This window comes from Kutzneria viridogrisea DSM 43870 (assembly GCF_000525635.1).
In the GTDB taxonomy this organism is placed as follows: Bacteria; Actinomycetota; Actinomycetes; order Mycobacteriales; family Pseudonocardiaceae; genus Kutzneria; species Kutzneria viridogrisea.
The window spans coordinates 8,764,275-8,819,639 of the sequence record NZ_CP007155.1 but is presented as its reverse complement, the minus strand read 5'-3'; the positions used below and the strand labels follow the sequence as shown (position 1 = coordinate 8,819,639).

Below are 55,365 nucleotides of genomic sequence, written 5' to 3'. Positions count from 1 at the left end.
GGCCGCCCAGCCCGCGAAGATCAGGCCGCTGGCCCACCAGTCGAAGGCCCCGCGCGCCCCGGCCAGACCCTGGATGCCGTCGGTGATGACCTGGCGGCTGCTGTCGGGCAGCAGGCGGATCTGCTGCACGGTGTCGAGCTGGTCGTTGAGCAGCTGGCTGGCCAGCACCCCGGGCAGCCCGTCGGCCGAGCCGTTGATCAGCACACCGGGCCAGTGCTGGGGCAGCCACAGGCCGATCAGGTTCTCCACCAGCAGGGTGTAGATCAGCAGGGACAGCAGGGCGGCGATGGAGTTGCCCAGCAGCGCACCGACGCCCACGCCGAGCAGGGTCCACAGCAGGCAGGACAGCACGCCCGCGAGCGCCATGAGCAGCCAGCCGGTGGCGTCGGGCAGCTGCTGGGGGTGCGAGCCGAGCAGGATGCCCAGGCTGGCGAAGCCGGACACGACCACGCCGTAGGCCGCGCCCCAGGCCGCGTAGGTGATCAGCTTGGCGCCCAGCAGGCTGCCGCGGTTGGGGGCGGTCAGGTAGCTGGTGGTGACCGTGCGGCGGGTGATCTCCGAGGACAGCGCCAGCGCGCCGAAGATCATCGGGAAGATCGCGCTGATGTTGATGGTGCGCGCGAAGAACAGCACCGACCAGGACTGCTCGCCCAGGTCCACGCCGAAGCGGCGCAGCACGGTGCTCTGTGACATGGCGTCGACCACGGTGGTGGTGAGCAGGCTGCCGACCCAGCTCCACACCACGGCGACCACGGCGGTGGGGATCAGCAGCGCCCACCAGAGGTTGGTGGTGAGCACCTTGCGGAACTCCGCGGTGACGAGCCTGCCCATCAGCCCTGCCCTCCCCAGCCGTTGCCCGGCTGCCACGGGGACGGTCCCGGTGGCTGCGGCGGGTAGCCGGTGGGCGACGGTACCGGCGCCCCGCTGTACTGGCCGCTGGTCAGCCGGAAGAAGAGCTGTTCGAGGTCGATGACCTCCTGCTGGATGTCGTACAGCGCGATGCCGGAGGACATCGCCAGGTCGGCGACCTCCTTGCGGTCCACCCCGGAGATGGCCAGCCGCCCGTCCTGGGTCCACTCGATCGACCCGATCCCGGACTCCTGGAGCTTGGCCACCAGCGCCTGCGGGTCGGCGGGCTGCACCAGCACCCGCGACTGCTGGGAGGCGCGCAGGGTCTCCAGCGGCCCGTAGTACGCGGTCTGCCCGCGGCTGATGATCACGACCTGGTCCACCATCTGCTCGACCTCGCCCAGCAGGTGGCTGGAGATCAGCACGGTGCGCCCGCTCCGCGCGAAGGACTGAAGGAAGGCCCGCAGCCACACGATTCCCTCGGGGTCCAGGCCGTTGGCGGGCTCGTCCAGCACGAGCACCTGGGGGTCGCCCAGCAGCGCGGTGGCCAGCGCCAGCCGCTGCTTCATGCCCAGCGAGAACGCGCCAGCCGAGCGGTTGGCGGCCTGGCCCAGCCCGACCAGATGCAGCACCTCGTCGGCCCGCTGGTCGGGGACGCCCATCGCGGCGGCGTAGACCCGCAGGTGGTTGCGCGCGCTGCGGCCGGGGTGGAAGCCCTGCGCCTCCAGCACGGCGCCGACCACCCGGCCCGGGTTGCCCAGCTGGGCGAACGGCAGCCCGCAGATCGTGGAGCCGCCCGCGGTCGGGGTCACCAGCCCGAGCAGCATGCGCAGGGTCGTGGTCTTGCCCGCCCCGTTGGGCCCGAGGAAGCCGGTGACCGAACCCGGTTCGACGGTGAAGCTCAGGTTGTTCACCGCGGTGACGGGGCCGAACTGCTTGGTCAGCCCCTGCACCACGATCCGGCCGCTGCCGTCGTGCACGTGTCCTCCCCGGTCCCGCGAGCGCAGTGCGGTACCGCCAATCCTGCCTTACCGCCAGCGCGGTGGCCCGGCGGATCGGTCCGGGGTCGGCCAGGTCACTGCGCGGCGGGCGACTCCTTCCAGTACTGCTCCAGCATCGAGCGCAGTTCCTGGGACTCCTCGTCCTGGGCGACCAGCTCGTGCCTGCCCTGCGGTTCCGGCTCGGGCGCCGCCACCGGCTGTGCCGCCACTGCCTGGGCCGCGACCGGCTGCTGGGCCACCGACAGCGTGCCGCCGAACCCGGTCAGCGGGTCCACGCTGGCCATCGCCGGTGCGGGGGGCAGGTCGGCCAGCGGTGAGCCGGACGGCCACGCCGGGTCGTCCGGCACCGGGGCCTGGCTCAGTTCCGGGCGGCGCTGCGTGCTGATCATCGGTGGTTCCGGGGCCGCGGGCAGCGCGGGCAACCGCATGGTCATCTCGGCGGGCGAGGGCGGCGGCGCGATCGCGGGCAGTCGTGGGGCGCGTACCGCGCGCACGCCCCCCAGCGAGGTCTCCGCCGGGGTCTGCTCGGGGGGCCGCGCCGGGGTCTGCGCCTGCGCCTGCTCGGAGTGCCGCCCGCCGCGACCGCGGCCGAATCGCAGCAGCGCGGCCAGGCCCCGGCTCCGCTTGCGCGGTTCCTCGCCACCGCCGATCAGGTGCCGGTGCGCCATCAGCCAGACCTGGCAGGGCCAGCGCCGCTTGCGCAGCCTGCCGCCGGGGCAGGCCTTGCAGCGGCCGTCCTCCTCGGGCCGGTGCACCTCCAGCAGCAGCCGCCAGCCGTCGGCCAGCCGGTGCATCTCGGAGCGGGCCAGCGGCAGCAGCGCGCCCGTGTCCCCGGTGGCGGCCACCTCGTCGAGCAGGTCCAGCCTGCGCAGCACCGCGTGCCGCAACACGTCGTCGGGCGTGGTCATCCCGTGGGGCCTCCGGCGCTGCTCGCCGCTTGGTCCAGTGCCAGGTGCAGCCGGCGTGTCTGCTGCACCGACAGGACCGCAGACTCGCCCGGCGGCGAGACCAGCAGCACCCTGCCGTGCTCGACGAGGACCGTCATCGCGCGGTCACGTCCGAACGGGTCGTGGCAGTCCACCCACCAACGGGGTTCAGTCATCGGCATCTCCCGTGCCACAGGCTTTCGCGAGCGTCCCCGGTCGGGTGACGCCTCGGGCCTTACTGGGCTGTGCTCGGTGGAGCTCACTCGTGCGGGCGCCGTCCAACGGGGAGGCCGCCCCGCACACCGATCACACATCGGCCGTTCGGGCGAGCAGCCACAGTCGAGTAGGCCGTTTTTCACTCTTTTGCCCCCTCGTTCACCCGTTAGAGGCCCGATCGTCAAGATTTTTTCGAGTGATCTGCGTCGAACACGGGACGGATCGGCACTTGGATGCCTAAGATGGATGTGGCGACCCGCTCCCAGTGACCCCCAGGCTGGTTGAGCGGGTCGCCTTTCTGTGTCCCCCATCTCAGCCCTGCTGTGGCCCCCATCTCACTTGCACGGCCCTTCGCTTGCTCGCTAAATTGTGGGGAAATCCCATCGTTTTCCCTGGGGGGCTGTTGATGAGAGTCCTGTTCACGATGTCGCCCGGCTACGGGCACATGCTCCCGCTGGTCTCCACGGCCTGGGCGCTGCGCGCGGCCGGGCACGAGGTGCTGCTGGCGCTGGCCGGGCGCACCGAGGAGGAGGTCCCCGCGCTGGTGGCGGCGGGGTTGCAGGTCGTGCAGGTGGCCAGCCCGGAGCAGATCGGCGCCGCCTTTGAGTCCCTGCAACAGGACGAGCGGTACCAGGGCAAGGACCGGGCGCAGATGATGGCCGAGCGCCGGGCGCAGGCCAAGGCCGCCGATCCCACCGACACCTTCGCCAACCAGCTGTTCGGGCCGATCTCCGACGCCATGGCGGACAACACCGTGGAGCTGGCCCTGTCCTGGCGGCCGGACCTGGTGGTGCACAGCCCGCTGCAGGGCGTGGGCCCACTGGTCGCCGCCAAGCTGGGCGTGCCGACGGTGGAGCACGCCTTCGGGCTGGCCAGCGTCAAGTCGGGCGCACTCGCCCTGGCCGAGGCGCTGGCCCCGGCCTACCGCAGGCACGGGGTCGAGGGCTTCCCGCAGCGCTACGAGCTGCTCAACGTGGCTCCGCCCAGCATGCGCATCGGCGACCCGGGCTGGCAGGTGCGCCACGTGCCCTTCCACGGCGGCGCCGTGCTGCCGGACTGGTTGCTGCACAAGCCGGAGCGGCCGCGCATCGTCGTGACGCTGGGCACCGTGCTGCCCACCTGGGTCGGCCTCGGACCGCTGCAGTGGGTCGCCGACGTGGCCGCGCAGGTGGACGCCGAGTTCGTGCTCGCACTCGGCACGGCCGATCCGGCCGCCCTTGGCGAGCTGCCCGCGAACGTGCGCCCGATCGGCTGGGTGCCGCTGAGCGCGCTGCTGGCCACCTCCGCCGCGGCCATCCACCACGGGGGCAGCGGCAGCACCATGGCCTCGCTGGCCGCCGGCGTGCCGCAGATCCTGGTGCCGCAGGGCGCGGACCAGTTCTTCAACTCGCGGGCGGTGGCCAAGCGCGGGGTGGGGCTGGAGATCGACACCGACATCGCGCCGGTGACCGCCGAGGACGTGCGCCGGGTGCTGACCGACGAGTCGATCCACTCCGCGGTCGCACAGGTGAGGGCGGAGATCGCGGGCATGCCCTCGCCCGCTGACGTGGTCGCACGACTGGAAGGTCTGGTGGGCTGAGCCATGCGGGTACTGATCACGAGTGTCGGCGGTGCCGGCCACACGTTCCCGATGATCTCCCTCGGCTGGGCGCTGCGCGCGGCCGGGCACGAGGTGCTGTACGTGGTGGGCGGCGACCTGGAGTCGGTCAAGCGCAGCGGGTTGCAGCACGTGGACGCCGCGCCCGGCGTGGACATGCGCGAGGTGCTCTCCGCCAACCCGCAGCCGGGCGAGTCCTACCGCAGCACGCTCAAGCCCGGCGCCTTCGAGGGCGACCTCAGTGAGCACCCGGTGGCGCGCATGTTCGCCAGGCTCGCCGACCTCACCGTGGACGGCCTGGTTGGCGCCGCGCTGGACTGGCGCCCCGACCTGGTGGTGCACGAGGGCATGCAGGCCATCGGCGGGGTGGCCGCGGCACGGGCCGGGGTGCCCGCCGTGTCGCTGGGCATCGGCATCGTGCACGAGATCGTGCGGGTGGGCGACTTCCACCGGGCGCAGCTGCCCAGCTTCCAGCGGCACGGCTTGGACGAGGTACCGGTGCCCGCCGCGGGCATCGAGGTGGGGCCGCCGAGCATGGGCGCGCGCGAGGGCGGCTGGCTGATGCGCTACGTGCCGTTCAACGGTGGCGGTCAGGTGCCGGACTGGCTGCTGCGCGACGCGGGGCGGCCCAGGATCGCGGTCACCCTGGGCACCGTGGTGCCGGAGCTGACCGGGCTCGGGCCGGTGGGCAACGTGCTGGCCGCCGCGCCGCGGGTGGACGCCGAGTTCGTGCTCGCGGTGGGCCGTACCGACCTGTCCGCGCTGGGTGAGTTGCCGTCCAACGTGCGGGTGGTGGACTGGGTGCCGCTCAACGCCCTGCTGGAGTCCAGCACCGCGGTGATCCACCACGGTGGTGCGGGCACGGCGATGACCGCGCTGGAGTCGGGCATCCCGCAGCTGGTGGTGCCGCAGGGCGCCGACCACCCGATGAACGCCGCCGCCGTGGTCAAGCGCGGGGTCGGCCTGTCCGCCACCGACGAGGAGGTGGACGCCGAGCTGATCAACCGGGTGCTGGTCGAGGACTCACTGCGGGCGGCCGCCGCCGAGGTGCGTGCGGAGATCCGCTCGATGCCCACCCCGGCCGAGGTCGTGGGCAGGCTGGAAAATCTCGTTGGACAGAACTCTTAGTTAGAGAGTTAAATGGGGCGAATGAGAGTCCTGGTCACCACCTCGCCCGGAACGGGCCACGTGTTCCCCACCCTCTCGTTCGCCCAGGCGGTGAAGGCGGCCGGCCATGACGTGCTCTACGCCATGGCCGGCAACACCGGGGCCGTGGTCGGGGCCGGGCTGCACGTGGCCGACGCCGCGCCCGGCTTCGACTTCGGGCAGGTGTTCGTCGAGAACCTCGCGCTGGCCCAGGACGGCACCGTCGAGGGGGTGCTGCGCCTGTTCGCCAAGGTCTCCGAGCCGGTGCTGGACGCCGTGGTCGCCGTTGGCGAGCAGTGGCGTCCAGACCTCGTCGTGCACAGCCCGCTCCAGGCCGCGGGCCCGCTGCTCGCGGCGAAGCTCGGCGTGCCCGCGGTCTGCCACAACCTGAGCTTCGCCCAGCTGGACGACGGGTTCGCGCAGGCGTTCCCGGTGATGTCCCGCGAACTGGCCGTCCACTACGACAAGCACGGCGTGTACAGCCCGCCGGAGACCAGTCTCACGCTGAGCGTCACCCCGCCGGAGGTGCACCCATCCGGGCAGGACACCTGGCCCATGCGGTACGTGCCGTACAACGGCGGTGGGCTGGTGCCGGACTGGCTGCTCGCGCCGACCCGCCGCCGACGGGTGGCCGTCACGCTGGGCACCGTGCTGCCGATGATGGCCGGACTCGGTGCGCTGCAACCGTTCCTGGCCGCAGCGGGGGAGGTCGACGCCGAGTTCGTGCTGGCACTGGGCGACATCGACTACGCCACGCTCGGTGAACTGCCCGCCAACGTGCGCCCGGTTGGCTACCTGCCGCTGGGCCTGCTGCTCGCCCAGTGCGACGCGGCGATCCACCACGGCGGCGCGGGCACGACCATGACCACCGCCGATTCCGGTGTGCCGCAACTGGTCCTGCCACACGGTGCCGACCAGTTCCTCAACGCCGAGGTCGTGCGGCGGACGGGGACCGGGCTCCAGGTGGCGCCCGCCGACCTGTCCGCGGAACTGCTCAACCGGCTGCTGTCCGATGTGGACATGCGCAACGCGGCGCGGCTGATGCGGGACCGGCTGCACGCCATGCCCAGCCCCGCGCAGGTCGTGCGCGGACTCGCCGAGCTGACGTCCGCCAGAGGCTAAACGGGTGGTATTCCACGGTTCGGTGCACCTACCGTGGACAGTACGTCGACAGGGGGGAACCTGGTGCAAGCCGAACGACATCCGCGCCGATGGCTGATCATGGGCGTGCTGTGCCTGGCGCTGCTCGTGGTGGTGATCGACAACACCGTGCTCAACGTGGCCGTGCCCTCGCTGATCGCCAAGCTGGGCGCGGGTACCTCGGACATCCAGTGGATGATCAACGCCTACGTGCTGACCCTGGCCGGTCTGCTGGTGGCCGCGGGCAGCCTGGCCGACCGGTTCGGGCGCAAGCGCTCCGTGCTGTTCGGGCTGGCCGTGTTCGGCATCGGCTCGCTGTTCGCCGCCTTCTCGGTCTCCACCGGCATGCTGATCGGCGCGCGGGCGTTCATGGGCGTGGGCGGCGCGTTCCTGATGCCCGGCACGCTGGCCGTGGTGGTGCGGGTCTTCGACGACGAGGAGCGGCCCAGGGCGATCAGCATCTGGACGGCCGCGCTCTCGGTGGGCATCGCCGCCGGGCCGGTGCTGGGCGGCCTGCTGTTGCAGCACTTCTGGTGGGGATCGGTGTTCCTGATCAACCTGCCGGTGGCCGTGCTCGCCTTCGTGGCGGTGGCGTTGCTGGTGCCCGAATCGCGCGACCCCGCTGGCGGCAGGGTGGACGTGCTCGGTGCCGCGCTCTCCACGGTCGCCGTGGTGTCCCTGGTCTTCGCGGTGATCTCCATCCCCGAGCACGGCTGGGGCTCGACGGTCGTGCTGGGCTCGGCGGCACTGGGGCTGGTCGTGCTCGGCGTGTTCGCCTGGTGGGAGCGCCGCGCCCCCAACCCGATGCTGGACGTGCGCCTGTTCACCAACCGGCGGTTCACCGGGGCCGTGTCCGGCATGGTGCTCGGTCAGTTCGGCATTGCCGGTTCGATCTTCCTGCTGACCATGTACCTCCAGTTCGTGCTGCGCTACGAGCCGATCGAGGCCGGGCTGCGGGTGGCGCCGACCTCGGTGGCCATGGTCGTGGTGAGCACCTGGTTCAACGCCCCGTTGCTGCGCCGGCTCGGCACCCCGCTGGCACTGGTCGCGGGCATGACCGTGGGCGCCGTGGGCATCGCCGTGATCGCGTTGACCTCCGGCAGCGGCTACGCCCCGGTGTTCGTCGGCGTCCTGCTGCTGGGCGCGGGCTTCGGGCTCGCGGGCCCGGTCGCGGTGAACGCGCTGATGGGCGCGATCCCGGTGGAGCGGGCGGGCACGGTGTCCGGGGTCAGCGGCATGCTCGGGCAGATCGGTGACGGGCTCGGGGTGGCCGTGCTCGGCGCCGCACTGGCCGGGTGGTTCGGCGCCGCGCTGCCCAGCGGGCTGAGTCCCGACGCGGCGCGGTCCCTGCCCACGGCGCTGTCCGAGGTGGGCGGTCACCCGGAGCTGGTCAACCAGGTCCGCTCGGGGTTCGCCGAGTCACTGGCCACGGCCCAACTGCTGGGTGCGGGCGCGGTGCTCGCCGGTGGCCTGGTCGCCGGGCTGCTGCTCTGGCGTGCACAACGTGTGCGCGAACCAGTCGCCGTCTGACCACCCCCGGCGAGTCCCGCTCTCGGGCGCCCGAGTCCCGTCCTGGGGCGCCCGAGTCCCGCTCAGCTCCCGGTGGCCTCGGGGCATTTCGGCGGCCGGGGTCGCCGCGACTCGCGTCGCGACGGGCCGTGGTCACGCCAGGGTTCGCACCGTCACGTCCCAGAGCCGCTCGGCGGCCTCCGGGTCGAGCGCGTAGGCGGCGACCCCCTTGCGGCTGCCGGGCTGGTTCGGGCCCGCCTCGTTGCAGTCCTCGAAGTACCGGCCCGTGACGCCCTCGACCAGCGGGGAGGCCGCGAGCAGCACCGAGGTGGCCGCGCCCTGCTCGGTGGTCTTCCAGCCGATGCCGCCCACCTCGTCCACCCGTGCCTGCATCTCCACCAGGTCCGACTCGTCCAGGTGGCGCTGCAACGGGGTGCGGATCCCGCCCGGCATCAGGGCGTTCACGGCGATGCCGTCGGCGGCCCAACGCTTGGCCGCCGCCACGGCGAACAGCACGTTGGCCGTCTTGGACTGGCCGTAGGCGGTCCACCGGTCGTATGGGCGGTTCTCGTAGTGGATGTCCTCGAAGACCACCGGCGAGCGCAGGTGCGCCCCCGAGCTGACCGACACGACCCGCGCGCCACCGGCCGCGGCCAGCGCGCCGTGCAGCCCGGTGGTCAGCGCGAAGTGGCCCAGGTGGTTCGTGGCGAACTGGAGCTCCCAGCCCTGCGGGGTGCGCGTCTCGGGCGTGGCCATCACGCCCGCGTTGTTGACCAGCACGTGCAGCGGACCGTCCCAAGTGGACGTGAACTCGGCGACCGAGGCCAGGTCGGCCAGGTCCAGTCGTGCGACGAGCACGGAGCCGCCGATCTCCTCGGCGACGCGGGCGCCCGCCTGGGTGTCGCGCACGGCCAGGGTCACCTCGGCGCCCGCGTGGGCCAGCGCCCGCGCCGTCTCCACGCCGATGCCGGACGCGCCGCCGGTGACGACGATCCGCTTGCCGGTGAGGTCGACCCCACGCACGACCTCCGCGGCCGTGGACTTCTCGCCGAACGGGGTGCTGATCTGGGGGGATTGGCTCATGGGCACGACGCTAGGTGCTGGAGTCCACTCCAGGTCAAGCCGCCATGAAAGTGCCGTTCCTGGCGTCCAGTGCCAGGAACGGCACTTTCATGGCACTGCTCAGCCCAGGGCCTTCACCAACCCCGCGCCGTTGTACGAGCCCCAGCCGGTGACCTGGTCGTAGCCGGTGCCCGCGCTGAACGAGCCGTTGCTGCCGGAGGTCACGTCCTGGAACGCCGAGGCGTACTGGTCGCCTTTGCCCACCTGGTACAGGGCCTGGTTGGCGGCGCCGAGGCGCTTGCCGTACAGCGCGGCCAGACCGGCCCACATCGGTGCGGCACAACTGGTTCCGCCGTAGACCTGCCAGCTGCCCGCGGAGTAGATCGCGTAACCGGTCTGCGGGTCGGCGTCGGAGGACACGTCGGGCACGGTCCGCTTGCCGGAGCCGCCCTGCCAGCTGGGCGCGTCGAACACCGAGGAGGTGCCGCCGCCGGAACCGCTCCACGCGGTCTCGGAGCCGTACTCGGTGCCGTTGACGCTCAGCGTGGTGCCGCCCACGCCGGTGACGTTGGGGTCGGAGGCGGGGTAGTCCACGGCGTCGACCCCCGGCCCGGTCTGGCTGCGCGTGCAGTCGGCGGAGCCGTCGTCCCCGGAGGCGGCGAAGAAGCTGATGCCCTGGGCCACCGCCTGCTTGATCGCGTTGCTGGTGGCGGTGATGGTGCTGGCCTCGCGGTCCTTCTCGCACAGGCCCCAGGAGATCGACACGACCGACACCTTGTTGTCGGTGGCGATCTGGTTGGCCATGTCGGTCTCACCGGCGTCGGAGTTGGGCGCCTCGTAGACGTAGGTGGCCGCGGCGGGCGCCATGGCCTGCACGATCTCGATGTCCAGTTCCACCTCGCCCTGGCCGCCGCCGGGCTTGCTGTCGTAGTTCGCCCCGTCCACGGAGACCGTCTGCGGGGCGGGCGAGCTCAGCTGGAACTGCTTGTCGTAGGCGGAGATGTTCGACTTCTGGTAGCCGTCGAACTCCCACAGGGCCACCGACTGGCCGCTGCCGGTGCCCAGCGAGCCGGTGTTGTACGCCCCGCGCAGCTCGCTGGGGCCGAACCCGGACGGGGCGATCGCGGGCCGGGCCACCGAGCGCTTGTGCATCGCGTTGTGGTTGCTCAGGCCGACCACGCCCTGCACCAGCGAGCTGACCTGCGCGGGCAGCTTCGGTGCGGAGTCGTTGGCGTAGAAGGCCCGGTGCTCGGCGGTGTCCTGGTAGACGCCGAGCGTGGTGCCGAACCCGTGCTGGATCTGGGCTGTCGTGCCGCTGACGGTGATCAGCTGGCGGTTGCCGCTGACCTTCTCCACACGCAGGCCGCTGCCGCGCAGGTACGCCGACACACCGTCCACATCGGACTGGGTTGGGGCGTAGCGCTGGGCGAACTGCTCGGGCGTCAGGAACTGGTGGTACCGCGCGGAGTGCGGGTTGCTCACCTCGGCGATGAGGCTGTCCAGCTCGGAGTTGTTACGCAGCTTCAACGCGACCGAAACGGTGAGCCGTTGGTTGGAGTCCAGGTCACCGGCCCGCTGGCTGTGCGACAGCGCGGGGGACAGGTTGCCGTGCAGGGCTTCCGCCTGTGCGGGTGCGGCCAGCGCGAGGGCGGTGAGCAGGGGGAGTGGGCAGGAAACGAGCGCGAGCGCGCGAGATCGAGACGTCATCGAGCGACTCCTCTTGGTACAGCAGGGATGTGACCAAGCATCACTCAATGTAGGAGGTCGGTGCACGCTGCGAAACCGACGATCGTTCGTTCTTCGGCACAGAAAAAGGGACCGGCCGTGCCGGAAATCGCACGACCGGTCCCTTGTGGGGGAAAAGCCTGAATCAGCCGAGCACGTCCGCGAGCGGGGTGTGCGCCAGGCCGGTGGACACGGCGACCGGCTCGTTGGTGAGCTTGCCCGCGTGCGCGTTCAGGCCCAGCGCGAGCGCCTTGTCGGCCTTCAGCGCGGACTCCCAGCCCTTGTCGGCCAGCGCGACCGCGTAGGGCAGGGTCACGTTGGTCAGCGCGTAGGTGGAGGTGTTCGGCACGGCGCCGGGCATGTTGGCCACGCAGTAGAACACCGAGTTGTGCACGGTGTAGGTCGGGTCGTCGTGCGTGGTGGCGCGTGAGTCCTCGAAGCAGCCGCCCTGGTCGATGGAAATGTCCACCAGCACCGAGCCGGGCTTCATCCGGGACACCAGCTCGTTGCTGACCAGCTTGGGCGCCTTCGCACCGGCCACCAGCACGGCGCCGATCACCAGGTCGGCCTCCAGCACCGACTGCTCCAGCGCGTACCGGTTGGAGGTGATGGTGCGCAGGCGGCCGTGGAACTGGGCGTCGATCTGCCGCAGCCGGTCCACGTTGGTGTCCAGGATCTCCACGTCGGCGCCCATGCCCACGGCGATGGTCGCCGCGTTCAGACCCGCCACACCGCCGCCGATGACCACGACGCGGGCCGGGCGCACACCGGGCACGCCGCCGGGCAGCACGCCCCGGCCGCCGGAGGGGCGCATCAGGGAGTAGGCGCCGACCTGCGGGGCCAGCCGGCCCGCGACCTCGGACATCGGGGCCAGCAGCGGCAGGGCGCCGTTCGCGGTCTGCACGGTCTCGTAGGCGATCGCGGTGGTGCCCGAGGCCAGCAGGGCCTCGGTCAGCGGCTTGTCCGCGGCCAGGTGCAGGTAGGTGAACAGGGTCTGGCCCGCGCGCAGCCTCGGGTACTCCTCGGCGATGGGCTCCTTGACCTTGAGCACCAGCTGGCCCTCGTCCCACACCTCGTCGGCGGTGGCGAGGATCTTGGCGCCCGCGGCGAGGTAGTCCTCGTCCGGGATGGAGGAACCCAGGCCGGCACCGGCCTGCACGAACACGTCGTGGCCACGGGTGACCAGCTCGTGGGCGCCCGCGGGAGTCAACGCGACGCGGTACTCGTGGTTCTTGATCTCGCGAGGGACGGCGATCCGCACGGTTATCTGTTTCCTCTCCGGGCACGGCGTGATGGTCCCCACGGTCGGCTACTCCAACCGGGGTGTCATCGTGCCCGCGGACTCAGTTCTCCGCAGGCTGGTTGTGCTCGCAGCACAATCGACCTGGAGGTCTAGACCAGTCCTCAGGCCCAGTGGATCGTCACGAGCTGGCAGAGCAGTGCAAGACGTACGTCCGGTTCGTCCATGTCCACCGCGGCGAGTTCGCCGAGCTTCTTCATCCGGTACCGGAAGGTGTTGGGGTGGATGCTCAGCGCCGCGCTGGCCGCACGGGGGTCGCCCGGGTGGCGCAGCCACTCGAACAGGGTCGCCAGGTACTCGCTGCCGTGCGCCTCGTCGTGCGCGCGCAGCACCGGCACCGGTCCGAGCTCGGTGATGCCCGAGGCGTGCGCGGCCTGCGCGGCCCGGTGCAGCGCCAGCGGGGCCCACACCTCCTCGTAGGTGGCGACCCGCTTGCCCGTGCTGCCCGTGCGCAGCAGTCCCAGGGTCTCCTCGGCCTGCGCCCGGGACACCGGCAGCTCGGCCAGCGGCACCGGGCTGCCCGCCGCCACCAGCGACTCGCCCGCCGCGAGCACCTCGCGCAGCGCGGTCCAGCCGCCCTGGCCCGCGCTGTCGGGCACCACCGCGTACAGCACCCCGTGCATCTCGGCCACGGCGGGTCGGCGCCCGACCCCGCGGGTCATCCGCTCCCACAGGGCCAGCCGCACGCCCTCCGCGTCGGCCTCGTCCACCCCCGAGGTGCCGATCGCGATCACCCGGTGCGGGGCGTCCTCCAGGCCCAGTTCGGCGGCTGCCGTGCGGGTACCGGCGTTGCCCGCCAGCACCGCGCGGACCAGTTCCGCCGAGCGCATCCGCTCCGCGTCCACCCGGGCCCGCCTGCGCAGCAGGTGCAGCGCCACCACCGGCCCGGTGTCGGCGAAGGCCGCCGAGCGCTCGTCGGTGACCGCCCCGTCCACCACCGCCCACATGGAGCCCAGCAGTTCCCCGCCCATCCGGATCGGCACGATCAGCCGGGGCAGCGTGCCGTCCCGCTGCGCCGGTACGAAGATCACCGACCGGCCCTTGCTGAGCTGGCGGAACACCCCGCGCGAGCGGAACCGGGCCAGCACGTCGTCGGGCACCCGGCGGCCCATGATGGTGGACACCCTGGCCGGGTCGGTGCGGTCCTGGCGGGCCGAGTAGGCCAGCACCCGGGAGTTGGCGTCCTCAATGGTGACCGGCGCGTCCACCACGGCGGCGATCGCGTCGGCCAGCCGGAACAGGTCGCCGAACTGGTCCGGCTCACCGTCGGCGGAGCCCGACTCGTCATCGGCCGCGGCGTCCAGCACCGCCCGCAGCAGCCACACCAGCTGCGCCCAGGCCGCCTCCTGGCGCACCTCGACCACGGCCACCCCGGACTCGCGCGCCGCCGCCAGCACCACCTCGTCGGCGGCCAGCGGGGGCTTGAGCAGGACCCCGGCCGCCGCCCTGGAGTGCCGGACCAGCTCCACCGCGTCGCGCCGACTGCCCGCGGCCACGCCCAGCACCAGGTCACCGGCGGCGGTCGGCGTGCGCCGCCCGCCCTCGGCGATCACCACGTCGGTCACGCCCTGCACCTCGGCCGCGGTGAGCACCGCTCGCAGCAGCGTTGGCCCCACGCGGTCCACAACGCCCTGCACCGTCACCATGGACGCCATGCTGCCACTTCGGCGCACGCGCAACCGCTCGTAGCGCGCCCCCGCGCGTCACCACCGAGGCCCTGGACTGCCTGGTGCGTTCCCCACGCTGGCCGTGCGGGCTACTCGTGGGCATCGCGGCCGCGGTGAAGCTGACCCCGCTGGTGTTCCTGCTGTACTTTCTGGTCAAGCGCGGCCGCCGGGCGGCCCTCGTGGCAGGGGGGAGCTTCGCGGCCAGCGTGCTGCTCGGCTTCCTCGCGGCGCCCGGGGACTCGGTGCGTTACTGGACCAGCGCGGTGTTCCAGACCGACCGGGGCGGCAAGCTCGACTCGCTCGGCAACGCCTCCATCCGCGGGCTGCTCGCCCGCGGCCACCTGTCCGACTCGCAGCAGACGGCCGTGTGGCTGTTCTGCGCGGCGATCGTCCTGGTGCTGGCCGTGGTGGGCATGCACCGGGCGCGGGGACACCCACGCGCTGGTGGTCAACGCCTTCGCCGGACTGCTGGTGTGCCCGCTGTCCTGGTCGCACCACTGGGTGTGGATCATTCCCGCGGTCATCGCCTTCGTGGTCACCGGGGTACGTGGACGCGACGGGTTCACCAGCTGGCTCGCGGTCATCGGCGTGGTCCTGTGCGGGCTCCCCACAGCCCTGGGCGGGGCCTCGGGCGAGTGCTACGTCGGCTTCGCGGTGCTGGTGCTGATCTGCCTCACCTGCGGCTAGGGGCTCGGCGACCGCGGCCGGTCCGCGTTCCCGGACCTGCCCAGCCGGGTGCGCACTGCGGAACCGGTGTCGGCGTAGGTCGAGGCTGTTCCCCCATTGGTTGTAGTGCATTCGGGGGATGACGCTGAGGTGGTCCTGCCTCGCTCTTCCTGCGAAAACGCAAGTCCTGCATGTACTTTCGGGCTGGTTTCGGGGCGGAGTCGGTATCACGTAAAGCAAATTGCAGGTAATCCTTTGGTATGACGAACGCCCACCGACAGACTGATGTGCGCTCATTTGATTACTCCTAGTGTCGGCCGCACTTGGCTTCGGTCACGACCTGAGGGGAAGTCGATGTCAGCAAGCAGATGGAGTCGGTGGGCCTGCGCAAGCCTGAGCGTGATGGCCGCCGTGGGCACGATGGCGGGGCTGGCTCCCACGGCACTGGCGGCCGAGTCCGCGAAGGTGCCCGCGGGTCTGGCCGAGTTCTACGGCCAGCAGCCCAAGTGGGAGCCCTGCGCCAAGGACGGCCAGCTCGCGAAGTTGCAGTGCGCCACCCTGGTGGTGCCGATGAACTACCGCAAGCCCGGTGACGAGCGCATCTCGGTCACGATCAGCAAGCTGCCCGCCAAGGACACCGCCAAGCGTCGCGGGGTGCTGTTGATCAACCCCGGTGGTCCCGGTGGTTCCGGCCTGAGCATGCCGCTGGCCTTCGCCGACCGGCCCATCGCGCAGACCTACGACCTGATCGGCTTCGACCCGCGCGGGGTCGGCCGCTCGACCCCGCTGCTGTGCGAGTACACCCCGCCGCTGGGTGACCTGCCCTCGCGGCCGACCGACGAGCAGTTCGCGCTGTTCACCGCGCAGGCGCAGACCGAGGAGTCCGACTGCGAGCGGGCCGCGGGCGGGCTGCGGCCGTACGTCAACACCCCGAACACCGCGCGGGACATGGACGTCATCCGCGGCGTGCTCGGCGAGAAGAAGATCAACTACCTGGGCTTCTCCTACGGCACCTACCTGGGCGCGGTCTTCGGCAGCCTGTTCCCGGCCAGCCTGGACCGCAACGTGCTGGACTCCTCGGTCAGCCCGGACTGGATCTGGCGCGAGCAGTTCAAGGAGCAGGCGGTGGCCATGCGCGCCAACGTCGACGCCTTCTACAAGTGGCTGGGTGAGCGCAACTCCGTCTACGGGCTGGGCAAGTCCCAGGCCGAGGTGTTCGCCACCACCGAGGCGCTGGCCGCCAAGCTGGCGGACAAGCCGATCACCAACCCGCAGTTCGGCAAGGTGGACCGCACCGTCTACGACGCGCTGGTCGGCCTGAACTCGCGCTACCGCCCGCTGTGGGACACCCTCGGCAAGCTGGTCAAGACCTTCAAGGCCGCCGCCGACGGCACCGCCGCCGCTGACTCGGCCGCGGTCGTGGACGCGGGCAAGGCCGCCAAGCTGCTCAACGACCTGGGCATCGCGCAGACCACCAGCGGTGTGTTCCAGACCGTCACCTGCGAGGCCGACTGGCCCAAGGACCTGTCGATCTACTACAGCGACATGAAGCTGTACCGGGAGAAGTACCCGTACGGCTACGGGGTCGGCCGGGCCGCGGCCAACCCGTGCACCTTCCGCAACTTCGCGCTGACCGACAAGGTCACCGACCTCAAGCGCAACGGCTACCCGACCGGGCTGGTGATCCAGGCCGAGGGTGACTCGCAGACCCAGTACGACGGCGGCCCGGCGATGGCCACCAAGCTGGGCGACCAGCTGGTGTCCGTGGCCGACGAGGGCACGCACGGCCTCTACAGCCGCAACGCCTGCGCCTCGGACATCATCGACCGCTACCTGGTCGACGGCGTGCTGCCCGGCACCCGCACCACCTGCCAGGGCGACCCGCGCCCGAACGTGCCCGCCGACGGCAAGACCGCCCTCGCCCCGAGGGCTGCGAACGAGGCGCCCAGCACCTCGCTGACCGACGCCGTGCAGCAGTACATCTCCACGAAGAAGCTCACTGCTGGCGTGTTCTGACCGAAGTCCTGAAAGTGCCGTATGCGACATCAGATGTCGCATACGGCACTTTCATATCAGCGCCAGGTCACCTTGAAGACCCAGGCGTGCTGGCCGGAGTCGGCGGCCGCGGCGGGCACGTCGATCACCAGCGAGCCGCCTCGCTGGGTCCAGGTGAGCGGCCCGTTGTGGCCCAGCAAGGTGATCTGGTCGTTCGGTCGGATCGGCACCGGGGCGTCGACCACGAGCTGGCTGCCGGGCTTGACCAGCGAGCTGATGTAGAACGCCTCGTTGGGCTTGACGGTGAACCGCAGGTCGCCGAGCTGGGCCATGCGCGCCCAGTAGGTGGTCCCGTAGATCGACTCGCCGTTGACCTTGAGCCAGGCGCCGGTCTCCCGCAACCGGGTCTGCATGATCTCCGGGATGGTGCCGTCCGCGCGCGGACCGATGTCCAGCAGGAAGTTGCCGTTCTTGCTGACGATGTCCACCAGCGTGTGCACCACCTCCTCGGCGGTCATGTACATGCTGTCCGGGGTGGCCTTGTTGTAGCCGTAGGAGCGCGGGTCCAGGCCCCGGCTGGCCTCCCACTTGGCCACCACCGTGTTCGGGTACGTCGCGTACTCCGGGGTGGTGAAGTCGTGCACCCCGATGCCGGACCGGTCGTTGATGGTGACTTCCTTGGCGCGCGGGCGGTTCTTGGCGTGGTTGAAGTACTCGGCCATCACCCGGCGGCTGTCGTTGGCCCCGCCGATGTCGCACCAGATCACGTCGGGGTCGTAGCCGTGCACCAGTTCCAGCATCTGCGGGGCCTGGTAGTCCCTGACGAAGTCACGCCCCGACCTGTAACCGGTGTAGGGCAGCGCGGCCCCGGTGTACGGGTTGCGCGGGGCGTGCCCCATCCACGGCAGGTCGGGGTTGAACCACTCGGGCATGGAGAAGTACAAACCGTTGTGCAGCTGCGGGGTGTAGCGCCGGGACGCCTCGAACAGCTCCTTGACCAGGTCCCGCTTCGGCCCCATCTTGGCGGCCGTGCGGTCGGACACCTTCGAGTTCCACAGCGCGAAACCCTCGTGGTGCTTGGAGGTCAGCACGTAGTACTTGGCGCCCGCGTCCACGAACAGCTGCAACCACGAGCGAGGGTCGAACTTCTCCGCGGTGAACTGCGGGATGAAGTCGTCGTAGTTGAAGTTCTCCCCGTAGGTTTCCTTGTGGTACGGGAAAACCGCGTTGTTCGGGTCCTGCATCCACTGCCAGTACCACTCGGCGTACTGCTTGCCGGGCGGGGACCAGGCGGGCACGGAGTAGACGCCCCAGTGGATGAAGATGCCGAACTTGGCGTCGTTGAACCAGTACGGGGACTGGTGGGTGCTCAGCGAGCCGTCCACCGGCTGGTAGTCCGGCACGCCGAGCACCAGTGGCGTCGAGCGCTGGTCCACCGTGCCGTTCCTGGTGTAGGCCACGACGGTGCCGGTGGCCTGGGTTCCTTCCCGCACACCGTGTTCACGCCGGATGCCGATGCGTACCCGGGCCTCCTCCCCGGGCGCGAGCCAGCGCACGGTGGCCGGTTCGGTGGTCCGCGCGCCGCGCACGTCCACGCGCACGGCCAGCCCGTCGGCCGCGGTGATCCACTCGGTGCCCAGGTTCAGCACCGTGGCCTCCACCGACTGGGCCCCGCCCTCGCCGAGCAGGCCCGTCGTGGACCTGGCCGTGCGCACGACCACGGCCTTGCCGGTGACGGCCGGTTGCAGGCTCAGCGCGAACACGTGCAGGCTGGACTTGTTGGCCTGCGCGGGATTGGTCGTGGGCAACGTGATCGCCACCGCGTCGCGCCCCGCGTCCAGCCACAGCTGCGCGGAGTCGATCGACACCGGGTTCAGGTCCTTGCTGCCGTCCGCGGCGTACCGGTACGGCGCGGTCAGCGAGCCGCGCGCCCCGTACCAGTCGGACCCCGACAGGCTCGCCTGCGTGGTCGTGCCGTCCGCGTAGTGCACGGTGGCCGGCCCGCCCGCCGCCCCGTACGAGCAGGACACCAGCAGCATCGCCGAGGTGTAGCGGCCCTTGGGCAGCGTGATCCGCTGGCCCATGGCGACCACGTTGTTCTTCGCCCCGGGCGCAGAGGAGGGGAACTGGTAGGGCACCCCGTCGACCACGATCCGCCCGGCCGCGAACACCTCGGCCGGGTAGGTGTAGCCCGAGCCGTCGAAGTTGCCGTCGTGGAGCGCGATGGAGTCGATGCCATCGTTGTCGAAGTAGCCGTCGAGCGGTACGGGGACCGGGTCGGGCACCGTGGTGGCCGGTGCTGCGCTGGCGAACGCGGTGCCCGTGCCCGAAACCGTGGCCAGCACTGTCGCTCCCAGTGCCATGCCCAGGACGTTCCGGCGTGGATAGGTCGGCATTGAGCCTCCTGCGCGCGGCGATTCATCGGATGACTGAATCCTGTTGTGGCCTACCTCACGCTGTCAACCCGTCAGGTGACGTCGCCCAACTGGACCAGTTCCGTGATGCCCCGGGCTGCCAGGTAGGCGGAATCATCCGACCTGTCCGCCAGTACGGTGGCCACTCGCACGCCCTGCGCGGCCAGCCGCATCCAGGCCTCGAAGAACGCCCCGCCCGGCCCCGACTCGCGCCGCGAGTCCAGCCCGCCGCCCTCGAAGACCAGTGCCGTCTTGCGCACGGCGGGCTGTGGCGGCGTGCTCCGCAGTTCGCGCACCGCCCGGCTCACCGTCTCGGCCAGCGGCTTGCGGCTGCCATCGGTGCGCAGCAGGCCCAGGCCGTACTCCAGCACCGGGTAGTCCACGAACCGGCGGTCCACGTCGTGCGAGCACCACCAGGTCACGCCCCAGACGTCGGCGCAGGTCGTGACGTTGGCAAGCGTTTGCGCGGCGTATTCCGGGGCGTCCGCGACCGGGATGTGCGGGTCGGGGGCGCCCAGCTCCTGCACCCAGATCACCCGGCCGACCTCGCCGTAGGCCCTGGCCAGTTCCGTGCCGTACTCGGCGAGGTGGGTGACCTCAGTGGACAGCGGGCCGTAGCGGCGCGCGCAGTCCAGGCTGAACACCCACGGGTGCACGGTGGTCATGGCGCCCTTGCGCGCGCTGGCCTGCGGGGTGAACGGGTGGCCGTCCACGTACCAGGCGTCGTCGAAGGCGGAATGGCAGTGCGGGTGGTCCGGGTCGGCCTGGGCGCAGACCGCCAGCAGGTGGTCGATCCACGCGTCCACCTGCTCGGGGGTGCAGGGGTTGTGCGGCACGAGGTTGTTCATCTCGTTGCCCAGGGTCATGCCCAGGTAGTTCGGCTCCCCGCGCAGGGCCGTGGCCAGGGTGCGCAGCAGCAGCGCCTGGCCCGCCAGCACGTCGGGGTCGGTGAAGACGTTGCGCTGGTGCCAGGTCTGCGTCCACGAGGGGTAGAAGTCAAAACTGGACAGGTGGCCCTGGATGCCGTCCACGGAGACGTCCAGCCCGGCCGCCGCCGCCAGCCGGACCAGCTCCAGCAGTTGCTCGACCGCCCGCTCCCGCACCACGCCCCGGTTCGGCTGGAACACCGGCCAGATCGGGAAGACCCGCACGTGGTCCAGGCCCAGCCCGGCGAGGTCGTCCAGGTCCTTGCTGATCGATCCCGGGTCGAAGTCCAGCCAGGCGTGCCACCACTGCTGGGACGGGGTGTAGTTGGCGCCGAACCGCATTAGCTCTCCTTCACGCTCGTGCCGCCAACACTTCCGGTCACCTACAGTGGGCGTCAACAACTCCAAACAGGCCGAGTACCCGCGTTCGTCGCGTGGTGCACAGCCCGGTCGGGAGAGCTCTCGGTTCACGCCGGGGCGCCGAAGGAGCAAGCACTCCCCGCACACTCTCAGGCAACAAGACCGGCCGGGCGAGGCGACTCTGGAAAGAGTGTGCGCGGTCGTGCACGCCCACCCACGGTGCAAGCTGTCGCGGTCGTGGCGGTGAAGCTCTCAGGTCCCATGACAGAGGGGGAGCCAACCGACTGACCTGGTTCGGGACCCGACCCGACCACCGCACCGTGGAGTGACCGTATGGCCATCAGCGTGTTCGACCTGTTCTCCGTGGGGATCGGGCCGTCCAGCTCGCACACCGTGGGGCCGATGCGCGCCGCGAGCATGTTCGTGCGGCGGCTGCGCGAGGCCGGGTTGTTCGACCGGACCACCCGGGTACACGCGCAGCTGTTCGGCTCGCTGGGCGCCACCGGGCACGGGCACGGCAGCCCCAAGGCCGTCATGCTGGGCCTGGAGGGGGAACAGCCCGAGCTGTGCGACCCCAGCAACGCCGACGACCGGGTCGCCGAGATCCGCCGCGACCGCAGGCTCACCCTGGGCGGGCAGCGGCCGATCGAGTTCGTCGAGGACACCGACCTGGTCATGCACCGGCGCAAGCAGTTGCCCTTGCACCCCAACGGCATGAGCTTCGCCGCGCTGGACGCCGATGGCACCGAGCTGGACAGCGCCGTGTACTACTCCGTCGGCGGCGGCTTCATCGTGGACGAGACCGCCAGCGGCACCGACCGGATCAAGCCCGACAGCACCCCGCTCGCGCACCCGTTCACCACCGGGGACGAACTGCTCGCCAGGACACGGGAAACCGGCCTGTCCATCAGCGACATCATGCTGGCCAACGAGTTGGCCTGGCGCGAGGAGTCCGAGGTCCGGTCCGGGCTGCTGCACATCTGGCAGGTCATGCAGGACTGCGTGGAGCGCGGCTGCACCGTGGAGGGCGTGCTGCCCGGCGGGCTCAAGGTCCGGCGCAGGGCCGCCGACCTGAGGCGCGGGCTGTCCAGCGAGCACTTCACCACCGACCCGCTGCGCGTCATGGACTGGGTGACCCTGTTCGCCCTGGCCGTCAACGAGGAGAACGCGGCGGGCGGGCGGGTCGTCACCGCCCCCACCAACGGCGCCGCCGGGATCGTGCCCGCCGTGCTGCACTACTACGCCCGGTTCGTGCCCGGCGCCAACGAGGACGGAGTGGTCCGGTTCCTGCTCGCGGCGGGCGCCGTTGGTGTGCTGTTCAAGGAAAACGCTTCCATCTCCGGTGCCGAGGTGGGCTGCCAGGGCGAGGTCGGCTCGGCCTGTTCCATGGCCGCAGCCGGGCTCGCCGAGGTGCTGGGCGGCACCCCCGAGCAGGTGGAGAACGCCGCCGAGATCGCCATGGAGCACAACCTCGGCCTGACCTGCGACCCGATCGGCGGCCTGGTGCAGATCCCGTGCATCGAGCGCAACGCGCTGGCCTCCATCAAGGCCATCACCGCCGCACGCATGGCACTGCGCGGGGACGGCGCCCACTTCGTGTCCCTGGACAAGGTCATCAAGACGATGCGCGAGACCGGCCGGGACATGAAGGACAAGTACAAGGAGACCGCGCGCGGCGGCCTGGCCGTCAACGTGATCGAGTGCTGATCACTGCCTCCGACCTGCGGCGACCTTTTTCGTTGCCACTCGGCACTTCTCGCCACTGCGCGAAGTCTGACGGCCTGGCGATGACCTGATCTTGGTCCGTCCAGACCCCTGCGTCATCCCGACACGAAGCCGATCCTGCGGACGGTGGTGCCGGGTCAAGGCGTGCTTTCTCGCCCTGTCCCGGTGCCGCCGGCCGTGGTCATGATCGTTCCTCGCTCGCGAGAGTCAGCTTGTTGCTTGTGCTGGCAGGACGTGAACCTGGCGCTCGATGTCCTGCTGCGCCAACTCAACCAGGTGCTGCGGGGCTGGACCGCCTACTTCAAGCACGGATCGTCGAAGGCAACCTTGTTGCCTGATCGCATGCGATGAGGGCGAGGATGAAATCCTCCCTGGCGAAGCGGCGTCCGATCGCCAGACCGAGCTGGTGCCCGACGCCTCGCGCTCATCTCACTTCTTGCGACGCTGCCGACCCGTTGGTCGCGGCGGCGAACGCCGCCGCGACCAACACCCTCACTGGTCGACCGGTGCCGGCCAGGGCTTCTGCTTGTCGAGTTCTTCGTGCACGAGCTGGAGGAAGGCGCGGACCTCGTTCTCGCCGTACGGCGGTTCGATGTCCGCGGTCACCGGGTCGGACTGCCCGAGAGCCTGCGCGATGGCCTGTGAGTACGCCTGGGGGCCGTGCGAGAAGTACTTGCGGGCGAGCATGGCCTCGGCCATGCTCGTCGCCACGTCGCGCTCCAGGCTCGGCGCGCGGAACAGCCCGTAGATCACCGAGTTCAGCTCGGCACGGTGGGCGATGGTCATCCTGCTCCCCTTCGGATGGGCTATACGGGCCGGAACAACGGAGTTGCACCGTTGCCCGGGCCCTTGAAGTCGTAGATCGGCGCTCGGACACCGTTGCGGCCGAACGTATCGGCGAGGTTGGCCATCTGGTCGGGGCCGGGTCGGTAGTGGCCGCTGGCAGCGGTAGCGTAGTTTACCCGGCCGTTGGTGACCGAGAGCTCTCCCGCCGAGGCCACGGAGTGGCCTCCGGCCAGCGTCGAGTGGTGGTAGCGACCCACCTCGTGGTAGTTCGAGGCGTAGAGGTTGCCCTGGCGGTCCATGGTGAAGATCGCGCGCCCGTCGTTGCTGTTGCTGTTCGCGCCCCACGCCGAGCTCCCGGACGAGGTGTCGTACCGTTCGCCGTTGCTGGCCCTGCGCAGGACCCCTCGCTCGTCGAAGAACACCCGGCGTTGCTCCCGCTCCTCGCGCGACAGGCGCAGCACTCTGCTGCCGAAGGGGTTGTCCGGGTGGTTCGGATCGGTCTCGTGCCTGTACTCGTCGCGCAGGGGCTTGGTGTTGTCGTAGCGGTCGGTCCTGTGCGGAGGCGGGATTTCGTGCCAGCCGCGCTGCCGGGTGCCGTCGGGTGGCATGTTGCCGCCCGAACCTGTCGGAGGGCGGCGAATGCGGTCCGGCGGCATGTTGCCGCCCGAACCTGTCGGAGGGCGGCGAATGCGGTCCGGCGGCATGTTGCCGCCCGAACCTGTCGGAGGGCGGCGAATGCGGTCCGGCGGCATGTTGCCGCCCGAACCTGTCGGAGGGCGGCGAATGCGGTCCGGCGGCATGTCGCTGCCCGAGCCCGTCGGAGGCCGCCGAATACGGTCCCCGCCACCGTGCAGCGGCGGCGGCGCACCGGTTGTGCGGATGCCGCGGAGTCGACCTGCGTGCTCCTCGTCGGCGTCGGTGAACAACTGCGCGCTCTGCCGCAGCCGGTCGGAGTGCCCGTGTAACCGGTCCCCGGTCCGGCCCAGCGAGTTCTGCACCCGGTTCACCATGTTCCCGTGCGCCCCCGCGGCCGAGGAACCCACCTGGCCGAGTGTGCCGCCGGACAGGTGCGAGCCACCGAGCCCCTTGCTGACCTGGGACACGTCCTCCGCCCGCCGGCCGGTCCGGTCGGCGTGGCCGTGGATCGACGGCCCGTGCGCCGAGAAACCCCCGCGTCGCATCTACTTGGTTCCCCTCCTGGTCGAGGTGTTCCCGCTCGGACCGGTGGGACGACCGAACCGCGTCCCCGGTTCCCGATCAGTCCGAACTGCCGTCCAACGGTGGACACCGGCTGTCCGAACAGCGGTCCCGCCGCACCCGCACAGCAGGTTCCGTCCTCGCCGAGGACACCTCATGTTCACCCACCCGCGGGAGCAGCCTCGCAAGAGATCCAGTAGAAACTATGCCGCAGCGGCACAGTCAAATCAGGCACAAGGAAGTGGAGTAGTTCGGGCGGGACTTGCTGCCCTTTCTCTCCTCGGGCACCGGTGACGGAGTGGATCCAGCCCAGTTGCCCCGCGACGGCATTGGCCGAGGCGACGGTCAGGGACTCGGGCACCAGCAGACCGGTGCCGTGCCCGCCGACCCCAGTGGGGGCGTGGTCGCCGACGAGACCGGATCCTGAAGAAGGGCAACAAGTCCGCCGGCGTCCACCGGCAGTACTCGGGCACCGCCGGCCGGATCGAGAACTGCCAACTCGGGGTGTCGAGGAAACGTTCCAGCTCGCGAAGAACGAGACCGGGCTGGACCACTACGTGGACCGTCGCGGTCAGGTGCTGCCGCGTAGCTCGTGGGTTCAGCGCCCGTCGCGGAGGACCTGGGTCTGATGCTGGTGGAGCTCAGCGTGGTCGAGCAGCGGTATCACGCCGTCATGGAAGTCCTGACCGGGATTCCGGTCACCGAGGTCGCCGGCCGCGCTGACCGCCGACCGGCCCTGTCAGGGGAAGTTGCGGGGCTCTGGTCGGGGGCCGTCGCCGATGTGCCGAACGGGCCAGCCGAACGAGCATTGGGCCCAGGGCGACCGAGATTGGTCTCCCGGGACAGAGGAGCACTTCGTGCGATTGGGTATTCGACGGGCAGGCGCCGCGGTGCTGTCCACCGCGGTCCTGATCGGACTGGTCGGACTGGGCCGGGCGAACGCGTCCGTGACACCGGACAACGGGCGCGACGCCGTGCGGCAGGCCATGGCCGGACTCGTGGCGACCGACACGGCCGGTGTCCAGGTGCGCCCGCACGACAGCCGGGGCGACTGGACCGGCAGCGCCGGCGAACGGGAACTGGGCCGACGCGGTGCGCCGTCGACCGACGGGAAGTTCCGCGCGGGCAGCATCACCAAGACCTTCGTGGCCACCGTCATGCTCCAACTGGTCGGCGAGGGCAAGCTGGAACTCGACGCCCCGGTCGACCGCTACCTGCCGAGGTTCGGCCTGGACCGCCGGATCACCGCCCGGATGCTGCTCCAGCACACCAGCGGCCTGTTCGACTACATCGGCGACACCGGCGCGGACGGCTCGACGTTCGAGCCCGGCATCCCGCTGGTCGGCAAGGAGGGCGTGGCGAACCGCTTCCACCGCTACCGGCCGGACGAACTGGTCCGCCTGTCCCTGGCCAAGCCGGCCCGCTTCGAGCCGGTTACCCAGTGGCGGTACTCGAACACCAACTACGTGCTGGCCGGGCTCCTCGTCGAGCAGGCAACCGGCACCTCCTACGCCACGCAGGTGGAGCGGCGCATCCTCCAGCCGCTCCGGATGCACGACACCAGCCTGCCCGGCACCCGGACGACCATCCCCGACGACAACGCCCACGCCTACCAGGCGTACCGGGACAACGGCCGGCTGAAGACCGTCGACGTCACCAGCCAGAGCGCGACCTGGGCGTGGGCCGTCGGTGAGATCGTCTCGACCACGAAGGACCTCGACCGCTTCATCACCGCGCTGACCGGCGGGAAGCTGCTCTCCCCGGAGCTCCACGCGGAAATGGGCCGGATGCGGGAGGCGGGCAGCCCCACCCGGCAGTACGGCCTCGGACTCGCCCGGTACCGGCTCGGGCCGGACTGCGTCGCGATCGGCCACGTCGGCGAGATCCCCGGCTACAAGACCTACCTGCTCAGCACTCCGGACGGCAGCCGGCGCCTGGAGATCTCCGCGACCCAGGGCGCGCTCGACTACCAGGACGAGGCCGGCATGGCGAAGGTCGCGGCGGCCGAGGGCAAGCTCGTCGTCGCCGCGCTCTGCGGCTGAGTAAGGAGACCGCGCGCGGCGGCCTGGCCGTCAACGTGATCGAGTGCTGAGCTCGCACTCGGGCAGCCGGACGCCCGGGTCGAGGATCAGTTGCTCGCGCCGGACGTAGCCCCCGGTGTAGGAGTTGGCGGCGCCCTGCGTCTCCTTGGCGACCTCGGCGTAGACGACCCCGCCCGCGGTGGTCTGGCAGTACACGACGACCTGCTCGCCCCGGCCGCAGGTGCCGTTGACCTGCCCGCCGACCGACGGGGTGTCGTGGATCGCCGTGCCCTCGGCGGTGCAGCGCCCCTCGACGAGGTCGGCGGTGCTGGCCTGTGCCGCGGGCGCCACGAGCAGCAGTGCGCCCATGAGGGCGGCCATCCTGGTCGCCATGGCCATGGTCGGTCCTCCTGTCCTGCGGCGCGGCGGATCCCGCCCGCGTCGCAGGACAGTCCACTGTGGAACGTCGACGACACGCCAGGTCCTGTCGACCGTTCGAGGGCCCGGCTCACCCGAGCGGGCGGTTCAGGATGCCCCGCAAGGTGTCCACATAGGAGGTGAACGCCACGTGTCCGTGCTGGGTGAGTTTGAGCCAGGTCCTGGGGCGCTTGCCGACGTGCCCCTTGCGGACCTCCACGTAGTGCGCGGCCTCCAGCGTGCCGATGTGCTTGGACAGCACCGAATCACTGATCTCCAACTGGTCGCGCACGAACGCGAACTCGGCCTCGTCCACGGCGGCGAGCAGCGAGACGATCGCCAGTCGGGTCGGCGCGTGGATGAGCGGGTCCAGGTTCACGGTCGGCCGACCGCCGAGGTGTGGATCCGCCTGCTGACCGCTGGCCCGGTGGCCGCGAACAGCACCGCGAAGATCGCCGTGGCGGTGGTCTCGGGGTAGGGCAGGTCGGCGAGCAGCGCGACCCCGTAGTCGGCGCCGCCCAGTGCCGCGCAGGCCGCCGCCCACAGCGCCAGCATGATCCACGGCCGCCCGCCGCGCAGGGTCACCTTCACCCGCCGGAACCGGTCCAGCAGGAGCAGCAGCGTGATCAGCCCGATCGGCATGATGGCGAATCCGACGAGCCCCCACGGCGCGGTGTGCACCTCGCGCGCCAGGCTGCTGGCGACGATGAGCAGGCCGAACCCCGTGAAGTACCACCAGGGCGGTGCCGCACCCCGTAGCGCGCGGACCTGGTGGTCGCGGATCGTGGCCAACTCGTCGTTCGGCATGGCAGCCCCCCAAGGCCTGTACTTTCCAACTCGGAAAGTACACATCGCTTCGGCAAGTCCGTCAACCCCTCAGGCGGCTGACCTCCTGGGGCACGTCCAGGTGCTCGGCGGGGTGGTGGCGTGCGGGAACCGGATCAGATCGTCCACAGTGGAGTGGGTAGTGCCGCGGCATGTCATGAAGGTGCCGTTCGGGACGTTGAGCGCCGCAAAGGGCACCTTCATGGCGATGGGGCGGTGCGGCCCGTTCGGCGCCGGCATGTCATGAAAGTGCCGTTCCTGACGTTGAACGTCCCAAGGGGCACCTTCATGGCGGTGCCACGGGTGCCCGTGGATTACTGGCTACGGTGGAAGCTTGCGCGCGAATGCCTTGGCGGATAATGCTTTTCTGCAAGTTGCAGCTTCGCCTGCTTACCGCCGATCGGACTGGGCGAAACGGCGGACATTGCACCCGTGCCATGTCAATCGGTATGCCTGCAACACGGTGATGAGCCTTCAACGAGACCGCTGTTCACACCTAACATTGGTGTCAGCCCGGGGTCGCCTACCAGTCACGCGGTGGCAACGGTTGCTGGTGGCCCTCGGCCCGTGTCGCACCCGTCACGAGCCGGGGGCCGCTTCACATCGGCGGTCAGTCCGCGCCGCCGCCGGAACCGGTACCGGCGAGGCCGATCCCGTTGCCGGGCAACTGGACCGGTACGTCCAGCGGCACCATCGTGTAGTTGCCCGCGAACGGCCCGCTCGTGCCGTTGAACGAGTTGCTGACCCCCGGCCTGATGTCCGAGGCGGCGGCGGGCGCGGCGGCGGCGAGGCTGAGGGTGGCGGCGGCCAGCCCGGCCCTGACGAGCAGGTTCATGATCGACATTATGGTGCCGCCCGGCGCGGTGACCAGGTGAGGTCCTGCTCGGGAGGCGGGAGCCGCACCGGACCGGCGGGTGGGGGCAGGGCCTTTCACAGCTTTCTGTAAGCCTTTTCGCAACCGCAGCTCAGGTACGGGTGGTGTGATCTTCCTCGCGGGGCGCTCGGGATGCCGAGCGCCCCGACCAACACCAGGTCAGAACTTGAACAGCGAGCCGGACTTGTTGTCCCGCACGCAGGAGTTGGCGTAGGTGTCGCGGAACAGCACCGGCTTGCCGCGCCACAGGCCCACGGCCCTCACCTCGATCGGGGCGTAGATCATCGGGCAGAACCGGTGCGTCTCGCGCACCGGCATGGCGGCCGGGTCCCCGCTCGCCTCGGCCAGCTCCATGCAGGCGGTCTGCGCGTTGGGGTGGTTGCCGCCGACGGGGTCGCAGGTCAGCTCGACGGCCTTGGCGCCGGTGCCGGTGCTGGCGGTCAGCGTGAGGGTGGAGGGCAGTACGAGGGTGCCGGACTGGGCCGCCGCCGGAGCGGCGGTCAGCCCGAGCACAGCGCAACCGGCCACGAGTGTGCCGGTGAGCAGACGGGTCAGAGCCATGTACTCCACCGTGGCCCAGCGAGCCCGTCGCGCCGCCTGTCCTCACTCCATCGCGTGTCCCCCGACCGAGGAACCGACCAGTCCGGCCACGAAACGCATGCCCGCCGCGTTCGGGTGCACCGGCGCGGCCAGGTCGGTGGGCAGCAGGCCCTCCACCCACTTGGTGCCGATCGGCTGGCACATGTCGTGCCCGAGGCTGCCCGGGTACGGGTCGACGAACGTGGCCCCGTTGGCGGCGGCCTGGGCCGCGAGCATGGCGTTGAGCTGCTGCTCCACCCCGTCCAGGTAGGGCACGTCACCGGCGGAGATCGGCACGACCGGCCAGCAGCCCCTCGTCGGTGGCAGCAGGCGCAGGTAGCCCACCAGCACCACCCTGGCCTTCGGCGAGCGTGTGTGGATGCCCTGGAGCACGGCGGCGACCTTCGGCGCGGTGGCCGCGATCCGGTCGGCGAGCTGGTCGCCGTAGCGGGCCTGGCAGGGCGAGCCGCCTGGGTTGGTCAGGCTGAGCACCCCGCAGGTGCCGACGATCCCGGCGAAGCCGATGTCGTTGCCGCTGATCGACACCGTCACCAGGTCGGTGTCCGCGCGCAGGGCGTCGAACTGCGGGGGATTGGTGCCCAGTAACACCGTCTGCGGGCCGGTCATCGAGTCGGTGGTGGCCCCGCCGCAGGTGACGTCGGTCAGCTCGGCGCCCAGCGAGCGGGCCAGGGTCGAGGCGTAGTTGTGGTCGGACCGCAGGCAGCCCAGCGGGCTGCCCTTCGGCGCGGGGATCAGCGGTCCGGACGCGTAGGAGTCGCCCAGTGCCACGTACTTCGTCGGCGCGGCGGCGGCTGCCGCGGGTGCCGCCAGCAGGGCGCAGGCGAGCGTGGCGAGCACCACGGGGAGGGTTCGTCGCATGGCCCGGATGCTGCTTGTGACCCAGGTCACCGTCAAGGTGTGATCCGATTCGGGTAGAGAGGTTCACCAGGTTGGTGATCGCGATGAGTACTCGCGGTGGGTCCTTGTCACTGAGGGGAGAGGCGCCGATGACCCGGTCGGAGCAGGCGACGGTGCACAAGGTGGCGCTGGCGAGTTCGGCGGGCACCGCCATCGAGTTGTACGACTTCCTCGTCTACGGCCTGGCCTCCGCCGTGGCGCTGAACAAGCTGTTCTTCCCGGCGGGTGACCCGCTGGTGGGCACCCTGCTGGCCTTCGCCACCTTCGGCGTGGGCTTCCTGGTGCGACCGCTGGGCGCCGCGGTGATCGGGCACTTCGGCGACCGGGTGGGCCGTAAACCCATGCTGGTGCTCACACTGACCGCGACCGGTGTCTGCACCACGGCGATCGGGCTGCTGCCCAGCTACCAGCAGGTCGGCCTGCTCGCCCCGCTGCTGCTCGTGCTGCTGCGCCTGGTGCAGGGCTTCTTCCTCGGCGGCGAGCAGAGCGGGGCCGCGCTGATGGTGGTCGAGCACTCGCCCGAGCAGCACCGCGCCTGGTACGGCAGCTGGACCTTCCTCGGCTCGCCACTCGGGCTGTTCCTGGGCAACGCGCTGATGCTGCTGTCCACCGCCGTGTCCGGACCCGCGTTCCTGGACTGGGGCTGGCGTATCCCGTTCCTGTTCAGCATCGTGCTGATCGGGGTCGGGCTCTACCTGCGGCTGGGCGTCAGCGAGAGCCCCGAGTTCCAGCGGCTGCGCGAGCAGAGCCGCCCGCAGCGCCTGCCCATCGCCGAGGTCCTGCGCTCTTCCTGGCTGCGCGTGCTGCTCGGTGCCGGGGTCAACCTGGGCTTCAACACGTTCATCTTCGTGCTGGTCAACTTCATGCTGACCTATGGGACCGCGGCACTGCACCTGCCGCAGCAGGCGGTGCTCAACGCGGGACTGGTCGGCGGGGTCGCCCAGGTGGTGTCGATCCTGGTGTTCTCCCGGCTAGCCGACCGGTTCGGCCGCCTGCCGGTGATGCTCGGCGGCGGCATCTTCCTCGTGGTGTTCGGCTTCCCGCTGTTCTGGCTGGTCGACACGGGTTCGGTTGGCCTGCTCACCCTGGCCGTGGCGATCGGCTACTTCGGCTCCGGCGCGATCTTCGGCCCGATGGCCGCGTACTTCGCCGAGCTGTTCGACACCCGGGTCCGCTACACCGGGGCGGCGATCAGCTACCAGCTGGGCTCGGTGTTCGGCGGTGGCGTGTCCCCGCTGGTGGCCACCGCCCTGCTGGCCGTGGACCACGGCCGGTCCTGGCCGATCTCGGTCTACCTCGTGCTCGCGGCGCTGGTCAGCGTCGGCTGCCTGCTCGCACTCGGGGAGACCCGTCGGCCAGAACCGGCCCGGGACTAGGCCGCGCGGTCCAGCAGGGAGCACAGCGCCTGGTGCAGTGCGCCCGTGGCGTCGGCGACCTCGTAGTCGGCCCGCCAGGCGACGACCCCGTCCGGGCGGACCAGGCTGGCCCCGCCGTTGCGGATCCCGTAGCGCAGGGCCAGCCCGCCCTCCGGATCGACCAGGTCGGGGCCGAGCCCGTGCGCGGTCAGCGCGATGCCCAGCCGGTCGGCCACGTGCTTGGCGGCCTCGTGCCAGACCCCGCCCTCCTCGCCGGTGAGCAGCACCCAGCCGCGCCCGAACAAGTCCACAGTGGACAGTTCGGTCCCGTTGCGCAGCAGCCGCACGTGCGGTGCGCGGAAACCGGGGCGGCCACTGGGGTTGAGCGGGTCCTCCACCGGTGCCGGGTCCTCGTCGGCGGCCAGCACGGCCGGTGACCGGTGGCGCACGCCGAACATCACCTCGGCCCAGCCCACCGACTCCGGGATCGACTCGTCGCGCAGTTGCGGGGCCATCCGCGCCACGTAGTTGTGCAGGGACTCGGCGACCACCAGGTCGGCGACCCGCCTGCGTTCGGGCTCGTAGCTGTCCAGCAGGCCGGGGCCCGCCTCCCCGCGCAGCACGGCGGCCAGCTTCCAGGCCAGGTCGTAGCCGTCGCCGATCGCGGTGTTGCCGCCCATGCCCCCGGTGGGCGGGGTGACCTTGGCGGCGTCCCCGGCCAGGAACACCCGGCCGTCCCGGAACCGCTCCGCCACCAGCGCGGCCATCTCCCAGGACAGTACGGTGACCAGTTCCGGCTCCAGGTCCGGCGCGTCCAGTCCGGCCCTGATCAGCTCGGTGCAGCGCCGCGGGGTGAAGTCCACGATGGACTCACCGGCCGAGGGGTCGTACTCCACGGTGAAGACGAACCGGTTCGGCAGGTCGGTGCGGCCGAAGGCCCCGGTGAACTCCGGGTGTTGCAGGTAGTACAGCCCGGTCAGGTCGGCCAGTTCGGGCCCCTCGCTGTCGAAGATCATCCCCGCGTGGTGGCACAGCGATCCCTTGCCGTGCCTGGCGATGCCCAGCGCCTCGCGGATCGAGCTGCGCGGGCCGTCCGCGGCGACCAGGTAGTCCGCGCGCACCTGCTCGACCCGGCCGGTCGGGCGGTGCAGCAGCCGCGCGCTCACCCCGTCGGCGTCCTGCTCGAAGGAGACCAGTTCGGTCTCGTAGCGCACGTCGGCGCCGTGCTCCCGCGCCTTGGCCAGCATGATCGGTTCCACGCTGACCTGCGAGGCCATCGCCATCGGCATGGGCGAGAGCGGGGACATCAGCTCCGCCTCGTCGCCGTGGACGATCGTGTGCAGGACCTCGCCGCGCGCGCTCCGCGCGATCTTGATCTGCAACGGGCCCGCCGAGGCGCCCGCCGCGAGCACCTGCTCGTGCACGCCCGCCAGGCGCAGCAGTTCCATGGTCCTCGGGTTCTGCCCGGCCGCCCTCGGGTGCACCGAGGTCCCCGGGTGCTTGTCCACCGCGAGCACGTCGATCCCCCGCTGTGCCAGGAACATCGTCGCGGACAGCCCGGCGAGGCCGGTGCCGACCACCAGTACCTGGGTCATCGTTCCTCCCTGTCAGAATTTCCCCTTGTAAGCATCTTAGATGGAGAGATAAATGCTTGGCAAGGGTAACGGATCGACGGTCAGTGCGACTGTCTGGACTGGACAGTCCGCACGCGGTGTGCGACTGTCCGCTGACCTCGGGAGGGCCGTGGCGAAGGTGGAGGTCGAGGTACCCGTGTACGAGCAGGGAATCGGGTTGGTCTCCGCCTGGCCGGAGGACTACAGCCTGAAGGTCTCCGTGGCCCCGGGCGGTCAGGTGCGGATCCTCGGCGACGCCGCAGGGCTGACCGGCCTGGCCACCCAACTGCTCGCACTCGCCCAGGCCGACGTGCCCACGGGGGCGCACGAGGACCTGGACGACTTCCTGCTCGTGCTCGACGAGGGCTCCGCCCCGCTCCGCCTCGAACGCGGCTGAAACCCGTGCCATGAAAGTGCCGTTCCTGGCGCTCAACGCCAGGAACGGCACTTTCATGGCATCCGAACCTGGTCACTGGCGACAACCGGCCAGAGAACGGTTTCTACACCGAGGGCGTAGCGGTGGACGGACGCCGCTCATTCGTGCCGACCCCGTGACACACGAAGCGGGCGGCACCAGGAGGCGCCGCCCGCTCGTCAGTCAGGCTGTGATCAGCCGCGCTTCTCCTCGGCCAGCGGCTCCAGCAGCGAGCCCGCGTCGTTGAGCAGACCGGTGGCCGACCGCAGCTGCTCGGCGATGCGCTCGCGGTACTCGCGCAGCCGTGCGGCCTCCTTGTTGCTGCGGTCGATGCGCTGGTCGGCGTCGGCCACGGCCTCGGTGACCCGCTTGTCCACCTCGGCCTTGCGCGCGGCCTCGTCGGCGGCGATCGCGGCCAGCGCGGCGGCGCGCTTGTCGGCGATCTCCTGCTCGAACTCGACCTCGATCTGCCTGCGCTTCTGCTCGGCCTCGGCGTCCAGCGCCTTCTGCCGCGCGGTGGCCTCGGTGGTCAACCGCGTGGCCTGGGTGCGCGCGCTGTCCATCAGCGTCTGGTGCTCGGCGATGATCTCCGACTGCTGCTTGTCCAGGTCCCCGAGCAGGGTCTGGTAGCGCTGGCGGAGCTGGCTCGCGGCCTCCTCGGCCTGGGACCACGCCGTCTCGGCGGCGGCCTCGGCCCGCGAGGTGGTCTCGTTCGCGCTCGCCTCGGCCAGCGCCAGGGTGCGCTTGGCCTGTTCCGGGGTCTGCTCGACGGGAGCGGGCTGCGGGGCGTTGGCCGCGGCGGTGCGGGCCTGCTCCAGCTGGGCCTTCAGCTCCTCGACCCGCGTGCGCGTCATGTCCAGCTGCTTGGCCAGTTCGTCGGCCTGTCGCAGCGCGGCGTCCCGGTCCGCGGCGAACAGCCGCACCTCGGAGACCAACCGCTGCACGTGCGAGTCGACCTCCATCCGGTCGTACCCGCGCATGGCGACCGTGAAGTTCGGAATCGCCTGGGTGAGGTCTCGGTTCTCGGCGGTCGCCATGTCGCCACGCTACCGCTATCCGGCCGGGACTGGCACGGGGCACCACGTCTCACTGGGTGAACGGCCTTCTCGGCATGCCGCCGATTGGTCTACCGTCCCAGCCATGGCCCTCCTGGTGTCCCGACGGCACGTGGACTTCGTGCGTGTCACCAGCATGGCGTGTCGCGTTTCCAGCTGATCCTGTCCAGCTGACGTTCCCGGTCACCGCTCCGCGCACCACCGCACGCGCGCTTCACGCACACCTCACCCCTCACGAGGAGTACCCGCATGTCCGCTGACGCCTCCGGCTGGTCGTTCGAGACCAGGCAGATCCACTCCGGCGCCGCACCCGACCCGGCCACCGGGGCCAGGGCCACCCCGATCTACCAGACCACCTCCTACGTGTTCCGGGACACCGCGCACGCCGCGGCCCTGTTCAGCCTCGCCGAGTCCGGCAACATCTACACCCGGATCAACAACCCCACCCAGGACGTGCTGGAGCAGCGGATCGCCGCGCTGGAGGGCGGGGTGGCTGCCGTGGCCTTCGCCTCCGGCCAGGCCGCCGAGACCGCCGCGATCCTGAACCTGGCCAGCGCGGGCGACCACTTCGTGTCCAGCGCCTCGCTCTACGGCGGCACCTACAACCTGTTCCACTACACGCTGCCCAAGCTGGGCATCGAGGTCAGCTTCGTCGATGACCCCGACGACCTGGAGCAGTGGCGGGCCGCGGTCCGGCCGAACACCAAGCTGTTCTTCGCCGAGACCCTGGGCAACCCGCGCGGCAACGTCCTGGACATCGCCGCGGTGTCCGCGCTGGCACACGAGGTCGGGGTGCCGCTGGTGGTGGACAACACGGTGCCCACCCCGTACCTGGTGCGGCCCGTGGAGCACGGCGCCGACATCGTGATCCACTCCGCCACGAAGTTCCTCGGCGGCCACGGCACGGCCATCGCGGGCGTGGTGGTCGACGGTGGCACCTTCGACTTCGGCGCCGACCCGGGTCGCTTCCCCGGCTTCAACGAGCCCGACCCGAGCTACCACGGCCTGCAGTACTGGCCCGCGCTCGGCCACGGCTCGTACGCGGCGAAGCTGCGCGTGCAACTGCTGCGCGACACCGGTGCGGCCATCGCCCCGCTGAACAGCTTCCTGGTGTTGCAGGGCATCGAGACCCTGTCGCTGCGCATCGAGCGGCACGTGTCCAACACGCAGGCCCTCGCCGAGTGGCTGGAGCAGCGCGACGAGGTGGAGCGCGTGCACTACGCCGGGCTGCCCTCCAGCCGCTGGTACGAGGCGGGGCAGAAGTACCTGCCGCGCGGTGCGGGCGCGATCGTGTCCTTCGAGCTGCGTGGCGGCTCGGAGGCGGGCCGGGCCTTCGTGGACGGCACCGAGCTGTTCAGCCAGCTGGCCAACATCGGCGACGTGCGCAGCCTGATCGTGCACCCGGCCAGCACCACCCACTCGCAGCTGACCGAGCAGGAGCAGGCCGTCACCGGGGTCACCCCGGGGCTGGTCCGGCTCTCGGTGGGCCTGGAGGGGCTGGAGGACCTCAAGGCGGACCTCGATGCGGGCTTCCGCGCCGCGAAGTCGGCGCTGTAGCTCGTGTCCACAGTGGACGGTCTCCCTCCGGCCACCGGCGCGTGGCGGGAGGGGGACCCGCCCGGTCGGCGGTCCTGGCTGCGGCACGGCAGGGCGCTGCCGCTGGAGCGCGGCGGGGCGCTGCCCGGGTTCCAGCTCGCCTACGAGACCTGGGGCACGCTCAACGCCGACCGCTCCAACGCCGTGCTGGTGTTGCACGCGCTGACCGGGGACAGCCACCTGGCCGGTCCCGCGCAGCCGGGGCATCCCACGCCGGGCTGGTGGAACTCCCTGGTGCAGCCCGGGGCGCTGGACCCGGACCGGTACTTCGTGGTGGTGCCCAACGTGCTCGGCGGCTGCCAGGGCAGCACCGGGCCCGCCGCACCCGCCCCGGACGGCCAGCCCTGGGGCAGCCGCTGGCCCGTGATCACCGTGCGGGACCAGGTCCGCGCCGAGGTCGCGCTGGCCGACGCGCTGGGTGTCGACCGGTGGGCGGCCGTGCTGGGCGGTTCCATGGGCGGCATGCGCGCCGTGGAGTGGGCGGTCGGTGAGCCCGAGCGGGTGGCCGCGCTGCTGTTGCTGGCCTGTCCCGCGGCCTCCTCCGCCGACCAGATCGCCTGGACCTACCCGCAGCTGCACGCCATCCGCGCCGACCCGGGCTGGCGCGGCGGGGACTACCACGCCGCCGCACCCGGTGAAGGCCCGCACCGGGGGCTGGGCATCGCCCGGCGCATCGCGCACGCCACGTACCGCAGCGAGGCCGAGCTGAGCAGCCGCTTCGGCCGGGAACCCCAGGGGGACGGCCGGTTCACCGTCGAGTCCTACCTGGACCACCACGCGGGCAAGCTGGTGCGCCGCTTCGACGCGGGCAGCTACGTGTCCCTGGCCGAGGCGATGAACTCGCACGACGTGGGCCGCGACCGGGGCGGGGTGGCCGCCGCACTGCGCCGCGTGACCGCGCGGACCGTGGTCGCCGGGGTGTCCAGCGACCGGCTGTACCCCCTGTGGCAGCAGCGTGAGCTCGCCGAGGGCATCCCGGGCGCCGGCGAGCTGCACGTGATCGACTCCCCGTACGGACACGACGCGTTCCTGATCGAGGTGGAGCAGATCTCCGCGCTGGTCAAGGAGTTGCTGGGCGGCTGAGCGCGTCCACCTCGATCTCGAACAGCAGGGCCGGGTCGAAGGCCATGCCGCCGAAGTTGCCCTGCAACTCCAGGCTGAGGATCCCGTGCATCCGGGTCCAGGCCGTGACGGCCGCGCGCAGCGCCCAGCCGTTCGTCGAACCGTGCTCGGCGACCCAGGTGCGCACCGCGCCGTCCTGCTCGATCCACGAGCCGAACTGGCGGTCCAGTTCGGTGTCGGACTCGGCGCGCAGCTGCTCGAACACGGCCACGAACGGCCCGAGCACCCGGCGTGCCGAGTCCACGGTGTGCGCGGGCGCCTGGTAGCCGGGCACCGGCGCGCCCTGGAGCAGCAGGTAGACCTGCGGCTGACCCAGCGCCCACCTACGGAACGCGTGGGCCAGCGCGTGCAGCCGCTGCACTGCCGTGCCCTCCTGCGCGGCGGCCCGCTCCACCACCTCGGCCAGGTCCGCGTACCCGTCGGTGATCAGCTCGGTGAGCAGCTCGTCCCGATTGGCGAAGTACCGGTACAGCGCGGGCGTGGTGAACCCGAGCTGGCCCGCGATCGCCGACAGGGACAGGGCGCCCGCTCCGCCGAGGGCGAGCTGCTCCGTGGCCACTCGCTTGATCTCCGCACGGTTCTGCTCCTTGTAGCGCTGCCTTGGGCTGCTTGCCCGCTTGACTTCTCCGCTCACATGAGTCAGCCTAACTGACGTTAAAGCATTTAACTCAAGTGAAAGGGCGTAACGTCATGCACGTCGTACTGGGAACCGGTCCCGCAGGGCTCGCGCTGGTGGACGAACTGCTCGCCCGCGGCCGCCAGGTACGGGTCGTGAACCGCTCCGGCAAGGCCGTGCTGCCCGCGGCCGCCGAGCTGGTCAGGGCCGATGTCACCGACCGCACCGCGCTGGCCGCCGCCGTCGAGGGCGCGGAGGTGGTCTACAACTGCACGCACGTGCCCTACGCGCAGCAGCCCGAGGTCCTGCCGCGCATCCAAGACGCGCTGATCGAGGTGATCGGCCGGACCGGGGCACGACTGGTCACCATCGAGACCCTCAACCTGTACGGCCCGACCGGTGGCGTGCCGATGACCGAGCGCACGGCGTTCGCGGCCACCTCGCGCAAGGGACGGGTCCGCGCGCGGATCGCCGAGCGCTACCTGGCCAGCGACCTGCCGGTGGCGCTGGGTATGGCGGCCGACTTCTTCGGTCCCCGCACGATGATCGCCTCGCTGGGCGCCACGGTGTTCCCGCCCGCGCTGCGCGGGGAGCCCGTGGTGGCCTTCGGCGACATCGACCTGCCGCACAGCTACACGTACATCCCTGACCTGGCAAGGGGTTTGGCAACACTCGGCGAGCGCGAGGAGGCGCTGGGCAAGCTGTGGCACCTGCCCGTCGCGCCCGCGCTGACCACCCGCCAGGTGCACGAGCTGATCGGTGAGATCCTCGCGCGCCCGGTGCACGCGCACGTCGTGGCCGAGCCGATCCCGTGGGGGCCGTTCGACGAGGAGTTCATGGCCGAGTACGCCGAGCTGTTCTACTGGCACACCGAGCCGTTCGTGATGGACGACTCCTTGTACACCAGCACCTTCGGCCAGCACGCCACCCCGATCCGCGAGGCCCTTGCCGAGACCGTGCGCTGGTTCACCGCATGAGCGCGCTCTACACCGCCGAGGTCACCTCCTCCGGCGACGGCCGCTCCGGGCGGGTCCGCGCCAGCGACGGGCTGATCGACACCGCGCTCGCCGCGCCCCGGGAGATCGGCGGCCCTGGCGGGGCCACCAACCCCGAGCAGCTGTTCGCCGCCGGGTACGCGGCCTGCTTCCACAGCGCCCTGCGCATCGCCGCCCGCAAGCAGCGCGCCACCCTCGTCGGCGACACCGTCACCGCGCGGATCGGCCTCGGCCAGGACCCGGACGGCTACCTGCTCAGCGCCGAGTTGTCCGTGCACCTGCCCGGGGTGCCCGCGGAGCAGGCGCACTCGCTCGTACAGCAGGCACACCAGCTCTGCCCGTACTCGCGCGCCGTGCGCGGCAACGTGGCCGTGGCCTTGCGGGTGACCAGCTGACCGCCCCGTGCCGTGCCATGAAAGTGCCGTTCCTTGCGTTCAACGCAAGGAACGGCACTTTCATGACACCGGGCGGACTCCGTGTGGGTTGCCGCTGATCCGGGACAGGTCGCCGATGATCTCCAGCAGCGGCTCGCGCAGCGCCAGCAGCGCGGCCCGCAACTCGGCGGTGGGGTCCCAGGCGTCCCCGCCGACTGGTGAGCCGTCGTCCTCGAACCGGCGCAGTGCGGGGTGCCACTGGGACAGGAACGGCCGCAGTACGTCCTCCATCAACCGCTCGGCGACCTCGCCGAAGCGCAGCGCCGAGTCGGGCCCGCACTCGCGCAACTGCTCGCGGGTGAAGGAGAAGACCCTGTGCAGCGAGGAGATCGCCTCGCGCAGCCCGCCACCGCCCAGCGGGCGCACCGGCACCCGGTGCGCGAGTTCCACCTGCACGCGGAACGCGGCGGCGCGCTCGGTGGGGTCGGCGGAGGCCCCCTCGCGGGCCTGCCTGGCGCGCAACGCGGTGACCCGGACCTCCTCGTGCCGCGAGGGATCGGGGTCGTTGTGCCGGATCACATGTGCCACCACGGCCGGTACCTCCAGTGCGGCTCCACCTCGCAACCGCAGCGCCGACTGACCCGTCAGCCGGCGCAGCGCCCCGTCCAGCCTGCCCGAAGGCCAGTCGCCGAGCGAGCCCAGCACCCCCAACGGCATCGGGTCGGGGGCGTACGCCGCCACCGCGCGCAGCACGTCCAGCCCCGTCTCGCCCACCGCGTCGGCGTCGGCGAGCAGCCGCTTGGCGACGGTCTCCAGCACGGGCCACTCCCGGTCGTGCAGCCGCCGCACCACCGTGTTCACACCGCAGACGCGGGCGGAGTCGGCCAGTTCGAGCAGCGCCGCGGGGTGGCCGCCCACCTCCTCGACCAGGGCGCGCACCGCCTCGTGGTCCCCGGGCCCCAGCTCGCCGATGCGGTCCAGCACCAGGCGAACCGCCTGCGGCACCGGCAGTTCCGGCACCAGCACGCCGGTGCCCAGCGCGGCGTGCCCGGCGTCGGTCGTGGTCAGCACGCTGGCCGCGCCGGGGTGCGGGGACAGCAGCCCGCGGACCTGTTCCAGCGGCAGACCGGCAGGCACCCCGTCGACCACCCACAGGCACGGTGACCTGTGCCGGTCCAGCGCCACGGCGATCTCGTCGGCGGGATCACCTCGGCCGGTACCGCCCAGCGCGCGGGCGATCGCCCGCAACTGCTCGTCCCAGGAGGGCACCTGGCCCGCGGTCAGCCAGAACACCCCGCCCGGCACGGTCGCCCCGAACTGGCGCACGTACTCGCAGACCAGCGCCGTGGTGCCGATCCCGCCGAAGCCGTGCACGACGGCCACCGGCTCGCCCCCGCCCTCGGTGAGCGCGGCGGTCTGCGGGTGCAGCGCGGAGTGCAGTTGCCACAGCTGGGTCGTGCGGCCGAGGAAACGTGGCGGTGGCCTTCGCGACGGGGCGGGCAGCCAGACCGGCGCCGGGCTCAGCGCCACCTCGTCCATCGCGGTGGGCACCTCGGCCAGCTTGCGGGTCAGCGCGTCCAGCAGGTGGCACAGGGCGCTGGCCGGGCTCCAGTAGCGGGCGTCGCGCAGCTCGATCGGCTCGATGTGCCCGGTGCCCTGCGCCGGGTTGACCACCAGCACCCGGCGCAGCGGGTCGCCCTCGTGCTGCCCGGCCAGGAACGCCCTGGTCAGCTCCTGCTGGCAGGCCCGGCGCGTGGGGTAGGCGGCGGAGTAGTAGGCCAGCAGCAGGCGGGACCGCCCCAGCTCGGTCATGATCGTGCGGGAGACCGAGTCGAACCGGTGCACGTCCGCATCGTCCTGGAACACGCGCAGGCCGAACCGGCGCAGCTCCGCGGCCAGCGCCTGGGCGGGTACCGCGTCGGACCTGCTGTAGCTCAGGAAGACGTCCCACATGTGACTCGCGCTCCTTGGTTACACAGATGGGGGACACCATGCAGCCTGACGGACGGGTGAATTCCAAGCCACCTGGTTGCCAAAAGTGGTGAGGTGCAGTGACTCTGTGCAGTCGATCCGGGGTCGCGGTGACTGCCGGTGGTCGGTCAGCTGTCGGCAAACCTCCTCCGGATGCCGGTGCCGGGTCACCGTCTGTGGATTTCGCCGGTGAATTCCAAACCGTACGCGTTCCGTGACCATGGGCTTACACCACAACAGTGGGCTACGCTGCCGCACTTGACACACAGGACTTCAGATTCAGCCCCCTGCGCTTTTCGGCAGCTGTCCGTGGATGGTGCGTGGTGTTCGACCCCTGGGTCATCGGACTGGGATTAGTGGCCGTTCTGGCTCTTTCCAGCGCCGTACTCGTCGTACATCACATGCGTCCCACATTCACCGTGTCCACCGCGGGCGGCAACGCCGACGGACCGTTCGCGGACGCCGACCTGATCGGTGAGGAACTGCGCACCTGGGCCGCTGCGCACTACCGCAGGACGGTGCCGGTGCTGCGGGTCTGGCAGCGGCGCGCGTGGCTGTACGGCTCGGCCCACTTCTACGCCGTCGGCTGGACCGTGCTGATCTCCCTGTCCCTGCCGTTCCTGATCCCCTACGTCTCCGACGGCAACGGCTCGCGGCTGCTCGTGCAGTCCCTGTCGGTGTTCGGCGCCGTGGTGTTCGGCCTGCACAGGACGTTCAAGGCGGAGGAGAACTACGGCAAGTACCGGCTGCACGAGTCCAGCGTCTACAGCCTGGTGCGCAAGCTGGTCGACGACCCCGACCAGCTCGGTGCCACCGACGGGGAGCGCAGGCGCCGCTACCTCGCCGAGATCGAGCGGATCAGGGAGCGCGCCCGCAACGACGAGATCAACAACCTGCCCAGTCCGACCACGCCACCACGGGTGGGGCCCACCGTCGCGACGCCGATTCCGAGCCACCGGGAACCCCTGAACGGGGAATCAGTCGGATATCGCTCGCGCATCGAAAACCCGGCTACTGGTGCCGAATGAGTCGAGGAGCATCTGGCGTGAGTCAGCGAAGTGAGGACTTCGGAGTGTGGTCGCCGACGCCGACCGAGTGCGAAGCGGCATGGGAGCTCTACATCGAGCTCGCGACGAGGATTACGACGGTGGAGCAGAAACCCGGCGCGGGAATCATTCGCGAGGAACTGCACAGCGTTTACGCGGTATTCGGCAGGACCAGGGAGATCCTCTGCCAGTACGGTCCCGGCCTGGCCCCGCGCGACCGGCCGGGTGGGCTGACCTTCGCCGGGCTGGCCGTGGGCATGGTCAACAGCACCCTGCGCCCGCTGCTGACCAAGTGGCACCCCGCGCTCGCCGAGTGGGAGTCGACCCGACCCGGGGGCGTCAGCGCCGTGGCCCACGAGCGCGCCTGGGAGCACGCCCAGCAGGTGCGCGCCGAGATCGCCGAGACCCGCCGCGAGCTGCTCGCACTGGCCACCGTCCTGCACGAGGCCATCGGCATCCAGCCCCTGCTCACCCCCTGACCCGGCGAGTCCCGCTCTCCGGCGGCCGAGTCCCGTCCTGCGGTGAGCGGCCATACGGAGCGTGACGAGGTCCGGGTACGGCTGAGCGGGACTCGCGCGCGGCTGAGCGGGACTCGCGGGGGTGGGGGTCAGTCCTCGGCGAGGGCGGCGCTGATCCACTCCGCCACGGGCAGGTCCCGCTTCGTGCACTCGTCGGCGAGCCGGATCGTCCAGCGCAGGGCCTGCATGACCACGGCCGCCACCTCCGGGGGCTCGGCCGAGCTGAGCGCGATCTCGATCTGCGCGCGCGCCGCGTCCTGATCCCCGTGCACCTGCGCGAGCAGGGTCCGCACCGCCGTGCGCACCGGCGGGTCGGCCTCGTCGATGGAGACCTCCTCCCCGGACGCGTCGTACACCTGCATCTTCACCGGGGTGGCCCCGCCGGAGCCGAGCGCGGAGACCATCTCGCTGCACTCGCGGAACAGCATGAGCACCAGCTCCCTGCCGTCCACCTCCCCGTCCGGCGCGGAGTCCACGTAGGTGGTCAGCAGGGTGATCGCGGCGCCGTCGTCCCCGGCCTGCGCGGCGGCGAGCGCCTCACCTGCCGTCTCGACCATGCGCTGCCGCCGTTGAGGATCATCTGCTTCCACGGGCCCCATCTTGCAGCACAACGGCCAGCAGCGGTGCACCTGTGTTGATCTGATCGGGCGTAGTTGAGCTCACTTGCCGAATTGGTGCTGAGAGAAACCCGACTGCCGCTGTCGCCACAGGCTTGCAAGTACAAGAATCTGCCCGTTGCGGGTCGAACGCGGGAAGGAACGGTGAGGCTGCCATGACCGCCACCCTCGAACGGGCAGGCACACGCGCCCTGGACCGGCGCGAGTGGCTGAGCATCGGCGGCATGGCCGCGTTCGTGCTGCTGCTGCATGTGGTGGGCTGGGGCACGCTGATCTTCCTGGTGTCCCCGATGAACTACCAGGTCGGCGACGGGCAGGTGTTCGGCATCGGGCTGGGGGTGACCGCGTACACCCTCGGCCTGCGGCACGCCTTCGACGCCGACCACATCGCCGCCATCGACAACACCACCCGCAAGCTCATGTCCGAGGGCCGCCGCCCGCTCTCAGTGGGCTTCTGGTTTTCCCTCGGGCACTCCAGCGTGGTGTTCGGCCTGTGCGTGCTGCTCGCGCTCGGCGTGCGCGCGCTGGCCGACCAGGTCGCCAACGACGACTCCCCGCTGCACAGCTGGACCGGGGTCGTCGGCACCGCCGTGTCCGGGCTCTTCCTGCTGCTGCTCGGCGTGATCAACCTCGTGGTGATGGTGAACATCCTCAAGGTGTTCCGCAGGATGCGCGGCGGCGAGCTGGACGAGGCCGAGCTGGAGCGGCACCTCGACGAGCGCGGCTTCATGAACCGGCTGCTGCGCGGGCTGACCAAGACCATCACCAGGCCCTGGCAGATGTACCCGACCGGCCTGCTGTTCGGGCTCGGCTTCGACACCGCCACCGAGGTGTCCCTGCTCGTGCTCGCCGGTGGCGCCGCCGCCTTCGCCCTGCCCTGGTACGCCATCCTGACCCTGCCCGTGCTGTTCGCGGCGGGCATGAGCCTGTTCGACTCGCTCGACGGCTGCTTCATGAACTTCGCCTACGGCTGGGCCTTCGCCAAGCCCGTGCGCAAGGTCTTCTACAACCTGACCGTCACCGGGCTGTCGGTGCTGGTGGCCCTGGTGATCGGGGGTATCGAGCTGATCGGCCTGCTGGTGGACAAGCTCGGCATCACTGACGGCCCGCTCGCGTGGATCGGGGGCCTGGACATGAACAACGTGGGCTTCGCCGTGGTGGGCCTGTTCGTGCTGACCTGGCTCGTCGCGCTCGCGGTCTGGCGGTTCGGCCGCATCGAACAGCGGTGGACCGGCGAGAAGTAGCGCCGCGACCCGCCCGCGACCCGCACGCCATGAAGGTGCCGTTCAGGACGCTCAACGTCCCAAAGGGCACCTTCATGACACCGGCGGCCCGACCGCTACCGCCGCGATCTGTCCACTGTGGATGTCGAGTACTGGCGGTATGTCCTGGCGCCGTGGGGCACGTCAAACCTGGACGGGAAAGGCGCTGTGCGAGGAACTGGGCTAGACCGCGCTGCGCACCTGCGTCCCGGTGCGGACCGAGGCCACCGTGTAGAGCGGGCGGCCCTGGGTCTGCGCGTAGGTGCGGCCGATGTAGCTGCCCAGCACGCCGAGCATGATGATCTGGATGCCGCCGAGGAAGAACATGCCGATGGTGATGAACGCCCAGCCGGGCACGGCGGCCTCGGAGAAGAACAGCCGCACCGTCGCCGCGTAGACGATGCCGAGGAAGCTCAGGAAGCTGATGAAGTAGCCCAGGCGGCTGATCAGCCGCAGCGGGGTGACGGAGAAACCGAGTATCCCATCAGCGGCGAATCGCATCATCTTGCGCAGCGGATAACCGGTGACCCCGGCGTTGCGCTTGTCCCGGTCGAAAAGCACGGCGGTCTGCCGGAATCCGACATAACTGACGAGCCCGCGCAGGAAACGGTCCCTTTCGCGGAACTTGCGCAGTTCGTCGACCACCTTGCGGTCGATGAGCCGGAAATCCCCGGTGTTCTCCGGGATGTCGATCGAGGCCAGTTTGCGCAACACCCAGTAGAAGGCCCGTGCGGTGCCTCGCTTGAACAGCGAGTCCTGCCGCGACCGGCGCTGGGCGTAGACCACGTCCCAGCCCTGCGCCCACTGGTCGAGCAGCTCCAGGCTGACCCTCGGCGGGTCCTGCATGTCGCTGTCCATGATGATCACCGCGTCGGCGTCCACCAGGTCCAGCCCCGCGGTCACGGCCATCTGGTGGCCGAAGTTGCGCGACAGCTCCACCACGGTCACCCGCTCGTCGGCCTCGGCCAGCCCGCGCAGCCGGTCCCCGGAGTCGTCGCCGCTGCCGTCGTTGACGTAGACGAAGCTGAACCGGTACCGGTCGGACCGCTCGGCGACCACCTCGCTGACCGTGCGGTGCAGCAGGTCGATGTTCCCGGCCTCGTTGAAGATCGGGAATATGTACGCGACGGTGCGCGGGCTCTCGGTGTTCACCCTGTACTCCCCCTGATGTCGGCCACGGCGCGGAGCGCGCCGCCCGCTCAGGCGGCGCGGACCGCGGCCAGGGCCATCCTGTGCAGCAGTTCTGCCATCTGTCCGCGGTCCAGGTGCGCGGAGTGCGGGGTCGAGTTGATCAACCCGAACACCGCGTGCGAGGCCGCGCGCGCCGCGGGCTCGCCCGCAGCGGGCACGACCTGGCTGATCGCGCTTACCCAGACCTCGACATATTGACGCTGCAACGCCCGAACCTGTTGCCGGTCGGAGTCCGCGAGGTTGCCCAGGTCACGTTCCTGCACGGTGATCAGGGCCGGGTTGTCCAGCGCGAAGTCCACCTGCCAGCCGATCAGCGCGTGCAGGGCGGCCAGCGGCCCCTCGGCGGTCCGCACCCGCTCCAGCGCCCCGCCGAGCAGCACCTCGCTGATCGAGGTGAGCATCTCGCCGAGCATGGCGTCCTTGCTGCGGAAGTGCCGGTACAGGGCCGGGCCGGAGATGCCAACGGCGGCGCCGATGTCGTTGATGCCGACCCCGTGGAAGCCGTGCCTTGCGAACAGCTCCGCCGCCGCGGCCAGGATCTGCGCCCGCCGTGAACCAGGCTGCCCGCCGGAGGCGGACCGCGTCGTGTTGGGCTCGGCGAACGGCACGCGGCAGATCGTAGACCACCAGGTTAATGAGCGCTAACAACAGCCACCGTTCGGGCGAGTGACCACTCTGGTCAGATGCCTATTCCACCAATGATCGGGCAACAGTTGGCGTGTGCCCTTCCGGTCCCGGCCTCCGCGCGGCACCATATTCGTGATACGCATCACCTCGATGGAGAGGCCCCCTGCTATGCGTTTGGTCAGAACCCTTTCGGCTCTTGCACTCAGCGCGGTCGCCGTGGTCACTGGCGGTGCTCTCGCCAGTGCCGCGCCGCTGGCCGTCAACTACGCCGCACTCGGCGATTCCTATGCGGCCGGTGTGGGCACCGCCGGCTCGTACGACAACAGCTGCGACCGCAATGCGAAGAGTTACCCCTCCCTGTGGGCCTCGGCGCACTCGGTCTCGAACTTCACCTTCGTGGCCTGCTCGGGCGCCAAGACCTCGGATGTGATCAACAACCAGGTCGGCTCGCTCAGCTCGGCGAACACGGTCGTCACGGTCACCATCGGTGGCAACGACGCCGGGTTCACCAGCGTCATGGGCAGCTGCATCCTCGGTGGCGACTCCGGTTGCCGCACCGCGGTCGACAACGCCACCAACTTCGTCAACAACTCCCTGCCTGGGCTGCTGGACAACACCTACCGCGCGATCCGCAGCCACGCCCCCAACGCCACCGTGTACGTGCTGGGCTACCCGCGCTTCTACCAGCTCGGCGGCTCCTGCTCGGTGGGCCTGAGCGACACCTCCCGCGGCCTGATCAACGGCGGGGCGGACAGCCTGGACTCGGTGATCTCGGCGGCGGCCGGTCGCGCCGGGTTCCGGTTCGTCGACGTGCGCTCGAACTTCACCAGCCACGGCATCTGCTCGTCCAGCTGGTGGATCAACAGTGTGAGCTGGCCGGTGGTCAACTCCTACCACCCCAACGCCAGCGGCTACGCGAGCGGTTACCTGCCCGCGCTGAGCTCGGCCACCGGCTGAGCGGGCACGCACCCTGACTGGACGAAGTAGTTAGCGACCGTTAACCTGGAGGCTCAGGTTAACGGTCGCTAACTTCGACGGTGAGGGAAGCCCATGGACGCGCCGGTCCTCGGCAGCGCCGCCGATCCTTCGGATCCGGCCTTCCAGCGCTACACCAAGGAGCACGCCGAACTCGTCGCCCAGCTGCGGACCAAGCTCGACGTGGTCGCGCTGGGCGGTCCGGAGAAGGCCAGGACCCGGCACGTGGAGCGCGGCAAGCTGCTGCCCCGCGAGCGGGTCGACGCCCTGCTGGACCCGGGTTCGCCGCTGCTGGAACTGAGCCCACTGGCCGCCAACGGCATGTACGACGACGAGGCCCCCGCGGCCGGTGTGATCACCGGCGTTGGCCGTGTGTCGGGCCGCGAGTGCGTGATCGTGGCCAACGACGCCACGGTCAAGGGCGGCACCTACTACCCGATCACGGTCAAGAAGCACCTGCGCGCCCAGGAAGTGGCCCTGCAGAACAACCTGCCGTGCCTGTACCTGGTCGACTCCGGCGGCGCCTTCCTGCCCCGCCAGGACGAGGTGTTCCCCGACCGCGAGCACTTCGGGCGCATCTTCTACAACCAGGCCACCATGTCCGCGCGCGGCATCCCGCAGATCGCCGCCGTGCTGGGCTCCTGCACCGCGGGCGGGGCGTACGTGCCCGCGATGAGTGACGAGGCCGTCATCGTGCGCGGGCAGGGCACGATCTTCCTGGGCGGCCCGCCGCTGGTGAAGGCGGCCACCGGCGAGGAGGTCAGCGCCGAGGACCTGGGCGGCGGCGAACTGCACTCGCGCACCTCGGGCGTCACCGACCACCTGGCCGAGGACGACGCGCACGCGTTGCAGATCGTGCGGACCATCGTGAGCACCCTGGGTCCGCGCGCGCCCCGCCCGTGGGAGGTGCTGCCCACCGAGGAACCCGCCGTGGACCCCGGGCAGCTCTACGGGGTGGTGCCCGCGGACACCCGCACGCCCTACGACGTGCGCGAGGTGATCGCCCGCGTGGTGGACGGCAGCCGGTTCGCCGAGTTCAAGCGCGAGTACGGCACCACGCTGGTCACCGGGTTCGCGCGCATCCACGGCCACCCAGTGGGCATCGTGGCCAACAACGGAATCCTGTTCGGCGAGTCCGCGGTCAAGGGCGCGCACTTCATCGAACTGTGCGACCAGCGCAGCGTGCCGCTGGTGTTCCTGCAGAACATCACCGGGTTCATGGTCGGCCGCGAGTACGAGGCGGGCGGCATCGCCAAGCACGGGGCCAAGATGGTCACCGCGGTGGCCTGCGCGCGGGTGCCGAAGTTCACCGTGGTCATCGGCGGCTCCTTCGGCGCGGGCAACTACTCCATGTGCGGCCGCGCGTACTCGCCCCGGTTCCTGTGGATGTGGCCCAACGCGCGCATCTCGGTGATGGGCGGGGAGCAGGCCGCCTCGGTGCTGGCCACGGTCCGGCGCGACCAGTTCGCCGCGCGCGGCACCGAGTGGTCGGCGGCCGAGGAGGAGGCGTTCAAGCAGCCCATCCGCGAGCAGTACGAGGACCAGGGCAACCCGTACTACTCCACCGCCCGGCTGTGGGACGACGGGGTGATCGACCCGATGGACACCAGGACGGTGCTCGGGCTCGCGCTCTCGGCCGCGGCCAACGAACCGCTGCCCCCAGTCCGCTACGGCGTCTTCAGGATGTGAGCATGTTCGACACCGTACTGATCGCCAACCGCGGCGAGATCGCCGTCCGAGTGGCGAACACGTTGGGCCGCATGGGAATCCGCTCGGTCGCCGTCTACAGCGACGCCGACGCGGGCGCCCGGCACGTGCGTGCGGCCGACACCGCCGTGCGCATCGGGCCCGCCGCCGCGCGGGAGAGCTACCTGTCCCTCGAGCGGATCATCGAGGCCGCGTTGGCCACCGGCGCGCAGGCCGTCCACCCCGGTTACGGCTTCCTCGCGGAGAACGAGGCCTTCGCGCGGGCCTGCGCCGAGGCCGGACTGGTGTTCGTCGGCCCACCGCCCTCGGCGATCAACGCCATGGGCGACAAGATCCGCGCCAAGCAGACCGTGATGGCCGCGGGCGTTCCCGTGGTGCCAGGCAGGACCGAGCCGGGTATGTCCGATGTGGACATCGTGGACGCGGTCGGCGAGATCGGCTACCCGGTGCTGCTCAAGCCCTCGGCGGGCGGTGGCGGCAAGGGCATGCGCCTGGTGACCGAGCCCGAGCAGCTGCGCCCGGCCATCGAGTCGGCACGGCGTGAGGCCGCCGGGTCCTTCGGTGACGACACGCTGCTGGTGGAGCGGTTCGTGCAGCGGCCGAGGCACATCGAGATCCAGGTGCTGGCCGACAACCACGGTGGGGCAGTGCACCTGGGCGAGCGCGAGTGCAGCCTGCAACGCCGTCACCAGAAGATCATCGAAGAGGCCCCGTCCCCGCTGCTGGACGAGGAGACCCGCCAGCGCATGGGACTGTCCGCTGTGGACGCCGCGCGGTCGGTCGGCTACTCCGGCGCGGGCACGGTGGAGTTCATCGTCTCCTACGACCGGCCCGACGAGTTCTTCTTCATGGAGATGAACACCCGGCTCCAGGTCGAGCACCCGGTGACCGAGCTGATCACCGGACTGGACCTGGTCGAGCAGCAGCTGCTCGTCGCCGCCGGGCAGCCGCTCGCCTTCGGCCAGCAGGACGTGGTGCTCACCGGGCACGCCGTGGAGGCCCGCGTCTACGCCGAGGACCCGGCGAGCGGTTTCCTGCCCACCGGCGGCCAACTGCTGGTGCTGGACGAGCCGACGCGCCGCCTGCGGGTGGATTCCGGTGTGTCGCAGGGATCTTCGGTCAGCAGCGACTACGACCCCATGCTGGCCAAGTACATCGCGCACGGGGCCACCCGGGACGAGGCGCTGCGCAGGCTGCGCGCCGGGCTCGGCGAGGCCGTGGTTCTCGGCGTCACCACGAACATCCCGTTCCTGCGCGCGCTGCTCGCCGACGAGGACGTGGTCGCGGGCAGGCTGGACACCGGCCTGGTGGAGCGCAAGCTGGACGAGCTGGTCGGCGGGCAGACCCCGGACCACGTGCTGATCGCCGCCGCGGCCGAGCGCGCGCTCGCGCTGGAGCCGACCGGTGCGGTGGTCGACCCCTGGGACGTGCCCGGTGGTTGGCGGATCGGCGCCCGCGGGTGGACCACCTGGCAGGTGCGGGCGCCCGGCCGTGAGCCGGTGCAGGTCCGCCTGCGCGGTAGGGCCCGCGCGGCCGAGGTGGCGCTGGCAGACGCCGAGCCGGTGGCCGTCAGCGCGCACTGGGACGGGGACAACCTCGTTGTGCGCCAAGGAGGTTCGACCCGCAGTTACCGCTGCGCCCGGGACGGCTCGGTGACCTGGATCGGCGCCGATGGCGCTGCCTGGCCGCTCACCGAGACCGAGCGGCTCGCCGCCGCCAGGCACGACGCGGCCGGTGTGGTCGGCGGCGCGGTGAGCAGCCCGATGCCCGGCACGGTGCTGCTGGTGAAGGTCTCGCCCGGCGAGCAGGTCAGCGCGGGGCAGGCGCTGGTCGTCGTCGAGGCCATGAAGATGGAGCACACGGTCGTCGCACCGATCGACGGCCTGGTCGCGGAGCTGGCGGTGCACGCGGGCCAACAGGTCCGGCTCGGTCAGCAGTTGGCAGTCGTCGCACCCCAACAGGAGTGAGAGATCATGGTTGACTTCCGCATCAGCGAGGAGCACGAGGCTCTGCGCAAGACGGTGGAGCAGTTCGCCCGCGAGGAGGTCGCCCCGGTCATCGGCGACTTCTACGAGCGCGAGGAGTTCCCGTACGAGATCGTGGCGAAGATGGGGCAGATGGGCCTGTTCGGCCTGCCCTACCCCGAGGAGCACGGCGGCATGGGCGGGGACTACTTCGCGCTGTGCCTGGCCCTGGAGGAACTGGCCAGGGTCGACTCCTCGGTCGCGGTCACGCTGGAGGCCGGGGTCTCGCTGGGCTCGATGCCGATCTACCGGTTCGGCACGCGGGAGCAGCAGGAACGCTGGCTGCCCCAGCTGTGCGCGGGCACGGCGCTGGCCGGGTTCGGCCTGACCGAGCCGGGTGGCGGCTCCGACGCGGGCGCCACCAGGACCACCGCCCGGCTGGACGGGGACGAGTGGGTGATCAACGGCTCCAAGTGCTTCATCACCAACTCCGGCACCGACATCACCCAGGCGGTCACGGTGACCGCGGTCACCGGGCAGACCCCCGAGGGGCGCAAGGAGATCTCCTCGATCATCGTGCCCTCGGGCACCCCGGGCTTCACCGTGTCCCGCAAGTACTCCAAGGTCGGCTGGAACGCCTCGGACACGCACGAACTGTCCTTTTCGGACTGCCGGGTGCCCGCGGCCAACCTGCTCGGTGAGCGTGGCAGGGGCTACGCCCAGTTCCTGCGCATCCTGGACGAGGGGCGCATCGCCATCGCCGCGCTGGGCGTGGGCCTGGCCCAGGGCTGCGTGGACGAGTGCCTGCGCTACGTGCAGGAGCGCGAGGCCTTCGGTCACAAGATCGGCACGTACCAGGCCATCCAGTTCAAGATCGCCGACATGGAGGCGCGGGTGCACACCGCGCGGCTGGCCTACTACCAGGCCGCGGCGCTGATGCTGCGCGGCGAGCCGTTCAAGAAGGAGTCGGCCATCGCCAAGCTGGTCTCCTCCAACGCGGCCATGGACAACTCGCGGGAGGCCACCCAGATCTTCGGCGGCTACGGGTTCATGAACGAGTACCCGGTCGGCAGGTTCTACCGGGACGCCAAGATCCTGGAGATCGGCGAGGGAACCAGCGAGGTCCAGCGCATGTTGATCGCCCGGCACCTCGGCCTGTGACGTGTTGACTACATTTGGCAACACCTGATGGGTTTCGAGCGCGGCGGGAGCGGCTATACAGTTGCGGAGCACCGAAGCTCCCGCCGCGTTCCTCCCCCCTCGACGCTGGCGGGTTACCCCGGAGCCCCCGCTCACCCCCGTGCGGGGGCTCCGGCTTATCTCAGGACTTCTCGCTCAGCACCCGCTCGGGCTCGGGCAGGTCGTGCCGCCCGGAGATGAACTCCTGGAACCGGATCTTGGCCAGGATCAGCGGCTGGCGGAACCGCGCCTCGCGGCGCAGCGCCCGGTCCAGCTTGCGCGAGCCCTGGCGGTAGCGCCAGCGCGCCCACGGGGAGTTGGGCCTGGCCAGGCGCAGCGCGCCGACCTCGGCCAGCGGGGGCAGCAGCAGGCCGAGCAGGCCGGTCCAGATCTTGCCCTTGAGCAGGGCGATGACCGCGAAGCCCAGGTCGACCAGCGCGATCAGCGTGCCGAGCCCTTCGCCGATGCCGCCCATGCCCAGCAGGCCGTAGCTCAGCGGGCGGGCGCCCAGCAACAGCAGCCCGACCAGGCCGACCGCCAGGAACACGGCGTCCACCGACAGCCGCCCCTGCGTGCTCCAGTACACGTCGCGCAGGTGCAGGATCAGCGCGAACTCGTCGAGCACCAGCGCGGCGCCCACGCCGAACAGCGCCGCCGCCCACAGCTTGGGCTCGTCGGCCTCGTCCGGGGCGGCCAGCTGCACGACCCCGCCGAGCATCATCGCCACCACGCCGAACACCACGTGGTGGATGTGCGTGCCGCCGGGTGTGATGTTGCCCGGCCACCAGCGCACCTTGGCCCGTACCAGGCGCACACTGATCCTGATGAGCAGGAACGTCACGACCAGTCCGAGGAAGAAGTAGAGCAGGCGTTGATGGCCGGGGCCACTCGCGGTGTCCCACGATCCCTGCACCAGGTAGCGGACCATCACCCAGCACCCTCCGGTGACGCGGAATGCAGGGACTGTACGCCCACCCGGTTGGACGCGCGGGCGGTTTGGCCCGATCGTCCGTGACAGAGGGCACACTGGCCCTGTCCTGCCACCTGGCTGGGGTGACATGACAAAATCGTGGCGGAAACCTTGGCGGGTGCGGAGGTCAGTTTTGCTGTACTGGTTCATGAAACGGGTGTTCGCCCCGATCATCAGGTCGGTGTACCGGCCGAAGGTCGAGGGCCTGGAGAACGTCCCTGCCACCGGGCAGGTGATCCTGGCCAGCAACCACCTCGCTTTCGTGGACAGCATCGTCATCCCGATGGTGATGCCCCGACGCGTCAACTTCCTGGCCAAGGCCGAGTACTTCCAGGGCCGCGGGATCAAGGGCGCGCTCATGCGCGGCTTCTTCGGCGGCCTGGGCCACATCCCGGTGGAGCGGGGCTCGGGCCGGGCCGCCCGCGCCGCGCTGGACACCGCTGAGCAGGTGCTCAACGGGGGTGGCGCGTTCGCGATCTACCCCGAGGGCACCCGCTCGCTGGATGGCAGGCTCTACCGGGGTCACGCCGGGGTCGCGCGCATCGCGCTGGCCACCGGGGCCCCCGTGGTGCCGGTCGCGCTGATCGGCACCGACCAGGTGCAGCGCAACGGCCGGGGCCTGCCGCGCATCCGGCCGATCACGGTGCGGTTCGGCACCCCGCTGGACTTCTCGCGCTACGAGGGCATGGGCGAGTCCACGATGATCCACCGCGCGGTCACCGACGAGATCATGTACGCGATCCTGGAGCTGTCCGGCCAGGAGTACGTGGACAGCTACCGCCCCCACCCCAAGGCCGCCTGACGCCAAACCCGCGAGTCCCGCTCGCCGGCACGTGACTCACGTGCCGGCGAGCGGGACTCGCGTGCGTGTGGGCGGGACTCGCGGTCAGGGGACGAGGGCGCCCAGGTCGGCGAAGACCGCGGCGTTGAGGCGGAAGGCCAGGCAGGCCTCCTCGACCACGCGGGCCTGCTCGGCGGCGTCCCAGCCGGTGCTGTCGAGCAGCTCCCGGTAGCGCGTGCGGAAGCCCGGGCGGCTCGGGATGCCGTCGAACACGTAGAAGCTCGTGCCCCGGTGGTCGACCAGCCCGTGGTGGCGCTCGACCACGGCGCGCACCGCCTGCCCGCCGGAGATGTCGCCCAGGTAGCGCGTGTAGTGGTGCGCGACGAAGCCGCCGGCCCAGGTGAAGCACACCTCGCGCAGCCGGTCCAGGTAGCGCAGCGTGGCGGGGGTCGGTTCGACGCGGTCGCGCCAGCCGGGCCCGTACAGGTGCCCCAGGTCGGACTCCAGCGAGGGCAACCGGGTCAGCTCGGGCAGCACGAACGCCCCGGCGACCGGGTCGGCGGCCATCGCCTCGGCGGCCTGCTCCAGCACCTGGTAGATGAAGTAGTGCTGGGCCACCAGCGTCGCGAAGCCGTCCAGGCTGAGCCTGCCGTCGAAGATCGCCTTGATGAACCCGGCGTTCTCCGCGTTCTCGTGCTCCTGTGCCGTGCCCGTGCGCAGCACCGTGGAGAACTGCTCACCCATGACCGGACTCCCCTCCGCAGTCGGCGTGGCCGTCACCGAGTGTGCTGCCGGGTCCGGCCAGCCGTCAAGTATGTGACGACAGGTCGTCATAAAAACCGCTCCGACGCGTCGACTTAGGTAAGGCTAGCCTTACTAGTTGGAGACCGGAAGGGGGCGCCCGTCGGCTCCCAGTCGGGCGCCGACCCCGCGCAGCACGAAGGCCACGGTGGCCTCGATGGCCTGGTCCAGCTCCGCCCCGGACAGCTCGGCCACGGTCCGCCCGCTGATGCACGCGGTGACCAGCCCGACCAGTGCCGCCACGTCCGAATCGGGCAGGTAGCCCGCCGCGACCCCGGCCGAGAGCACCTCGCGCAGGATCCCCTCCAGCGCGGCCACGTGCTCGACCATGTGCTGGTAGCTCTGCTCGGACATCAGCGAGCGCAGCGCGGTGCCCGGCGGCAGGTGGTTGCGCGCCACATGCCGCAGCTGGCCGCGCACGTACGCCGCGAGCCCGTCCACCGGGTTGTCCACCTCGGCCAGCGCGCCCTGCAACTCGGCGAGGTAGCGCTCGGTCTCGTGCCCGGCGTAGGCCAGCAGCAGGGACTCCTTGTCCGCGAAGTAGTTGTACATCGCGGTGCGGCCCACCCCCGCCGCGGCGGCGATGTCGGCCAGGGTGATGGCGTCGAACCCGCGCTGGTACATCAGCGCCGACAGCGCGGCGAAGATCGACTCTCGGGTGCGCTCCCGGTGCTCCTCGAGCGAACCTCCAGTGATCTTCGGCACGGGCCGAGTCTAATCGGCTCAGGCGGTCGGCACGGGACAGCGGCGGGTCGTGGGGCCCTCGCCGCGGAA

General features: G+C 70.8%; 52 protein-coding genes, 2 pseudogenes and 1 riboswitch (2 of these 55 running past the window's edge). Of the genes and pseudogenes, 25 read left to right on the top strand and 29 right to left on the bottom strand.

Annotated features, from left to right (window positions below; translation table 11 throughout):
• The 4 genes from KALB_RS38430 to KALB_RS38415 all read right to left on the bottom strand — a co-directional run.
• Positions 1 to 831, bottom strand: the 5' portion of a protein-coding gene (locus KALB_RS38430; RefSeq protein WP_025360996.1) for an ABC transporter permease. 51 nt of this gene lie to the left of the window's left edge; the window shows 831 of its 882 coding nt (coding positions 1-831); it begins with the start codon at positions 829 to 831; its stop codon lies off the left edge, out of view.
• On the bottom strand, positions 831 to 1,829 hold the full coding sequence (locus tag KALB_RS38425; protein ID WP_025360995.1) for an ABC transporter ATP-binding protein: 999 nt from the start codon (positions 1,827 to 1,829) through the stop codon (positions 831 to 833). Before KALB_RS38425 ends, KALB_RS38430 begins: the two co-directional genes overlap by 1 nt.
• Positions 1,830 to 1,924: 95 nt before the next feature.
• Complete coding sequence (locus KALB_RS44630; RefSeq protein ID WP_025360994.1) at positions 1,925 to 2,758, bottom strand: hypothetical protein; 834 nt, start codon at positions 2,756 to 2,758, stop codon at positions 1,925 to 1,927.
• Complete coding sequence (locus KALB_RS38415; protein ID WP_030109691.1) at positions 2,755 to 2,952, bottom strand: hypothetical protein; 198 nt, start codon at positions 2,950 to 2,952, stop codon at positions 2,755 to 2,757. The genes KALB_RS44630 and KALB_RS38415 overlap by 4 nt, the downstream gene beginning before the upstream one ends.
• A gap of 446 nt (positions 2,953 to 3,398) precedes the next feature.
• Between KALB_RS38415 and KALB_RS38410 the strand changes: the two genes are divergently transcribed.
• The 4 genes from KALB_RS38410 to KALB_RS38395 all read left to right on the top strand — a co-directional run bounded on the left by KALB_RS38410 (position 3,399) and on the right by KALB_RS38395 (position 8,405).
• Entirely contained in the window at positions 3,399 to 4,571 is a 1,173-nt protein-coding gene (locus KALB_RS38410) for a nucleotide disphospho-sugar-binding domain-containing protein (protein ID WP_025360993.1), read from the top strand.
• Positions 4,572 to 4,574: 3 nt separating this feature from the next.
• Entirely contained in the window at positions 4,575 to 5,717 is a 1,143-nt protein-coding gene (locus KALB_RS38405) for a nucleotide disphospho-sugar-binding domain-containing protein (RefSeq protein ID WP_025360992.1), read from the top strand.
• Positions 5,718 to 5,738: 21 nt separating this feature from the next.
• Entirely contained in the window at positions 5,739 to 6,857 is a 1,119-nt protein-coding gene (locus tag KALB_RS38400; protein WP_025360991.1) for a nucleotide disphospho-sugar-binding domain-containing protein, read from the top strand.
• Between the two features lie 63 nt (positions 6,858 to 6,920).
• A complete protein-coding gene (locus tag KALB_RS38395; RefSeq protein ID WP_025360990.1) occupies positions 6,921 to 8,405 on the top strand; it encodes an MFS transporter in 1,485 nt (494 codons plus the stop codon).
• Between the two features lie 132 nt (positions 8,406 to 8,537).
• On the opposite strand, the gene KALB_RS38390 is transcribed toward KALB_RS38395, so the two are convergent.
• The 4 genes from KALB_RS38390 to KALB_RS38375 all read right to left on the bottom strand — a co-directional run bounded on the left by KALB_RS38390 (position 8,538) and on the right by KALB_RS38375 (position 14,117).
• Positions 8,538 to 9,467: an SDR family NAD(P)-dependent oxidoreductase gene (locus KALB_RS38390; RefSeq protein ID WP_025360989.1), complete on the bottom strand. Its 930-nt coding sequence runs from the start codon at positions 9,465 to 9,467 to the stop codon at positions 8,538 to 8,540.
• A gap of 99 nt (positions 9,468 to 9,566) precedes the next feature.
• Positions 9,567 to 11,153 carry a S53 family peptidase gene (locus KALB_RS38385; RefSeq protein WP_025360988.1) on the bottom strand — a complete coding sequence of 529 codons (1,587 nt, stop codon included), beginning with the start codon at positions 11,151 to 11,153 and terminating at the stop codon, positions 9,567 to 9,569.
• A gap of 163 nt (positions 11,154 to 11,316) precedes the next feature.
• Positions 11,317 to 12,432, bottom strand: coding sequence for an alanine dehydrogenase (ald, locus tag KALB_RS38380; protein ID WP_025360987.1), 1,116 nt, complete (start codon positions 12,430 to 12,432; stop codon positions 11,317 to 11,319).
• A 143-nt stretch (positions 12,433 to 12,575) separates the two neighbouring features.
• Positions 12,576 to 14,117: a PucR family transcriptional regulator gene (locus tag KALB_RS38375; protein ID WP_025360986.1), complete on the bottom strand. Its 1,542-nt coding sequence runs from the start codon at positions 14,115 to 14,117 to the stop codon at positions 12,576 to 12,578.
• Positions 14,118 to 14,200: 83 nt separating this feature from the next.
• Between KALB_RS38375 and KALB_RS50365 the strand changes: the two are divergent.
• The 3 genes and pseudogenes from KALB_RS50365 to KALB_RS38365 all read left to right on the top strand — a co-directional run.
• Positions 14,201 to 14,575: pseudogene (locus KALB_RS50365) on the top strand (glycosyltransferase 87 family protein); the annotation flags it as partial.
• A gap of 7 nt (positions 14,576 to 14,582) precedes the next feature.
• Positions 14,583 to 14,825, top strand: coding sequence for a hypothetical protein (locus KALB_RS49675; RefSeq protein WP_025360985.1), 243 nt, complete (start codon positions 14,583 to 14,585; stop codon positions 14,823 to 14,825).
• Between the two features lie 333 nt (positions 14,826 to 15,158).
• On the top strand, positions 15,159 to 16,820 hold the full coding sequence (locus KALB_RS38365; RefSeq protein ID WP_025360984.1) for an alpha/beta fold hydrolase: 1,662 nt from the start codon (positions 15,159 to 15,161) through the stop codon (positions 16,818 to 16,820).
• 56 nt (positions 16,821 to 16,876) lie between these two features.
• On the opposite strand, the gene KALB_RS38360 is transcribed toward KALB_RS38365, so the two are convergent.
• Both KALB_RS38360 and KALB_RS38355 read right to left on the bottom strand, forming a co-directional pair.
• Positions 16,877 to 19,195 (bottom strand): alpha-L-fucosidase, encoded by a 2,319-nt coding sequence (locus KALB_RS38360; RefSeq protein ID WP_025360983.1) that lies wholly within the window; start codon positions 19,193 to 19,195, stop codon positions 16,877 to 16,879.
• A 71-nt stretch (positions 19,196 to 19,266) separates the two neighbouring features.
• A complete protein-coding gene (locus tag KALB_RS38355) occupies positions 19,267 to 20,481 on the bottom strand; it encodes a glycoside hydrolase 5 family protein (RefSeq protein WP_025360982.1) in 1,215 nt (404 codons plus the stop codon).
• Positions 20,482 to 20,580: 99 nt separating this feature from the next.
• Positions 20,581 to 20,674: riboswitch (glycine riboswitch) on the top strand.
• A gap of 158 nt (positions 20,675 to 20,832) precedes the next feature.
• On the opposite strand from KALB_RS38355, the gene KALB_RS38350 reads away from it, so the two are divergent.
• Positions 20,833 to 22,206 carry an L-serine ammonia-lyase gene (locus KALB_RS38350; RefSeq protein WP_025360981.1) on the top strand — a complete coding sequence of 458 codons (1,374 nt, stop codon included), beginning with the start codon at positions 20,833 to 20,835 and terminating at the stop codon, positions 22,204 to 22,206.
• 252 nt (positions 22,207 to 22,458) lie between these two features.
• Positions 22,459 to 22,575: a group II intron maturase-specific domain-containing protein gene (locus KALB_RS47975; protein WP_158510883.1), complete on the top strand. Its 117-nt coding sequence runs from the start codon at positions 22,459 to 22,461 to the stop codon at positions 22,573 to 22,575.
• 141 nt (positions 22,576 to 22,716) lie between these two features.
• Here KALB_RS47975 and KALB_RS38345 read toward each other — a convergent pair whose 3' ends face one another.
• Both KALB_RS38345 and KALB_RS38340 read right to left on the bottom strand, forming a co-directional pair.
• Positions 22,717 to 23,010: a hypothetical protein gene (locus KALB_RS38345; RefSeq protein ID WP_025360980.1), complete on the bottom strand. Its 294-nt coding sequence runs from the start codon at positions 23,008 to 23,010 to the stop codon at positions 22,717 to 22,719.
• A 20-nt stretch (positions 23,011 to 23,030) separates the two neighbouring features.
• The gene (locus tag KALB_RS38340) at positions 23,031 to 24,191 is read right to left on the bottom strand and encodes a WXG100 family type VII secretion target (RefSeq protein ID WP_025360979.1); all 1,161 of its coding nucleotides are present in this window, start codon (positions 24,189 to 24,191) and stop codon (positions 23,031 to 23,033) included.
• A 425-nt stretch (positions 24,192 to 24,616) separates the two neighbouring features.
• Here KALB_RS38340 and KALB_RS50360 point away from each other — a divergent pair.
• Positions 24,617 to 24,771: pseudogene (locus tag KALB_RS50360) on the top strand (transposase); the annotation flags it as partial.
• Positions 24,772 to 25,064: 293 nt separating this feature from the next.
• The gene (locus tag KALB_RS38335; protein ID WP_030111055.1) at positions 25,065 to 26,249 is read left to right on the top strand and encodes a serine hydrolase domain-containing protein; all 1,185 of its coding nucleotides are present in this window, start codon (positions 25,065 to 25,067) and stop codon (positions 26,247 to 26,249) included.
• 30 nt (positions 26,250 to 26,279) lie between these two features.
• Here the strand turns inward: KALB_RS38335 and KALB_RS38330 are convergent, their stop codons facing one another.
• From KALB_RS38330 to KALB_RS38305, 6 genes are all read right to left on the bottom strand, one after another.
• Positions 26,280 to 26,627 carry a hypothetical protein gene (locus KALB_RS38330; RefSeq protein ID WP_025360977.1) on the bottom strand — a complete coding sequence of 116 codons (348 nt, stop codon included), beginning with the start codon at positions 26,625 to 26,627 and terminating at the stop codon, positions 26,280 to 26,282.
• 109 nt (positions 26,628 to 26,736) lie between these two features.
• Positions 26,737 to 27,024: a winged helix-turn-helix domain-containing protein gene (locus tag KALB_RS38325; RefSeq protein WP_025360976.1), complete on the bottom strand. Its 288-nt coding sequence runs from the start codon at positions 27,022 to 27,024 to the stop codon at positions 26,737 to 26,739.
• Complete coding sequence (locus KALB_RS38320; RefSeq protein WP_025360975.1) at positions 27,021 to 27,452, bottom strand: hypothetical protein; 432 nt, start codon at positions 27,450 to 27,452, stop codon at positions 27,021 to 27,023. The genes KALB_RS38325 and KALB_RS38320 overlap by 4 nt, the downstream gene beginning before the upstream one ends.
• A gap of 628 nt (positions 27,453 to 28,080) precedes the next feature.
• Positions 28,081 to 28,305 (bottom strand): hypothetical protein, encoded by a 225-nt coding sequence (locus KALB_RS38315; protein WP_148309815.1) that lies wholly within the window; start codon positions 28,303 to 28,305, stop codon positions 28,081 to 28,083.
• A gap of 198 nt (positions 28,306 to 28,503) precedes the next feature.
• Entirely contained in the window at positions 28,504 to 28,905 is a 402-nt protein-coding gene (locus tag KALB_RS38310) for a subtilase-type protease inhibitor (RefSeq protein WP_030111056.1), read from the bottom strand.
• Positions 28,906 to 28,947: 42 nt separating this feature from the next.
• Positions 28,948 to 29,802, bottom strand: a complete 855-nt coding sequence (locus KALB_RS38305; protein ID WP_025360972.1) for an SGNH/GDSL hydrolase family protein — start codon at positions 29,800 to 29,802, stop codon at positions 28,948 to 28,950.
• A gap of 128 nt (positions 29,803 to 29,930) precedes the next feature.
• Between KALB_RS38305 and KALB_RS38300 the strand changes: the two genes are divergently transcribed.
• Positions 29,931 to 31,217 carry an MFS transporter gene (locus KALB_RS38300; protein WP_025360971.1) on the top strand — a complete coding sequence of 429 codons (1,287 nt, stop codon included), beginning with the start codon at positions 29,931 to 29,933 and terminating at the stop codon, positions 31,215 to 31,217.
• On the opposite strand, the gene rdmE is transcribed toward KALB_RS38300, so the two are convergent.
• Positions 31,214 to 32,791: an aklavinone 12-hydroxylase RdmE gene (gene rdmE, locus KALB_RS38295; RefSeq protein WP_025360970.1), complete on the bottom strand. Its 1,578-nt coding sequence runs from the start codon at positions 32,789 to 32,791 to the stop codon at positions 31,214 to 31,216. The two genes, KALB_RS38300 and rdmE, sit on opposite strands and share 4 nt — an antisense overlap.
• A gap of 148 nt (positions 32,792 to 32,939) precedes the next feature.
• Between rdmE and KALB_RS38290 the strand changes: the two genes are divergently transcribed.
• Positions 32,940 to 33,206 (top strand): Imm32 family immunity protein, encoded by a 267-nt coding sequence (locus KALB_RS38290; RefSeq protein WP_025360969.1) that lies wholly within the window; start codon positions 32,940 to 32,942, stop codon positions 33,204 to 33,206.
• A gap of 212 nt (positions 33,207 to 33,418) precedes the next feature.
• Here KALB_RS38290 and KALB_RS38285 read toward each other — a convergent pair whose 3' ends face one another.
• On the bottom strand, positions 33,419 to 34,261 hold the full coding sequence (locus tag KALB_RS38285; protein WP_025360968.1) for a coiled-coil domain-containing protein: 843 nt from the start codon (positions 34,259 to 34,261) through the stop codon (positions 33,419 to 33,421).
• Positions 34,262 to 34,528: 267 nt separating this feature from the next.
• Here KALB_RS38285 and KALB_RS38280 point away from each other — a divergent pair, with 267 nt between their 5' ends.
• Positions 34,529 to 35,836, top strand: a complete 1,308-nt coding sequence (locus tag KALB_RS38280; protein WP_025360967.1) for a bifunctional o-acetylhomoserine/o-acetylserine sulfhydrylase — start codon at positions 34,529 to 34,531, stop codon at positions 35,834 to 35,836.
• A 3-nt stretch (positions 35,837 to 35,839) separates the two neighbouring features.
• Positions 35,840 to 36,958: a homoserine O-acetyltransferase MetX gene (gene metX, locus KALB_RS38275; protein WP_025360966.1), complete on the top strand. Its 1,119-nt coding sequence runs from the start codon at positions 35,840 to 35,842 to the stop codon at positions 36,956 to 36,958.
• On the opposite strand, the gene KALB_RS38270 is transcribed toward metX, so the two are convergent.
• The gene (locus KALB_RS38270) at positions 36,936 to 37,631 is read right to left on the bottom strand and encodes a TetR/AcrR family transcriptional regulator (RefSeq protein ID WP_025360965.1); all 696 of its coding nucleotides are present in this window, start codon (positions 37,629 to 37,631) and stop codon (positions 36,936 to 36,938) included. The two genes, metX and KALB_RS38270, sit on opposite strands and share 23 nt — an antisense overlap.
• A 56-nt stretch (positions 37,632 to 37,687) precedes the next feature.
• Here KALB_RS38270 and KALB_RS38265 point away from each other — a divergent pair, with 56 nt between their 5' ends.
• The gene (locus KALB_RS38265) at positions 37,688 to 38,590 is read left to right on the top strand and encodes an NAD-dependent epimerase/dehydratase family protein (protein WP_025360964.1); all 903 of its coding nucleotides are present in this window, start codon (positions 37,688 to 37,690) and stop codon (positions 38,588 to 38,590) included.
• Positions 38,587 to 39,003: an organic hydroperoxide resistance protein gene (locus KALB_RS38260; protein ID WP_025360963.1), complete on the top strand. Its 417-nt coding sequence runs from the start codon at positions 38,587 to 38,589 to the stop codon at positions 39,001 to 39,003. Before KALB_RS38265 ends, KALB_RS38260 begins: the two co-directional genes overlap by 4 nt.
• A gap of 60 nt (positions 39,004 to 39,063) precedes the next feature.
• Here KALB_RS38260 and KALB_RS44620 read toward each other — a convergent pair whose 3' ends face one another.
• A complete protein-coding gene (locus KALB_RS44620; protein ID WP_025360962.1) occupies positions 39,064 to 40,935 on the bottom strand; it encodes a tetratricopeptide repeat protein in 1,872 nt (623 codons plus the stop codon).
• 419 nt (positions 40,936 to 41,354) lie between these two features.
• Here KALB_RS44620 and KALB_RS38245 point away from each other — a divergent pair, with 419 nt between their 5' ends.
• A complete protein-coding gene (locus tag KALB_RS38245; protein ID WP_025360961.1) occupies positions 41,355 to 41,981 on the top strand; it encodes a hypothetical protein in 627 nt (208 codons plus the stop codon).
• Between the two features lie 17 nt (positions 41,982 to 41,998).
• On the top strand, positions 41,999 to 42,478 hold the full coding sequence (locus KALB_RS38240) for a hypothetical protein (RefSeq protein WP_035967969.1): 480 nt from the start codon (positions 41,999 to 42,001) through the stop codon (positions 42,476 to 42,478).
• A 128-nt stretch (positions 42,479 to 42,606) separates the two neighbouring features.
• Here KALB_RS38240 and KALB_RS38235 read toward each other — a convergent pair whose 3' ends face one another.
• Positions 42,607 to 43,116, bottom strand: coding sequence for a hypothetical protein (locus tag KALB_RS38235; RefSeq protein ID WP_030108318.1), 510 nt, complete (start codon positions 43,114 to 43,116; stop codon positions 42,607 to 42,609).
• 173 nt (positions 43,117 to 43,289) lie between these two features.
• Here KALB_RS38235 and nicT point away from each other — a divergent pair, with 173 nt between their 5' ends.
• The gene (gene nicT / locus KALB_RS38230) at positions 43,290 to 44,378 is read left to right on the top strand and encodes a Nickel transporter NicT (protein ID WP_025360958.1); all 1,089 of its coding nucleotides are present in this window, start codon (positions 43,290 to 43,292) and stop codon (positions 44,376 to 44,378) included.
• Between the two features lie 201 nt (positions 44,379 to 44,579).
• On the opposite strand, the gene KALB_RS38225 is transcribed toward nicT, so the two are convergent.
• Together KALB_RS38225 and KALB_RS38220 are read right to left on the bottom strand one after the other, a co-directional pair.
• Entirely contained in the window at positions 44,580 to 45,548 is a 969-nt protein-coding gene (locus KALB_RS38225) for a glycosyltransferase family 2 protein (protein WP_025360957.1), read from the bottom strand.
• A 47-nt stretch (positions 45,549 to 45,595) separates the two neighbouring features.
• The gene (locus KALB_RS38220; protein WP_025360956.1) at positions 45,596 to 46,195 is read right to left on the bottom strand and encodes an SACE_7040 family transcriptional regulator; all 600 of its coding nucleotides are present in this window, start codon (positions 46,193 to 46,195) and stop codon (positions 45,596 to 45,598) included.
• A gap of 187 nt (positions 46,196 to 46,382) precedes the next feature.
• Between KALB_RS38220 and KALB_RS38215 the strand changes: the two genes are divergently transcribed.
• The 4 genes from KALB_RS38215 (at position 46,383) to KALB_RS38200 (ending at position 52,021) form a co-directional block, all read left to right on the top strand.
• Positions 46,383 to 47,171, top strand: coding sequence for an SGNH/GDSL hydrolase family protein (locus KALB_RS38215; protein WP_030108317.1), 789 nt, complete (start codon positions 46,383 to 46,385; stop codon positions 47,169 to 47,171).
• Between the two features lie 93 nt (positions 47,172 to 47,264).
• Entirely contained in the window at positions 47,265 to 48,878 is a 1,614-nt protein-coding gene (locus KALB_RS38210) for a carboxyl transferase domain-containing protein (RefSeq protein WP_025360954.1), read from the top strand.
• 2 nt (positions 48,879 to 48,880) lie between these two features.
• On the top strand, positions 48,881 to 50,863 hold the full coding sequence (locus KALB_RS38205) for an acetyl-CoA carboxylase biotin carboxylase subunit (protein WP_042221237.1): 1,983 nt from the start codon (positions 48,881 to 48,883) through the stop codon (positions 50,861 to 50,863).
• Positions 50,864 to 50,869: 6 nt separating this feature from the next.
• A complete protein-coding gene (locus KALB_RS38200) occupies positions 50,870 to 52,021 on the top strand; it encodes an acyl-CoA dehydrogenase family protein (protein WP_025360952.1) in 1,152 nt (383 codons plus the stop codon).
• A 160-nt stretch (positions 52,022 to 52,181) separates the two neighbouring features.
• Here the strand turns inward: KALB_RS38200 and KALB_RS38195 are convergent, their stop codons facing one another.
• Positions 52,182 to 52,967, bottom strand: a complete 786-nt coding sequence (locus KALB_RS38195) for a hypothetical protein (RefSeq protein ID WP_025360951.1) — start codon at positions 52,965 to 52,967, stop codon at positions 52,182 to 52,184.
• Positions 52,968 to 53,142: 175 nt separating this feature from the next.
• On the opposite strand from KALB_RS38195, the gene KALB_RS38190 reads away from it, so the two are divergent.
• Positions 53,143 to 53,811 carry a lysophospholipid acyltransferase family protein gene (locus tag KALB_RS38190; protein WP_025360950.1) on the top strand — a complete coding sequence of 223 codons (669 nt, stop codon included), beginning with the start codon at positions 53,143 to 53,145 and terminating at the stop codon, positions 53,809 to 53,811.
• Between the two features lie 84 nt (positions 53,812 to 53,895).
• Here the strand turns inward: KALB_RS38190 and KALB_RS38185 are convergent, their stop codons facing one another.
• The 3 genes from KALB_RS38185 to KALB_RS44615 form a co-directional block, all read right to left on the bottom strand.
• The gene (locus KALB_RS38185) at positions 53,896 to 54,534 is read right to left on the bottom strand and encodes a biliverdin-producing heme oxygenase (protein ID WP_025360949.1); all 639 of its coding nucleotides are present in this window, start codon (positions 54,532 to 54,534) and stop codon (positions 53,896 to 53,898) included.
• Between the two features lie 132 nt (positions 54,535 to 54,666).
• Positions 54,667 to 55,296 (bottom strand): TetR/AcrR family transcriptional regulator, encoded by a 630-nt coding sequence (locus KALB_RS38180; RefSeq protein ID WP_025360948.1) that lies wholly within the window; start codon positions 55,294 to 55,296, stop codon positions 54,667 to 54,669.
• A gap of 18 nt (positions 55,297 to 55,314) precedes the next feature.
• Positions 55,315 to 55,365, bottom strand: the 3' end of a protein-coding gene (locus tag KALB_RS44615; protein ID WP_025360947.1) for a hypothetical protein. It continues 441 nt past the right edge of the window; 51 of the gene's 492 nt are visible here — the last part of the coding sequence; the start codon falls outside the window, past its right edge; it ends in the stop codon at positions 55,315 to 55,317.

What these genes read in the sequence shown, in the direction of transcription:
- KALB_RS44630 (WP_025360994.1), bottom strand. Translation starts at nt 2,758, where the DNA reads ATGACCACGCCCGACGACGTGTTGCGGCACGCGGTGCTGCGCAGGCTG.
- KALB_RS38415 (WP_030109691.1), bottom strand. Translation starts at nt 2,952, where the DNA reads ATGACTGAACCCCGTTGGTGGGTGGACTGCCACGACCCGTTCGGACGT.
- KALB_RS38410 (WP_025360993.1), top strand. Translation starts at nt 3,399, where the DNA reads ATGAGAGTCCTGTTCACGATGTCGCCCGGCTACGGGCACATGCTCCCG.
- KALB_RS38405 (WP_025360992.1), top strand. Translation starts at nt 4,575, where the DNA reads ATGCGGGTACTGATCACGAGTGTCGGCGGTGCCGGCCACACGTTCCCG.
- KALB_RS38400 (WP_025360991.1), top strand. Translation starts at nt 5,739, where the DNA reads ATGAGAGTCCTGGTCACCACCTCGCCCGGAACGGGCCACGTGTTCCCC.
- KALB_RS38390 (WP_025360989.1), bottom strand. Translation starts at nt 9,467, where the DNA reads ATGAGCCAATCCCCCCAGATCAGCACCCCGTTCGGCGAGAAGTCCACG.
- KALB_RS38385 (WP_025360988.1), bottom strand. Translation starts at nt 11,153, where the DNA reads ATGACGTCTCGATCTCGCGCGCTCGCGCTCGTTTCCTGCCCACTCCCC.
- KALB_RS38375 (WP_025360986.1), bottom strand. Translation starts at nt 14,117, where the DNA reads ATGGTGACGGTGCAGGGCGTTGTGGACCGCGTGGGGCCAACGCTGCTG.
- KALB_RS38365 (WP_025360984.1), top strand. Translation starts at nt 15,159, where the DNA reads ATGTCAGCAAGCAGATGGAGTCGGTGGGCCTGCGCAAGCCTGAGCGTG.
- KALB_RS38360 (WP_025360983.1), bottom strand. Translation starts at nt 19,195, where the DNA reads ATGCCGACCTATCCACGCCGGAACGTCCTGGGCATGGCACTGGGAGCG.
- KALB_RS38355 (WP_025360982.1), bottom strand. Translation starts at nt 20,481, where the DNA reads ATGCGGTTCGGCGCCAACTACACCCCGTCCCAGCAGTGGTGGCACGCC.
- KALB_RS38350 (WP_025360981.1), top strand. Translation starts at nt 20,833, where the DNA reads ATGGCCATCAGCGTGTTCGACCTGTTCTCCGTGGGGATCGGGCCGTCC.
- KALB_RS38345 (WP_025360980.1), bottom strand. Translation starts at nt 23,010, where the DNA reads ATGACCATCGCCCACCGTGCCGAGCTGAACTCGGTGATCTACGGGCTG.
- KALB_RS38340 (WP_025360979.1), bottom strand. Translation starts at nt 24,191, where the DNA reads ATGCGACGCGGGGGTTTCTCGGCGCACGGGCCGTCGATCCACGGCCAC.
- KALB_RS38330 (WP_025360977.1), bottom strand. Translation starts at nt 26,627, where the DNA reads ATGGCCATGGCGACCAGGATGGCCGCCCTCATGGGCGCACTGCTGCTC.
- KALB_RS38320 (WP_025360975.1), bottom strand. Translation starts at nt 27,452, where the DNA reads ATGCCGAACGACGAGTTGGCCACGATCCGCGACCACCAGGTCCGCGCG.
- KALB_RS38315 (WP_148309815.1), bottom strand. Translation starts at nt 28,305, where the DNA reads ATGAACCTGCTCGTCAGGGCCGGGCTGGCCGCCGCCACCCTCAGCCTC.
- KALB_RS38310 (WP_030111056.1), bottom strand. Translation starts at nt 28,905, where the DNA reads ATGGCTCTGACCCGTCTGCTCACCGGCACACTCGTGGCCGGTTGCGCT.
- KALB_RS38305 (WP_025360972.1), bottom strand. Translation starts at nt 29,802, where the DNA reads ATGCGACGAACCCTCCCCGTGGTGCTCGCCACGCTCGCCTGCGCCCTG.
- KALB_RS38300 (WP_025360971.1), top strand. Translation starts at nt 29,931, where the DNA reads ATGACCCGGTCGGAGCAGGCGACGGTGCACAAGGTGGCGCTGGCGAGT.
- rdmE (WP_025360970.1), bottom strand. Translation starts at nt 32,791, where the DNA reads ATGACCCAGGTACTGGTGGTCGGCACCGGCCTCGCCGGGCTGTCCGCG.
- KALB_RS38285 (WP_025360968.1), bottom strand. Translation starts at nt 34,261, where the DNA reads ATGGCGACCGCCGAGAACCGAGACCTCACCCAGGCGATTCCGAACTTC.
- KALB_RS38280 (WP_025360967.1), top strand. Translation starts at nt 34,529, where the DNA reads ATGTCCGCTGACGCCTCCGGCTGGTCGTTCGAGACCAGGCAGATCCAC.
- KALB_RS38265 (WP_025360964.1), top strand. Translation starts at nt 37,688, where the DNA reads ATGCACGTCGTACTGGGAACCGGTCCCGCAGGGCTCGCGCTGGTGGAC.
- KALB_RS38260 (WP_025360963.1), top strand. Translation starts at nt 38,587, where the DNA reads ATGAGCGCGCTCTACACCGCCGAGGTCACCTCCTCCGGCGACGGCCGC.
- KALB_RS44620 (WP_025360962.1), bottom strand. Translation starts at nt 40,935, where the DNA reads ATGTGGGACGTCTTCCTGAGCTACAGCAGGTCCGACGCGGTACCCGCC.
- KALB_RS38245 (WP_025360961.1), top strand. Translation starts at nt 41,355, where the DNA reads ATGCGTCCCACATTCACCGTGTCCACCGCGGGCGGCAACGCCGACGGA.
- KALB_RS38235 (WP_030108318.1), bottom strand. Translation starts at nt 43,116, where the DNA reads ATGGGGCCCGTGGAAGCAGATGATCCTCAACGGCGGCAGCGCATGGTC.
- nicT (WP_025360958.1), top strand. Translation starts at nt 43,290, where the DNA reads ATGACCGCCACCCTCGAACGGGCAGGCACACGCGCCCTGGACCGGCGC.
- KALB_RS38215 (WP_030108317.1), top strand. Translation starts at nt 46,383, where the DNA reads ATGCGTTTGGTCAGAACCCTTTCGGCTCTTGCACTCAGCGCGGTCGCC.
- KALB_RS38210 (WP_025360954.1), top strand. Translation starts at nt 47,265, where the DNA reads ATGGACGCGCCGGTCCTCGGCAGCGCCGCCGATCCTTCGGATCCGGCC.
- KALB_RS38205 (WP_042221237.1), top strand. Translation starts at nt 48,881, where the DNA reads ATGTTCGACACCGTACTGATCGCCAACCGCGGCGAGATCGCCGTCCGA.
- KALB_RS38200 (WP_025360952.1), top strand. Translation starts at nt 50,870, where the DNA reads ATGGTTGACTTCCGCATCAGCGAGGAGCACGAGGCTCTGCGCAAGACG.
- KALB_RS38195 (WP_025360951.1), bottom strand. Translation starts at nt 52,967, where the DNA reads ATGGTCCGCTACCTGGTGCAGGGATCGTGGGACACCGCGAGTGGCCCC.
- KALB_RS38185 (WP_025360949.1), bottom strand. Translation starts at nt 54,534, where the DNA reads ATGGGTGAGCAGTTCTCCACGGTGCTGCGCACGGGCACGGCACAGGAG.